64 protein-coding genes (1 of these 64 running past the window's edge) are annotated in these 55,109 nt (G+C 70.8%); 28 read left to right on the plus strand and 36 right to left on the minus strand.

From position 1 onward, the window contains the following. Positions 1 to 96: 96 nt before the first annotated feature. Positions 97 to 1,191, minus strand: a complete 1,095-nt coding sequence (locus ABZW30_RS22905) for an NAD-dependent epimerase/dehydratase family protein (protein ID WP_355673013.1) — start codon at positions 1,189 to 1,191, stop codon at positions 97 to 99. A gap of 214 nt (positions 1,192 to 1,405) precedes the next feature. On the opposite strand from ABZW30_RS22905, the gene ABZW30_RS22910 reads away from it, so the two are divergent. The 13 genes from ABZW30_RS22910 to ABZW30_RS22970 all read left to right on the plus strand — a co-directional run bounded on the left by ABZW30_RS22910 (position 1,406) and on the right by ABZW30_RS22970 (position 13,252). Beyond that, positions 1,406 to 1,546, plus strand: a complete 141-nt coding sequence (locus tag ABZW30_RS22910; protein WP_355673014.1) for a hypothetical protein — start codon at positions 1,406 to 1,408, stop codon at positions 1,544 to 1,546. Between the two features lie 11 nt (positions 1,547 to 1,557). Further along, on the plus strand, positions 1,558 to 2,745 hold the full coding sequence (locus tag ABZW30_RS22915) for a cupin domain-containing protein (protein WP_355673015.1): 1,188 nt from the start codon (positions 1,558 to 1,560) through the stop codon (positions 2,743 to 2,745). 38 nt (positions 2,746 to 2,783) lie between these two features. Beyond that, positions 2,784 to 3,638 (plus strand): aldo/keto reductase, encoded by an 855-nt coding sequence (locus tag ABZW30_RS22920; protein ID WP_355673016.1) that lies wholly within the window; start codon positions 2,784 to 2,786, stop codon positions 3,636 to 3,638. A 19-nt stretch (positions 3,639 to 3,657) separates the two neighbouring features. Further along, positions 3,658 to 4,461 carry a hypothetical protein gene (locus ABZW30_RS22925; RefSeq protein ID WP_355673017.1) on the plus strand — a complete coding sequence of 268 codons (804 nt, stop codon included), beginning with the start codon at positions 3,658 to 3,660 and terminating at the stop codon, positions 4,459 to 4,461. A gap of 458 nt (positions 4,462 to 4,919) precedes the next feature. Continuing rightward, on the plus strand, positions 4,920 to 5,471 hold the full coding sequence (locus ABZW30_RS22930; RefSeq protein ID WP_355673018.1) for a hypothetical protein: 552 nt from the start codon (positions 4,920 to 4,922) through the stop codon (positions 5,469 to 5,471). 3 nt (positions 5,472 to 5,474) lie between these two features. Continuing rightward, entirely contained in the window at positions 5,475 to 6,305 is an 831-nt protein-coding gene (locus ABZW30_RS22935) for a hypothetical protein (RefSeq protein WP_355673019.1), read from the plus strand. Positions 6,306 to 6,358: 53 nt separating this feature from the next. Next, positions 6,359 to 7,078, plus strand: coding sequence for a class I SAM-dependent methyltransferase (locus ABZW30_RS22940; protein ID WP_355673020.1), 720 nt, complete (start codon positions 6,359 to 6,361; stop codon positions 7,076 to 7,078). A 374-nt stretch (positions 7,079 to 7,452) separates the two neighbouring features. After that, positions 7,453 to 7,740 (plus strand): ATP-binding protein, encoded by a 288-nt coding sequence (locus ABZW30_RS22945; RefSeq protein ID WP_355673021.1) that lies wholly within the window; start codon positions 7,453 to 7,455, stop codon positions 7,738 to 7,740. 122 nt (positions 7,741 to 7,862) lie between these two features. Beyond that, entirely contained in the window at positions 7,863 to 8,819 is a 957-nt protein-coding gene (locus tag ABZW30_RS22950; RefSeq protein WP_355673022.1) for a hypothetical protein, read from the plus strand. Then, positions 8,816 to 10,243: an FAD-dependent oxidoreductase gene (locus tag ABZW30_RS22955; RefSeq protein ID WP_355673023.1), complete on the plus strand. Its 1,428-nt coding sequence runs from the start codon at positions 8,816 to 8,818 to the stop codon at positions 10,241 to 10,243. The genes ABZW30_RS22950 and ABZW30_RS22955 overlap by 4 nt, the downstream gene beginning before the upstream one ends. Further along, positions 10,240 to 11,028, plus strand: a complete 789-nt coding sequence (locus ABZW30_RS22960; protein WP_355673024.1) for a nucleotidyltransferase domain-containing protein — start codon at positions 10,240 to 10,242, stop codon at positions 11,026 to 11,028. Before ABZW30_RS22955 ends, ABZW30_RS22960 begins: the two co-directional genes overlap by 4 nt. Further along, a complete protein-coding gene (locus tag ABZW30_RS22965; protein WP_355673025.1) occupies positions 11,025 to 12,140 on the plus strand; it encodes a radical SAM protein in 1,116 nt (371 codons plus the stop codon). Before ABZW30_RS22960 ends, ABZW30_RS22965 begins: the two co-directional genes overlap by 4 nt. A 17-nt stretch (positions 12,141 to 12,157) precedes the next feature. Further along, positions 12,158 to 13,252, plus strand: a complete 1,095-nt coding sequence (locus ABZW30_RS22970) for a radical SAM protein (RefSeq protein ID WP_355673026.1) — start codon at positions 12,158 to 12,160, stop codon at positions 13,250 to 13,252. A 60-nt stretch (positions 13,253 to 13,312) separates the two neighbouring features. Here the strand turns inward: ABZW30_RS22970 and gltX are convergent, their stop codons facing one another. Beyond that, positions 13,313 to 14,674: a glutamate--tRNA ligase gene (gene gltX / locus ABZW30_RS22975; RefSeq protein WP_355673116.1), complete on the minus strand. Its 1,362-nt coding sequence runs from the start codon at positions 14,672 to 14,674 to the stop codon at positions 13,313 to 13,315. A 249-nt stretch (positions 14,675 to 14,923) separates the two neighbouring features. Between gltX and ABZW30_RS22980 the strand changes: the two genes are divergently transcribed. Both ABZW30_RS22980 and ABZW30_RS22985 read left to right on the plus strand, forming a co-directional pair. Continuing rightward, positions 14,924 to 15,307 (plus strand): GNAT family N-acetyltransferase, encoded by a 384-nt coding sequence (locus tag ABZW30_RS22980; protein WP_355673027.1) that lies wholly within the window; start codon positions 14,924 to 14,926, stop codon positions 15,305 to 15,307. Positions 15,308 to 15,773: 466 nt separating this feature from the next. Continuing rightward, positions 15,774 to 16,379, plus strand: coding sequence for a hypothetical protein (locus tag ABZW30_RS22985; protein WP_355673028.1), 606 nt, complete (start codon positions 15,774 to 15,776; stop codon positions 16,377 to 16,379). A gap of 64 nt (positions 16,380 to 16,443) precedes the next feature. Here ABZW30_RS22985 and ABZW30_RS22990 read toward each other — a convergent pair whose 3' ends face one another. The 4 genes from ABZW30_RS22990 to ABZW30_RS23005 form a co-directional block, all read right to left on the minus strand. Then, entirely contained in the window at positions 16,444 to 17,625 is a 1,182-nt protein-coding gene (locus ABZW30_RS22990) for a cytochrome P450 (protein WP_355673029.1), read from the minus strand. A gap of 2 nt (positions 17,626 to 17,627) precedes the next feature. After that, complete coding sequence (locus tag ABZW30_RS22995) at positions 17,628 to 18,872, minus strand: MAB_1171c family putative transporter (protein WP_355673030.1); 1,245 nt, start codon at positions 18,870 to 18,872, stop codon at positions 17,628 to 17,630. An 18-nt stretch (positions 18,873 to 18,890) separates the two neighbouring features. After that, positions 18,891 to 19,388 (minus strand): regulator component, encoded by a 498-nt coding sequence (locus tag ABZW30_RS23000; protein WP_355673031.1) that lies wholly within the window; start codon positions 19,386 to 19,388, stop codon positions 18,891 to 18,893. A 102-nt stretch (positions 19,389 to 19,490) separates the two neighbouring features. Then, positions 19,491 to 20,201 carry an SDR family oxidoreductase gene (locus ABZW30_RS23005; protein ID WP_355673032.1) on the minus strand — a complete coding sequence of 237 codons (711 nt, stop codon included), beginning with the start codon at positions 20,199 to 20,201 and terminating at the stop codon, positions 19,491 to 19,493. 422 nt (positions 20,202 to 20,623) lie between these two features. Here ABZW30_RS23005 and ABZW30_RS23010 point away from each other — a divergent pair, with 422 nt between their 5' ends. After that, positions 20,624 to 21,448 (plus strand): helix-turn-helix domain-containing protein, encoded by an 825-nt coding sequence (locus ABZW30_RS23010; protein ID WP_355673033.1) that lies wholly within the window; start codon positions 20,624 to 20,626, stop codon positions 21,446 to 21,448. 4 nt (positions 21,449 to 21,452) lie between these two features. Here ABZW30_RS23010 and ABZW30_RS23015 read toward each other — a convergent pair whose 3' ends face one another. Beyond that, positions 21,453 to 21,896 (minus strand): helix-turn-helix domain-containing protein, encoded by a 444-nt coding sequence (locus ABZW30_RS23015; RefSeq protein ID WP_224274342.1) that lies wholly within the window; start codon positions 21,894 to 21,896, stop codon positions 21,453 to 21,455. A 574-nt stretch (positions 21,897 to 22,470) separates the two neighbouring features. Here ABZW30_RS23015 and ABZW30_RS23020 point away from each other — a divergent pair. From ABZW30_RS23020 to ABZW30_RS23070, 11 genes are all read left to right on the plus strand, one after another. Next, positions 22,471 to 22,626 (plus strand): hypothetical protein, encoded by a 156-nt coding sequence (locus tag ABZW30_RS23020; RefSeq protein WP_355673034.1) that lies wholly within the window; start codon positions 22,471 to 22,473, stop codon positions 22,624 to 22,626. Position 22,627: 1 nt separating this feature from the next. Next, positions 22,628 to 23,665, plus strand: coding sequence for a hypothetical protein (locus ABZW30_RS23025; protein ID WP_355673035.1), 1,038 nt, complete (start codon positions 22,628 to 22,630; stop codon positions 23,663 to 23,665). Further along, complete coding sequence (locus tag ABZW30_RS23030) at positions 23,665 to 24,372, plus strand: ATP-binding protein (protein ID WP_355673036.1); 708 nt, start codon at positions 23,665 to 23,667, stop codon at positions 24,370 to 24,372. The genes ABZW30_RS23025 and ABZW30_RS23030 overlap by 1 nt, the downstream gene beginning before the upstream one ends. Before the next feature lie 110 nt (positions 24,373 to 24,482). Next, on the plus strand, positions 24,483 to 25,049 hold the full coding sequence (locus ABZW30_RS23035) for a WhiB family transcriptional regulator (RefSeq protein WP_355673037.1): 567 nt from the start codon (positions 24,483 to 24,485) through the stop codon (positions 25,047 to 25,049). Further along, the gene (locus ABZW30_RS23040) at positions 25,046 to 26,044 is read left to right on the plus strand and encodes a DUF2637 domain-containing protein (protein WP_355673038.1); all 999 of its coding nucleotides are present in this window, start codon (positions 25,046 to 25,048) and stop codon (positions 26,042 to 26,044) included. Before ABZW30_RS23035 ends, ABZW30_RS23040 begins: the two co-directional genes overlap by 4 nt. A gap of 83 nt (positions 26,045 to 26,127) precedes the next feature. Further along, the gene (locus tag ABZW30_RS23045; protein WP_355673039.1) at positions 26,128 to 26,352 is read left to right on the plus strand and encodes a hypothetical protein; all 225 of its coding nucleotides are present in this window, start codon (positions 26,128 to 26,130) and stop codon (positions 26,350 to 26,352) included. A gap of 179 nt (positions 26,353 to 26,531) precedes the next feature. After that, complete coding sequence (locus ABZW30_RS23050) at positions 26,532 to 26,954, plus strand: MobC family plasmid mobilization relaxosome protein (protein WP_355673040.1); 423 nt, start codon at positions 26,532 to 26,534, stop codon at positions 26,952 to 26,954. After that, positions 26,951 to 28,699, plus strand: coding sequence for a mobilization protein (locus tag ABZW30_RS23055; RefSeq protein WP_355673041.1), 1,749 nt, complete (start codon positions 26,951 to 26,953; stop codon positions 28,697 to 28,699). The genes ABZW30_RS23050 and ABZW30_RS23055 overlap by 4 nt, the downstream gene beginning before the upstream one ends. Positions 28,700 to 28,794: 95 nt before the next feature. Continuing rightward, complete coding sequence (locus ABZW30_RS23060) at positions 28,795 to 29,193, plus strand: hypothetical protein (RefSeq protein ID WP_355673042.1); 399 nt, start codon at positions 28,795 to 28,797, stop codon at positions 29,191 to 29,193. Between the two features lie 470 nt (positions 29,194 to 29,663). Then, positions 29,664 to 30,224, plus strand: a complete 561-nt coding sequence (locus ABZW30_RS23065; RefSeq protein WP_355673043.1) for a restriction endonuclease — start codon at positions 29,664 to 29,666, stop codon at positions 30,222 to 30,224. A gap of 420 nt (positions 30,225 to 30,644) precedes the next feature. Next, on the plus strand, positions 30,645 to 31,823 hold the full coding sequence (locus tag ABZW30_RS23070; RefSeq protein WP_355673044.1) for a DUF6236 family protein: 1,179 nt from the start codon (positions 30,645 to 30,647) through the stop codon (positions 31,821 to 31,823). Positions 31,824 to 32,987: 1,164 nt separating this feature from the next. Here the strand turns inward: ABZW30_RS23070 and ABZW30_RS23075 are convergent. The 6 genes from ABZW30_RS23075 to ABZW30_RS23100 all read right to left on the minus strand — a co-directional run bounded on the left by ABZW30_RS23075 (position 32,988) and on the right by ABZW30_RS23100 (position 36,224). Beyond that, on the minus strand, positions 32,988 to 33,473 hold the full coding sequence (locus tag ABZW30_RS23075) for a hypothetical protein (protein ID WP_355673045.1): 486 nt from the start codon (positions 33,471 to 33,473) through the stop codon (positions 32,988 to 32,990). A 479-nt stretch (positions 33,474 to 33,952) separates the two neighbouring features. Then, positions 33,953 to 34,282 (minus strand): esterase, encoded by a 330-nt coding sequence (locus tag ABZW30_RS23080; protein ID WP_355673046.1) that lies wholly within the window; start codon positions 34,280 to 34,282, stop codon positions 33,953 to 33,955. A gap of 87 nt (positions 34,283 to 34,369) precedes the next feature. Continuing rightward, positions 34,370 to 34,582: a hypothetical protein gene (locus ABZW30_RS23085; RefSeq protein ID WP_355673047.1), complete on the minus strand. Its 213-nt coding sequence runs from the start codon at positions 34,580 to 34,582 to the stop codon at positions 34,370 to 34,372. A gap of 515 nt (positions 34,583 to 35,097) precedes the next feature. Continuing rightward, positions 35,098 to 35,481: a helix-turn-helix domain-containing protein gene (locus ABZW30_RS23090; protein ID WP_355673117.1), complete on the minus strand. Its 384-nt coding sequence runs from the start codon at positions 35,479 to 35,481 to the stop codon at positions 35,098 to 35,100. Between the two features lie 19 nt (positions 35,482 to 35,500). Further along, positions 35,501 to 35,845: a hypothetical protein gene (locus tag ABZW30_RS23095; RefSeq protein ID WP_355673048.1), complete on the minus strand. Its 345-nt coding sequence runs from the start codon at positions 35,843 to 35,845 to the stop codon at positions 35,501 to 35,503. Between the two features lie 106 nt (positions 35,846 to 35,951). Then, a complete protein-coding gene (locus ABZW30_RS23100) occupies positions 35,952 to 36,224 on the minus strand; it encodes a DUF317 domain-containing protein (protein ID WP_355673049.1) in 273 nt (90 codons plus the stop codon). A gap of 196 nt (positions 36,225 to 36,420) precedes the next feature. Between ABZW30_RS23100 and ABZW30_RS23105 the strand changes: the two genes are divergently transcribed. Next, on the plus strand, positions 36,421 to 36,684 hold the full coding sequence (locus ABZW30_RS23105; protein WP_355673050.1) for a hypothetical protein: 264 nt from the start codon (positions 36,421 to 36,423) through the stop codon (positions 36,682 to 36,684). A gap of 7 nt (positions 36,685 to 36,691) precedes the next feature. On the opposite strand, the gene ABZW30_RS23110 is transcribed toward ABZW30_RS23105, so the two are convergent. The 23 genes from ABZW30_RS23110 to ABZW30_RS23220 form a co-directional block, all read right to left on the minus strand. Continuing rightward, the gene (locus tag ABZW30_RS23110; protein ID WP_355673051.1) at positions 36,692 to 37,177 is read right to left on the minus strand and encodes a hypothetical protein; all 486 of its coding nucleotides are present in this window, start codon (positions 37,175 to 37,177) and stop codon (positions 36,692 to 36,694) included. A 26-nt stretch (positions 37,178 to 37,203) separates the two neighbouring features. Then, complete coding sequence (locus tag ABZW30_RS23115) at positions 37,204 to 38,019, minus strand: DUF317 domain-containing protein (protein ID WP_355673052.1); 816 nt, start codon at positions 38,017 to 38,019, stop codon at positions 37,204 to 37,206. Between the two features lie 18 nt (positions 38,020 to 38,037). Further along, positions 38,038 to 38,829 (minus strand): DUF317 domain-containing protein, encoded by a 792-nt coding sequence (locus tag ABZW30_RS23120; RefSeq protein WP_355673053.1) that lies wholly within the window; start codon positions 38,827 to 38,829, stop codon positions 38,038 to 38,040. Between the two features lie 116 nt (positions 38,830 to 38,945). Continuing rightward, positions 38,946 to 39,758: a winged helix-turn-helix transcriptional regulator gene (locus ABZW30_RS23125; RefSeq protein WP_355673054.1), complete on the minus strand. Its 813-nt coding sequence runs from the start codon at positions 39,756 to 39,758 to the stop codon at positions 38,946 to 38,948. A 17-nt stretch (positions 39,759 to 39,775) separates the two neighbouring features. Next, positions 39,776 to 40,609: a hypothetical protein gene (locus tag ABZW30_RS23130; RefSeq protein WP_355673055.1), complete on the minus strand. Its 834-nt coding sequence runs from the start codon at positions 40,607 to 40,609 to the stop codon at positions 39,776 to 39,778. Further along, a complete protein-coding gene (locus tag ABZW30_RS23135) occupies positions 40,606 to 41,253 on the minus strand; it encodes a hypothetical protein (RefSeq protein WP_355673056.1) in 648 nt (215 codons plus the stop codon). The genes ABZW30_RS23130 and ABZW30_RS23135 overlap by 4 nt, the downstream gene beginning before the upstream one ends. Next, positions 41,253 to 41,744 carry a hypothetical protein gene (locus ABZW30_RS23140; RefSeq protein WP_355673057.1) on the minus strand — a complete coding sequence of 164 codons (492 nt, stop codon included), beginning with the start codon at positions 41,742 to 41,744 and terminating at the stop codon, positions 41,253 to 41,255. Before ABZW30_RS23140 ends, ABZW30_RS23135 begins: the two co-directional genes overlap by 1 nt. Further along, positions 41,741 to 42,490, minus strand: a complete 750-nt coding sequence (locus ABZW30_RS23145) for a glycosyl hydrolase (RefSeq protein WP_355673058.1) — start codon at positions 42,488 to 42,490, stop codon at positions 41,741 to 41,743. The genes ABZW30_RS23140 and ABZW30_RS23145 overlap by 4 nt, the downstream gene beginning before the upstream one ends. Further along, on the minus strand, positions 42,487 to 43,077 hold the full coding sequence (locus tag ABZW30_RS23150; RefSeq protein WP_355673059.1) for a DUF4913 domain-containing protein: 591 nt from the start codon (positions 43,075 to 43,077) through the stop codon (positions 42,487 to 42,489). Before ABZW30_RS23150 ends, ABZW30_RS23145 begins: the two co-directional genes overlap by 4 nt. Before the next feature lie 139 nt (positions 43,078 to 43,216). Then, entirely contained in the window at positions 43,217 to 43,930 is a 714-nt protein-coding gene (locus ABZW30_RS23155; protein ID WP_355673060.1) for an HAD family hydrolase, read from the minus strand. Between the two features lie 29 nt (positions 43,931 to 43,959). After that, a complete protein-coding gene (locus ABZW30_RS23160) occupies positions 43,960 to 45,162 on the minus strand; it encodes an MFS transporter (RefSeq protein WP_355673061.1) in 1,203 nt (400 codons plus the stop codon). Between the two features lie 156 nt (positions 45,163 to 45,318). Continuing rightward, positions 45,319 to 45,624 (minus strand): hypothetical protein, encoded by a 306-nt coding sequence (locus ABZW30_RS23165; RefSeq protein WP_355673062.1) that lies wholly within the window; start codon positions 45,622 to 45,624, stop codon positions 45,319 to 45,321. Between the two features lie 263 nt (positions 45,625 to 45,887). Continuing rightward, positions 45,888 to 46,463, minus strand: coding sequence for a hypothetical protein (locus ABZW30_RS23170; protein ID WP_355673063.1), 576 nt, complete (start codon positions 46,461 to 46,463; stop codon positions 45,888 to 45,890). A gap of 450 nt (positions 46,464 to 46,913) precedes the next feature. Further along, positions 46,914 to 47,084: a hypothetical protein gene (locus tag ABZW30_RS23175; RefSeq protein WP_355673064.1), complete on the minus strand. Its 171-nt coding sequence runs from the start codon at positions 47,082 to 47,084 to the stop codon at positions 46,914 to 46,916. Beyond that, the gene (locus tag ABZW30_RS23180; RefSeq protein ID WP_355673065.1) at positions 47,081 to 48,259 is read right to left on the minus strand and encodes a DnaB-like helicase N-terminal domain-containing protein; all 1,179 of its coding nucleotides are present in this window, start codon (positions 48,257 to 48,259) and stop codon (positions 47,081 to 47,083) included. Before ABZW30_RS23180 ends, ABZW30_RS23175 begins: the two co-directional genes overlap by 4 nt. Further along, positions 48,259 to 48,492 (minus strand): hypothetical protein, encoded by a 234-nt coding sequence (locus ABZW30_RS23185; RefSeq protein WP_355673066.1) that lies wholly within the window; start codon positions 48,490 to 48,492, stop codon positions 48,259 to 48,261. Before ABZW30_RS23185 ends, ABZW30_RS23180 begins: the two co-directional genes overlap by 1 nt. A 30-nt stretch (positions 48,493 to 48,522) precedes the next feature. Next, on the minus strand, positions 48,523 to 48,864 hold the full coding sequence (locus ABZW30_RS23190) for a hypothetical protein (protein WP_355673067.1): 342 nt from the start codon (positions 48,862 to 48,864) through the stop codon (positions 48,523 to 48,525). Positions 48,865 to 49,001: 137 nt separating this feature from the next. Next, on the minus strand, positions 49,002 to 50,786 hold the full coding sequence (locus ABZW30_RS23195; protein WP_355673068.1) for a TraM recognition domain-containing protein: 1,785 nt from the start codon (positions 50,784 to 50,786) through the stop codon (positions 49,002 to 49,004). 100 nt (positions 50,787 to 50,886) lie between these two features. Further along, on the minus strand, positions 50,887 to 51,315 hold the full coding sequence (locus ABZW30_RS23200; RefSeq protein WP_355673069.1) for a hypothetical protein: 429 nt from the start codon (positions 51,313 to 51,315) through the stop codon (positions 50,887 to 50,889). 703 nt (positions 51,316 to 52,018) lie between these two features. Beyond that, complete coding sequence (locus ABZW30_RS23205) at positions 52,019 to 53,245, minus strand: hypothetical protein (RefSeq protein WP_355673070.1); 1,227 nt, start codon at positions 53,243 to 53,245, stop codon at positions 52,019 to 52,021. A gap of 116 nt (positions 53,246 to 53,361) precedes the next feature. Beyond that, positions 53,362 to 53,865, minus strand: a complete 504-nt coding sequence (locus ABZW30_RS23210) for a hypothetical protein (protein WP_355673071.1) — start codon at positions 53,863 to 53,865, stop codon at positions 53,362 to 53,364. A 79-nt stretch (positions 53,866 to 53,944) separates the two neighbouring features. Next, positions 53,945 to 54,442 carry a hypothetical protein gene (locus ABZW30_RS23215; RefSeq protein ID WP_355673072.1) on the minus strand — a complete coding sequence of 166 codons (498 nt, stop codon included), beginning with the start codon at positions 54,440 to 54,442 and terminating at the stop codon, positions 53,945 to 53,947. Positions 54,443 to 54,477: 35 nt separating this feature from the next. After that, positions 54,478 to 55,109, minus strand: the 3' portion of a protein-coding gene (locus ABZW30_RS23220) for a hypothetical protein (protein ID WP_355673073.1). The gene runs 127 nt beyond the window's last position; 632 of the gene's 759 nt are visible here — the last part of the coding sequence; its start codon lies off the right edge, out of view — the gene reads right to left on this strand; the stop codon is at positions 54,478 to 54,480.

The raw sequence follows: 55,109 nt of genomic DNA on the forward strand, positions 1-55,109 counted from the left end.
GTGGGCGGCCTCGACGACGGCGGTGTGGAACTCCAGGTCGTGCTCGACGGTGGCCTCGCGGCTGGCCCGCTCGGGGTGCGCCGCGAACACCTCGGTTCAGCCTGTGAAACCGGCGGCCGACAGGATCGCCGTCTCCCGTTCCGGAGCGATGCCGTGCGCGGCGGCCCGGGGGTGCAGCACAGGCTCGTTGCCCGAGGTAAGCCACTGCCACGTGTCACGGACGGTGTCCTCCAGGGGGCGACACGCCAGCCCGGCAGCGTAGGCGGTCGACGAGTCGATCTGCCACACGCCTTCGTGCGTGCGCCATAGCGGAAGCTCGGTCCACTGCCGCACACCCTGCTCCAACAGGACCCCGTCCGGCACCCAGCGGAGTCGGCCGGAACCCCCGGTGACACGCAGGCATGCCTCCAAGAAGCTGGCCATCGTGTCGCGACCCATCGGCGCGGTGACGTTGTGGATCCCACCGCCCGGTCGCCCGGCGACATCAACGGCGAAGTCCGCCACGTCCCGCACATCGACCGGCTGGATGCTCTTGTCCGGGTCTCCTGGCGCGAGGATCTCGCCGCCGCGCTCGGCCCGTCGCAGCCACCACGGCAGCCTGCCGACGTACTCGCCGGGGCCGAGGATGACGCCAGGGCGAAGGATCCACGAGCGCTCCGGGCCGAACGTCTCAAGGACGGCACGCTCGGCGCCGGCCTTCTGGCGGCCGTAGTAGAGATCGGGGCCCATCCAGCCGGGAGGATTGCGGCCGTAGTCCTCGTCCGCGTCAGCGGGACCGTCCATCAGAGCGTCGCCCACGCGAAGGGGGTGGTCCGGCCAGCCGGCGTACACGGACACTGTGGAGATGTAGACGTACCGATCCGTGACTGCTTCGAGAGCACGGGCCCCGGCCAGCACCACCCGTGGGGGCTGCTCGCTGGCCGAGGTGTCGATCACAGCGTCCCAAGGGCCCGCAGCGGCGAGTCGGGCCAGATCCTCAGCAGAGGTGCGGTCGCCGAGGATCGTCTCGGTGCCAGGAACCGCGTGGCCGGATCTGCCGCGGTTGAACGTCGTGACCGCCAGACCGCGCGCCAGCGCTTCCTCGACGACAGCCCTGCCCAAGAACCACGTGCCACCGATGACCAGAACTTTCTTCATGCCCCGCATCCTGCCCAACACCGACGGCCCGCCGCCACCCTCGTCGCGGTGCACCGACAAGAAGCACAGGTGAGCGGCGTGCGGCCGGCCGAGATGAGACCCCGGTGATAGGCCGGTGATCGGAGCGTTTCAAGGCGATCGACGGGTGATATGGCGGCGACATCAGCCGGACGGCAGGGTTGAGCGACCGGCCGGGCACAACGGGCCGAGCCACAAGATCGGTGCCTGCCCAGGCATCTGGCGGGCACCCCCGTCCCAAGGAGGCAGCATGACTGCGAACAACATGGGTACCGCCGAGACCGGCAGCGATGGGCTGCTGATCTCCCGCACGAAGGTGGCCGCCGCCCGCGCGCGGGGCGAGCAGCCGTCCGACGGCGGCTCCACCGGCCGCACTGACACCAACGACTGACGGCTGCACCCATGACCGCCGAGCCGTTCTCGGTGGTTGAGCGCCTGGGCGGGGACGACTTCCTCGCCCAGACGCTCGGCCGCAACTTCAAGGTCGCACGCGGAGACGCCGCGTCACTCGCCGGACTGCTGAGCTGGGACGACCTCAACATCATCCTGACCCACCACCGGTTCGAAGCCCCCCGATTCCGCCTCGCCGCCGACGGCGAGCAGCTTCCCACCCACCTGTACTCCCGCCCGATCGTTACGCGGCGAAGCACCGTGTGGCACCAGCTCCAGCCGGCGGAGCTGCACCGGCAGCTCGCCGACGGAGCGACCCTCGTCCTGGACGCCGCGGACGAACTGCATCCCGGCATCGGGCACGTCGCCGGAGACCTGGAACGCTGGCTGCGGACGGGCGTCCAGGTCAACCTGTACGCCTCGTGGACCGGCCGAGAGGGCTTCGGCGTTCATTGGGACGACCACGACGTCGTCGTCATCCAGATCGACGGCAGCAAGCGCTGGCGCATCTACGGGCCGACACGCACTGCTCCGATGCACCGCGACGTCGACATCCCGGAACAGCCGCCCGAGGAGCCCGTGGCTGACCTGGTGCTGAACGCGGGTGACGTGCTCTACCTACCCCGCGGCTGGTGGCACGCCGTCGCCGCCTCCGAGGGCCAGCACTCACTGCACGTCACCTGCGGGCTGCAGAGCACCACAGGTGCCGACCTCATCACCTGGCTGTCGGAGACCCTGCGCGCCGACGAGGCCGTCCGGGCGGACCTTCCCCGCTTCGGAACGGCCGGCGAACAACGAGCCTTCCTCGACACGATCGGCAAGCTCATCACGGCAGAGCTGGAGAGCAGCGATCTGATCGCTCGGTTCTCCGCAGCGCGCGACGCTACGGACCGCGCGAGGCTCGTTCCCTCGCTGCCCTACGTCGCGGCGGCCCCACTGGACGCTGATCTCCGAGTCTGCCTGGTGACCACACGCCACGTCATCGCGCCCGGGTCCGACGGTACGGTCAGGTTGACCGCCGGCGGCGAGGAGTGGACCTTCGCAGCCAGGGTGGAGCCGCTGCTCGCGCTCCTCGGGGAAGGCGGCAGCCACCGGCTGGCCGATCTCGCACAGGCCGCCGGCATCACCACCGGGCAGGCCGCCAGCATCGTGACGGAGCTGGTCGACGGCCAGGTCGCCACGATCGGCGGTGCGAAATGACCGCCGAGCTCAGCCTCGGCACCTACCGCTGTCGGAACGTGACCGAGGCCGCGCGGACAGCTGCTTCTCACGGCGCAGACTGGGTGGACACCGCGCCCAACTACGCAAACGGCCACGCCGAGAGCGCCCTCGCTCCGGTCCTGGCCGAACATCCGGCCGTGCGGGTCTCCACGAAGGTGGGCTTCATCCCGGAGGACGCCAAGCGAATCGGCGTACGGGCCGGGGCCCTGTCCGAGTCCGACGCCGACCGCGGGCACTGCTTGGCCCCGGACTACATTCGATGGCAGATCGCCCGCAGTCGGCGCATGCTTGGCCGAATTCCCGACCTGGTGTTCCTTCACAATCCCGAACACGCCTGCCAGGAAGGGGACATCGCCGACCGGCTGTATCGCGCCTTCCTCGCCCTGGAAGAGGCATGCGACCAACGCGGTATCCCGGCCTACGGTGTCGCAACCTGGCAAGGCTTCAACAGCGGGCTGTTCGACCTGCCCCTGCTGCTCGAACTCGCAACCAAGGCCGGCGGCTCACAACACCGCCTCCGGGCAGTACAACTCCCCGTCTCGGTCGTCCACCTCGCACCGGTCGCCCAGGCCCTGGACGGACACGGCGTCTTGGCCCATGCCAGGGAAGCACAGATCGAGGTGTTCGCGTCCGCTCCGCTCCACGGCGGCGAGATCCCTGACCTGATCACCGCGGAACTCGTGGACCTGATCAGCCCCGGCAGCACACCCGCCCAGGCCGCACTCGCCGTCGTCGCCTCAGGCCTCGGAGTGAAGCGCGTGCTGCTGTCCACCGGAAGCACGGAACACTGGAGGGAAGCCGCCGACACCGTCGGCCGGCCACCACTGCCTCCAGACGTGCTGCGAAGGGTCGTCGATGTACTCGGAACCTGATCCGGACACCGCCACGCGGATGCGCGACACGTACGCCGCAGCCGCGGAGCAACTCGGCGCAAAACCGATCGGATCGCGCGAGGCGTGGGGCTGGCGCGGACGCACACTCGGCCGCCCCGTCACCACGGCGAACGGAGACGGCTGGCTCCGGCTCGTCTCCGCGCCAGCCGAGAAGGCCGGCGGCAAGCTCTGGGAAGGACCGCTGGAGGCAGAACGACACATGCCTCCGACGGTTCCCCGTCCCCACCTCCGGGAGCGACGGACCTGGGTGGACCACGTGAACGGCCACGGCTACCTGGCGGAACTGTACGACCGGGCCACGGCCCCCACCATCACCACCCACGAGCCCATCCTGCGAACCGCCCCGCTGCTGAACGACGAATGGTGGGACGGCCTCACCACAGCACTTGACGCCATCGCCACCGTACCCAGCAGTCGCGTCGCGGTGCGCCAGGAGTATCTGGACCGGGCGATGCCCGAGTACCTCGGCGTTCCCATCGACACTGCGGTGCCCGCCTGGACCACCGCGCACGGCGACTTGCACTGGGCCAACCTCACCAGTCCCACTCTTGCCGTCCTCGACTGGGAAGGCTGGGGAGCCGCGCCTGCAGGCTACGACGCAGCCCTCTTGCACTCCTACAGTCTCCTCGTGCCCGAGACCGTCGAGGAGGTTCGCAAGCGCCTCCACCACATCCTCGATACACCGGCTGGACGGTTCGCCGAGCTTGTGGTCATCACCGAGCTACTCCAGAGCACTACCCGCGGAGACAACCTCGAGCTGAAGCAGCCTCTTCTCGATCGCGCCGCGTACCTGCTTCGCTGACGTTGGCGATTCATCGTCAAGCCCTCGTTTTCCTAAATCACTTCATATGGCGAAGCTTCGGTCCGACGGTGGTGCTGTTGTCCGCCAGCAACTGCCACCACCGGGAGGATGCCGCCCAAGCCATCGCCGCAGGACGGAACCCGAGCGATTCAGGAGTGTGATCCGTGTACTCGCCACCCGATGAGCCCACGCGCCTCCGCATGGAAGCCGCGCACGCCACGGCCGCCATACACCTGGACCTGTCGTGCACCGGCAGCCCCGCATGGGGTTCCGCCGGATGCACCATCGGCCGCCGAGCCGGTGACCGGTGGCTCCGTGTTGCCTCCACCTCCATCAGTACCCGCACGCAGGGGCAAGGGATCGTCGGAGCCGAGGCCCTCGTACCAGTCGATGTCCCCAGGCCCCGGCTCCACGGCGTCCTCGACTGGACGGAAGGAGGACACGGATACCGAGCCGATGTGATCGACTACATCACCGACCCAGTCGTATCGACCCGCCCCGACCTCGTCAACGACCCGAACCTCCCCGACACCTGGTGGCACGCCCTGCGCACGGCGACGGAGAGCCTGGGAGGCGCCAGGGGCACGAGGATCACCGTCCGGGACACCTGGATCAAGAAGGCGTTTCCGCAGTACCTCGGCATCCCCGCCCCCGCCGAAGTCGAGCGCGTCACCGGCCACGGCGACTTCCACTGGGGCAACCTCACCGGGCCCGCCCTCACCATCCTCGACTGGGAACGCTGGGGGCTCGTGCCCGTCGGCTTCGACCCCGGCATGCTCCACGCCAACAGCCTCCTGGTGCCCGCCGTCGCCGCCCGAATCCGCGACGAGTTCGCCGCCGTCTTGGACACCCCCGCTGGGCGCACGGGTGAACTGGCGGCCATCGCCGAGATGCTCCAGGCCGTCGCCCGAGGCTGGTACCCGGAGTTGGCCGCCCCCCTCGCCGGCCGAGCACAGGAGCTGACCGGGGTCACGCCACCCCAGGGTGCTGCCCCTGAACTCTGCAGGTAGACCGTGGACTTCCGGCGGGAACCCGTTGAGCAGGTGCTGCAACAGGTGGAGCAACGCCTCTGTACGGGGCTGGATCGGACCGGTGTGGTGCGCAAGCGCCGGACGGTCGGAGCCCGCACCGACCTTGGCAGCTGGGTCCGGATTGAACGGCGCCCATGGGCGCGAGCCCGGGAACAGGGCTGGGGCGGAGTCGAAGCCGCAGAGGTGCTGGTCGGTGTGGCGATGCCGCGTTGGTGTAGGTCGGCAACGTGGCAGGATCCCGGCGACGGGGCGATCTGGCGGGCGGACGAGACTTTGCTGCTGCCGGATCGCCCGGTCGGGGTGGCGGTGGTGACCGTCGACCCAGAGCTGCCGTGTGCGTGGTGGGCTTCGCTGAACTCCTCGCTGACAGCTCTTGTCGAGCAACGCACGGCCCGGGTGGCGACCCCAGATACCGAGCGGATCACCCGGAAGCTGATCACCGACACGATCGGGGCCGCCTTCCCGGGCACCCAGACCACTGCGGTGGAGCGGTGGTGTCCTGCGCACGCCGACCTGAACTGGGCAAACGTCACCGGCCCCGGCGAGTTCTGCATGTTCGACTGGGAGGACTGGGGGATGGCGCCACGCGGCCTCGACTCGGCGTCCCTGCACGCTGCGTCCCTCGCCGTTCCGGCACTCGCGGAGCGAGTCAGGCGGGAGCGCCGGGCAGACCTTGAGAGCAGGGAGGGGATGCTGATGCAGCTGTTCGTGCTGGCGAAGATCGTCGGACCGCACGCCAGCCCGAACGACCCGCGAGTGGAGCCCGCGCATCGGGAGGCCGCGCGGCTGATCCACGCTCTTCAAGCGGGCTGAACGTCAGCCGTACTGCCACCGCACCATCGTCACCGAACAGGGAAGGAGTAGGCATGGACCCCACCACACGCCCTCCGGGCGGTCACGACGCCGCGGACATCGCGAGCGCGAAGGAGCAAGGCTGGCGCGATCTGGCGCCCATCGACGACGCCTACCACGCGGGCGAGATCACAGACACCGAGTGGCACGCCGCTGTCCTGAACGTCATCGAACCGGCCTACCTCAACGGCGGCAACCCGCGGGCCCAGTCCGGCCACAGCGGCGACGAGACACGCTGGCGAGAAGCCCGCGGCCTGCTCGTCGACCTGCTCCCGCCCCACGGCGGCTCGTTCCTCGACGTCGGATGCGCCAACGGACACCTGATGGAGAGTCTGACCGACTGGGCTGCCGAAGCCGGGACCGTCATCGAATCGTACGGAGTGGAGATCTCCGCGGCTCTCGCCGACCTCGCCCGAACCCGCTGCCCGCAGTGGGCGCATCGGATCTGGACCGCCAACGCGATGGGCTGGAAGCCTCCACACCGCTTCAACGCCGTCCGCACTGGTCTGGACTACGTGCCGACGGATCTGCGTGGAGCGTACGTGGCCCATCTGCTGGACCATGTAGTCGCCCCAGGCGGCCGACTGATCATCGGCGTCTACAACGAGGAACGAGATCAGACCACAACGGCGGATCTGCTGCAGTCCTGCGGCTACACCCCGGCCGATACCACCACAAGAGACCACCGGCACCCCAAGATCCAGTACAAGGGTCTATGGCTGGCCAACGCTTGAGTGAACGCTTCGCCGCTGGCACCGGGGCACGCGCCTCCCCGGTGCCCCAATGGGCAGCGCGCTTGTCTCAGCAGGCCGACACCGTCGACGAAGCGCCAGCCATCGCGAGTAGCACTGGCACAGAGGCCAGAGCATGGCCCATGTCGGCGTCGAACTCTCCGTCTTCGAGTCCTAACAGGAAGGCCTTTTACTCGTTGGCGTCGAATCGCAGGATGGTGCCCTTCGGATCGGCCGAGTGCCGAAGGGCCACGGCACCGTTCGGGAGGAACGCCAGCTAGGCGGTACCGCGCGGTCCTGGCGGGCATCCAGCCCTGCGACATCAGTGTTCTGCGCACCATCACCTGCCTCCACCTGAAGCTTTGGGGCAGGGGGACTTGGAGGAGCTGGTTGTCCTGGGCGTGAGCGAGTTGCTCGCCAACGTCCTTCAGCACGCTGCGACCGACTGCTGTGAACTGCTCATGTTCGAAACCGAATCCGGGGTCGTCATTGAGGTCACCGATGGCTGCAAGGCCCTCCCCGTGATCAAGGAGCCGTCAGACGGCGGGACCGGTGGACGGGGGCTCCACATGCTTTCCGTCCTGGCCGCGAGCCTCGAATTCTGCCCCCTGCTCACGGGAAAGTGCGTCCGCCTCACGCTGGATGGGGCCGAGCGTCAGAGATAGGACGCGGTAACACCACTTCGCACAGCCGGGAGCCCAGGGCTCTTGCCTTGCATGCCCGCGGGCCCCCGTACATCGGCGGCACTTCTTGCCGGTGCCCGACCACTGGAACCGAGGAGGTACTCATGGCCCAGACCGCTGATCCACCACGCGAAGACAGGATCAGCTCGGCTGCTCCCATAGGCCGGATCGCATGGTGCGCCTACAACGACGCCACCACCCACTCGCGGGGGGAGCTCGGAGCATCGTTTCAGCAGCTGGACGGCGTCGTCGGTACGGACTCGACGACCGGGCTGCTGCTGCGTACCTGCCACCGTATCGAGTGGTATGAGGCAGAACCCGCGATGGCGGCCACCGCGCCGCTCTCGATCCGGCTCAGCCGAAGGATCATCGGCCATGAGGCTGCTGCTTCCCGGCTGGCCCAGATCGCCGCCGGCACGATGTCCCTGATCCTCGGGGAGCAGTTCGTCTTCCAGCAGGTGCACGCGGCCTTCGACCGGTTATCTGCTGACCATCCTCTCCGGCCAGTGGGGGCAGAGGTGCTCCTGCTGGCCAGCCAGGCGCGGCGCCGGTTCGGCCTCCGGGCTCGACTCGACTACCGCGACCTAGCCCGCACTCTCCTGGTCGCGTCGACCGCACATCCGCCCAACCTGGTCGTCGTCGGGGGAGGCATGCTCGCACAAGCCATCGCACATGAACTCGGCGACGATCGCCGTGTCTTCCTCCTGACCCGCAGCCCCAAGAAGCTTCGCCGGCTCCTGCGGTCCGGGTCCGCCAGAACGACCGTTCTACGGATCGCGGACCTGCCCGAAGCCGTACGGGAGAGCGGCTTCGACCTGGTGCTCGCGACGTCCGGGCTCACGCCACAGTACCGCGACCACATCGCACGCCTCGTGGACGCCGCCGCCCGCAGGCTGGTCGTCGACCTGTGCGCGACGCCCGTCCTGCATGAGCGCTCGAACTACCAGCACCTGCACCACCCAGTCGTCACCGACCTCATCGAGGACGCCAACCGACCGGCCGTCGAGGCCGCTCGCGCTGCCTCCTCCTGGATCGAGAACCACTACGGAGGCCGCAGTTGACCACGATCATCGACACGCTGGTGGTCGGCGCCGGCCCCGCTGGGCTTGTCGCCGCCGATCGCCTCGCTGAGAACGGAGCACGGGTGCTGCTGGTTGACGCCGGCCGCCCCTACCAACGCCGCACCTGCCCGGTGGACCTCATGCGGTCCTGCAACGGCTGCAAGGGCATCTGCAACGTGATCTCTGGCTTCGGCGGCTCGATCCACTACGGAGACGGGGTCAAGCTTTCGCAGTTCCCCAGCGGCCGACGGCTGGCCGAACTCCTCGGCGCCGACCGCGCCGAAGCCCTCGCCGACCGGGCTGTGCGGCGACTGTGCGGTCCGGTGCAGCCTGCCTTCCGCGGAGCCTGCATGGCCGCCGGACCGTTCGACATCAAGGACTACCCGGTGGCCTCGCTCAGCGCGAAGCAGGTCCGCACGTTGATCGAACGGCTTCACTGCCGCATCACAACCGCCCCGGGCACCGAGTTACGGATGCAGACACAGGTGACCTCCCTCCGTCCACTCGGACACGGGTGGCAGGCCGAGATAGTCGGGCAGTCCGGCACCAGCGAGACTGTGCACGCGAGTTCGGTGGTCGTCGCGGTCGGCCGGCGCGGCCAACGCTGGTGGCAGCAGACTCTTCGGCGAATCGGGCTCTCGTACTCCGCGCCCGCTCCCTCCGTGGGGGTCCGCTTCGAGGCCCCGACCGCACTCCTGCGGCGCGGTTCCGACATCCACGAGGACTTCAAGACCACCATCGTCACCAACGGCGTGAAGATCAAGACGTTCTGCTACTGCGCCGGTCCGGGTGGCGGCCGAATCAAGTTCACGGACTACGGCGACCACACCCTCCTCGACGGCCACGTCATTCCTGAAGCGAAGACAGGCAGCACTGCGAACTTCGCCCTCCTTGCACAGCTCCGGGCCCCTGACGGCACCCCGCGCACCTCCGCCTGGGTCGACGAGAACCTCCTCATGCCGTACCGGGCGCTGAGGACCGACCGGCCGGGAAAGCCCGTCCTCCAGTGGTACCCCGACTTCCACAGCCGTGTTCTCACCTGCACCGAACTTGAGCAGTTCGCCAAGCTCAGCGGCTTCCACCCCTCGCTGCGCGACTACCAGGTCGCCAACCTCGCGGGCATCCTGCCCCAAGACATCCACACCGCTCTGTGCAGCGCCTTCGAAGACCTGATGGCCTACTTCACCGGCGGTGCCCTGACCGGTCCCACCGCGTCCCAGGTCGCCGTGATCGGCCTCGAACTGGAGAACCTCTGGGACGAGCTGAAGCTCACCGACGGCCTCGAGACCACGGCCCCCGGTCTGTACGCGGCCGGCGACTGCACCGGGCTGGCCCAGGGCATCCTCCAGGCCGCGATCGGCGGCCTCGTTGCGGCCGAGGCCATCACCGGCCACCCGGGCCGCACCACTGGGCAGACCGCATGACCGCCACCCAGGCTGTCATGGTGGTCAGCCGAGCCGCCGTCGAGATCTTCGGCGACAACCTCCTGTGCTCGTTTGTCGGCGGCTCGTACGCACGCGGCACCAACAAGCAGACCAGCGACATCGACCTGTTCGTCATCACCGCCCGCAGCGACCACGACCGGGAGCGGCTCTTCGCCGAGCGCCTGCGCGACGTCCACCTCGCCGCCGGCCTCGACTTCGACCACTGCGGAGAAATCCTCACTATCGACACCCTCAACACCCTGCTGGCTTTCACGGAACACTGCATCGCGGCTGTGCCGGCCGTTCAGCGGTCCGCCTGCTACCTCGCCGACTGTCCGCTGTCGGTGTTCCGCAAGGGCGACGTGATCTTCAAGTTCCTCACCGACCCGAAGACCGCCGTCCACGACCCGGCAGGCCTGCTGCCGACGCTCGAAGCCCGGGCCACGGCCTACGTCTCCGCCTGGCCGATGCCCCGGATCCAGGAGCACAAGGGCCGGTTGCGCTTGCCTCCCGGCAGCCCGCAACAGCGGCTCGCCGACCTGTGGCAGTCCAGAGACGCCACCGACGCCTGGACCGACACCCCTGTCGGAATCGGTCTGGAGCGCTGGTTCGGAACCGAGCTGCCTGCCCGGTCCGAAGCCCTCCACAAGACCGGTCCCGTCACCTCGCCAGCTCTGGACGGCGCAGGCTGCCCGCTGCCCGTCGCCGCCGACACCACCCTGGCGGCACCCCTGACCGCCCAGTGCCTCGCCTTCCTCCACACCGAACCGGAAGGACACCGATGACCACCGTCTCCCTCGGCATGCCCACCCCGCGGCTGCCGATCTACCGCCAGACCCGCGAACGGTTCGTCTTCCTCTACCCCACCACCGCCTGCAGCCTGCGCTGCAAGACCTGCTACGTGGGCAACGACCGCCTCAACGCCGCCAACACCATGAGCGTCGAGACCGCCGTCAAGATCATGGACTACTTCCGGATCACCGGAGGCCACGACAAGCTCTACCTCCTTGGCGGCGAGCCCACCATGCACCCCGAGCTGCCCGCCATCGTCAGCGAGGGCCGCAAGCGCGGCTACCAGGTCACTATCAGCAGCAACGGCGACTTCGACGACGACCTGTTCGACAAGATCCCGCCGAGCACCCTGAACAGCTTCAACTTCTCCCTGGAGTCCGCCGACCCGCGCATTCACCGCAAGATCCGCGGCAACCCCACCAACTACGACAAGGTCATCCGCCACATCCGCCAGGCGCGCGAACTCGGCTACCAGGTCCGCGTGATGTGCACCGTCTCGCAGACCAATCGCGAACGGGCCCTCGACCTCATCCCCTTCCTCGCCGAACTCGGCGCCCACACCCTCAGCTACCACAACCTCGGCAAGACCGGGAACGGCGCCCGCTTCCTGCAACCGCTCAACCCCACCGAGTGGATGGACTTCTGCGCCGAGATCGAAGCCTTCCCGCCCGAGCCGCGCCTGGCCGTCTACTACCCGCCGACCTTCGTCAAGGCCGGCGACCAGGCGGCATGGTTCGAGCGGGGCTACCCCGGCTGCCCCGCCCGTACCCTCGACCGCCCGCACGTTTACCCCGACGGCACCGTCTTCGCCTGCCCCGTCTTCATGGACAACGGCCGGCACTACGCCACCTTCGACGGCGACCGGCTCGTCCTGAACCCCGACCCGAACAACGAACTCAACGCCTACCTCACCGCCGACCCGGTGTGCACCGGCTGCCCCAACACCGACACCTGCGGCGGCGGCTGCCCCGCCTACTCCCAGATCCCCGCCTACCAGGACGACGGCTTCTACTCCTGCGACCGCGACACCACACCGCTGTGCATCCTGTGGACGGTCTCCGCCTGGGGCGCCCGCGAAGACGACTCGCTGCACGCCCTGCGCTGAGAAAGGAGACGACCACCGTGACCGACACCCTCGCGCACGCCGCCGCGCACGCCACTGCGGCCAAGGAACCGTTCCTGTTCCTCTACATCACCGAGAAGTGCCAACTGCGCTGCAAGCACTGCTACATGGGCGACCGCCTCGACGCCGAGCGGCGTATGACCCCCGCCATGGTCGAGGACATCCTGTCCAGCCTCCGGGTCGCCTACGGCCAGTACAAGGTCTACCTGCTGGGCGGCGAGCCGACCACCCATCCCCAGTTCGGTGACATCCTCGACATCTGCAAGGTTCAGGGGTACAAGGCTGTCCTGACCTCCAACGGCCTCATCGCCCCGAAGACCTGGCCGCTGCTGCGGGGCCGCCTCGACTCCTTCTCGTTCTCCCTGGACGGTGCCCGCCAGGAGACGCACGAGCAGATGCGCGGCGAGAAGACCTGGCGGCCCCTACTCACGAGCATGAAGCGCGCCGTCGCCGACGGCTTCCAGACCCGCGCCATCTTCACCGTCACCACCGCGAACCGGGCCGACGTATTCGACGCCATCGACCTCGCCGACTCGATCGGCCTGGAGATGCTCTCCTTCCACTACTTCACCCCCACCGGCCTGGGCCTGGACAAGCCCCACTTCCAGATTCCGCCGGCCGAATGGGTGGACCTGTGCGCCCAGATCCGCGAAGCCGCCGCTGGCCGCCGCGTGCGCGTCTTCTACCCGCCCGCGTTCGCCACCGCCGATCAGCTCCCGGCCCTGCGGGCCGCCGGATACGGCGGCTGCACCGCCCGCAACCTCGAACGCCTCGCGATCTTCCCCGACGGCCGGGTTTACATCTGCTCGGCGTTCTTCGACACCGACCTTCACTATGGCGAGTTCCGCAATGGGGCGATCCATCCTCGCCTCCAAGACGGCATCAGCGAACTCACCCTCGTCAACACTATCTCCGCGAACTGCCGAACCTGCCCGCACAGTTCCACCTGCGGAGGCGGCTGCGCGGCCTACGACCACCTGCAGAAGACCCTGGTCAGCAGCGACTGCGACCGCACCACGATCCCGGTCTGCCCGCTGTGGTCGATGCCTGCCGAACCGGAGGGAACCGAACACCGCCTCGTCGACCTGCGCTGAGCAACCGGAAGACGAGCAAGGCCCGCACAGCCACCACCAGGGCGTGCGGGCCCCCGCGCATCACGCCAGCTCGGCCAGAGCCTTGTCCAGGCGCACCAGGGTCCGCTCGCGGCCGAGCACCTCCAACGACTCGAACAGCGGCAGCCCCACCGTCCGGCCGGTCACTGCCACCCGGACCGGAGCCTGGGCCTTGCCCAGCTTCAACCCGAAGACGGCCGCCGTCTCCTCCAAAACCGCCTTGAGCGAGGCCGTCTCCCACACGGCCTCGGCCAGCCGCCGCCGCGCTTCCCGAAGCAGGTCCGCCGACCCCTCCTTCATCGCCTTCGCCCACGACGCCTCGTCGCGCACCGGCTCGTCCAGGAACAGGAAGTCGACGTACGCGGTGATCTCCGACAGCACCGAGATCCGCGTCTGCGCCAGGCCGGCCACGGCGGCGAACTGCGCCGGATCAAACGCGTCCGCCGACCACGGGACCCGAGGCGCGGACACCCACGGCGCGCACGCCGCCACGAACTCGTCCACCGGAAGTGCCCGAAGGTACTCGCCGTTGAACGAGGCCAGCTTCTTGATGTCGAAGAACGCCGAGGAGCCGTTCACGTCCGCCACGCGGAACAGCTGTTCCAGCTCGGCGTACGGACGGATCTCGATGTCGTCCTTCGGGCCCCAGCCCAGCAGCATCAGGTAGTTGACCATCGCCTCCGGCAGGTAGCCCTCGGTCAGGTAGTCCTCCAGAGCCACCTTGTCGCGCCGCTTGGAGAGCTTCTGCCGCTTCTCGTTCACGATGACCGGCAGGTGCGCCCACACCGGGGGCTCGGCGCCCAGAGCGCGCCACAGCAGCTGCTGCTTGGGGGTGTTCGAGAGATGTTCCTCGCCGCGGATCACCTGGGTGATCCCCTCGTCGAGGTCGTCGACCACGTTGGCCAGCAGGAAGACCGGGCTGCCGTCGCCCCTGGCGATCACGAAGTCCTCGATGGCGGCGTTGGGGAACTCGGGGTTGCCGCGGATCAGGTCGACCACCACGGTGACCCCCTCGTCCGGGGTGCGGAAGCGCAGGGCCCGGCCGGCTTCGAAGCCCAGGCCGCGTTCGCGGCAGAACCCGTCGTAGCCGAGCTGCTGGGAACCGGTGCGCTCGGCCACCTGCTCGCGCGTGCAGTCGCAGTAGTACGCGCGGCCGGCCTCGTACAGTCCGGCGGCGGCCTCACGGTGCCGGGTCTCGTTCTCCGACTGGAAGTAGGGGCCTTCGAACGCCGGGTCCGCCTTCGAGATGCCGATGGAAGCGAGCGCGCTGATGATTCCCTCGGTCCACTCCTCGCGGTTACGAGCCGCATCGGTGTCCTCGATCCGCAGGACGAACTTGCCGCCGCGCTGTCGTGCGGTCGCCCAGTTGTAGAGGGCCGAGCGGGCGCCACCGACGTGGAACATGCCAGTAGGGCTCGGAGCGAAGCGGACGCGGACAGGCGAAGGGGCAACAGTCATGCGAACACGGTAGCGGCGCCCGTGGGTTCGAGTTGCCGTTCACCGTGATCGATGTTGACCTGATGATGGATAGGGGCGGCGCCCCGGGCGTCCAGAGGCGTATCGCGAGTTCACCCGATCGAAGGATGAGCCGATGTGGATGTACGGAGAGCGACGGGCACAGATGCGCTGTCGATAGCGCGCCTCCGCGCGGAGATGATCAAGGCACCCCCGACTGGCCGGTGGTTCGAGGACCTCATCGCCTACCTGGTGGATGGGCTTGTCCGCGCTGAGGACATGGCCGGATTCGTCGTCGACGGGCCAGCCGGTTGTCTCGTCTCGGTCGCACTCGGAAGTATCTACCAAGCGCCGCCCGGACCGACGTACAGCGGCCGGACTGGGTACGTGCACCTCGTCCTGACGACACCGGGCTACCGCCGCCAAGGGAACGGCAGGGCGGTCACGACCAGACTCCTTGACTGGTTCTGGGAGCAGGGGTGCGGGCTGGTCAGCCTCAACGCAAGCACGGACGGCGCACAGCTGTACCGTTCGCTCGGCTTCGAGAAGAACGCGCGCTCCATGAGGCTCTTCGGGCCATGAGTAGGGCGTGGAGGCTGTAGAGCGCCGACGTTCCGGCAAGGCGATGGCGTGTGCAAAGACAATGTGAGCCGCATCGTCGTCATCCGGAGCCAGGAACTGTGATCAGCCGCCGCGACGCCAGCAGCATCACTGTCGCCGCCAAGACCGAACTCCTAGCCGCCCGCGGACTCACCCCCGGTGACCTCCTCGCGGCCGGCACCGAAGCCCGCGTCTACGCCTGCGGCGAGGACCAGGGGTCTGGCCAGGGCGCTCTGCTGGACCGCCTGTCCGACTACGTAACTGCCCGGACGGGAATCGTGTCAGAAGTCTGGTCTAGGTTTGGCCTGTGAACCACAGCAGCTCCAAGGCCGGGGCGCCCCGCGAGCCTGACTTGCCGCCCTACCAGCTAGTCCTAGCGGAGACTGATTGGGGTTCGCTCCAGACGGCTTTCGGGAACGGTGAATGCCTTCCCAAAGTCCTGGCACGGTTGCTGGAGCCTGATCCCAAGGTGCAGGTCATCGCTTTGTCGGAACTGAGTGAGCTGGTCGGCCACCAGAACAGCATCTACGAAGCCACCGCCCCCGTCGCCATGTATGTCGCCGGCATCCTCGCCCACCCGGCGGCCATGACCCTCCGGCCGTATCGCAACGTCCCCATCCGCGCGACATTGTTGAACTGGTTGGCTTCCACGGCCTACGACGCCTCCGACGAGATTGTCGACCGCACCGAGCAGTACTTCCCTGGCTTCCTCACCCACGGCACCACGCTGGCAGCCTTCCGGGACCTGCGCCCGATGCTTTATCGAGCCGTTGCGCCCTTCCTGCAGGACAGTCACGAGGACGTGCGCGAAGCCGCTGGCCTCGCCGCGCTCATCCTCGCCGAACACCCCGCGCTTGCCCAGCACCGCGATCACCTCGCTGTGCACGCGCGCCGCATCCTAGACACCAGCAGCGACGACCCTAACCGGCGCGTTGCCTGGAAGGCCCTCGAAGCATGGGGCCACGACGTCACCGACATTGAACCTTTCCAGGAGGAGCCCTGGGACTGCGGGCCACACAGCGATGGCCGCGGCGATCTCGAACCTCCCTTCTGACTACTAACAGCCCGATCACGACCTGGGTCGCTGAGCACTTCAAAGGCCAGGGGCGCTTGCCGTCCTACAGCAGGACCGGGAGCGATTCCAGCCCGTGGATGAGCCGGGAGTGGCGCCAGCGGAGCTGGTCGGCGGGCTGGGCGAGTCGAAGCTCGGGGAAGCGTGTGAGAAGCACACGTAGCGCGGTAGCCACCTCGGCGCGAGCGAGCGGTGCGCCGAGGCACCGGTGGATGCCGTGGCCGAAGGCCAGGTGCGCGTGTGCGTCTCCCCGCTCGAGATCGAGCCGGTTCGGGTCCGCGAAGCGGGCGGGGTCGCGGTTGGCGGCGCCCGGGCTGACGAAGACCGGGCTGCCTGCCGGAATGTCCGTCTCGCCGACTCGGACGTGTTCGGGAGCCCAGCGCCAGGTGGCGATGGCGACCGCGGAGTCGTAGCGCAGGAGCTCGTCGACCGCGCTCTCGATTCGGTTCGGGTCCGACCGCAGAAGCTCTAGCTGGTCAGGGTGCTGAAGGAGTGCCAGGACGGCGTTGCCGATCGCGGCGGTGGTTGTCTCGTGTCCGGCGACCAGGAGCAGCACCGCCAACGAGACCAGCTCCTGCTCGGTCAGCTGGTCGCCGTCGCTGTCCCGGGCAGCGACCAGGGCGAACAGCAGCGCGTCGTCCGGGGAGCGGCGCTTGGCTGAGACCAGCGCGGCCATGAATTCGGCGAGGGCGTGGGAGGCGGTGTCGATCCGCTGGGGGTCGTCGGCGGCAAACAGGTCCCTCGACCACGCCCGAACGCGGTCCCAGTCGGCAGCCGGGACGCCGAGGAGCTGGCAGATCACGGTGACGGGCAGCGGGATGGCGAGGCTCTCGATGATGTCGACCTGGTCTCCGGGCATCCACGATTCGAGCAGCTCGTCGGCGAGGTCGACAATGTACGGGCGCAGGCGGTCGACGGCACCGGGAGTAAACGCCTTCGTGATGAGGCGCCGCAGTCTGGTGTGGTCCGGCGGATCCGTGGCCAGCATATTCTGCGAAACGGCGGGGTGGAGGCTGCGGCTGGTCTCCTTGCCCGCGAAGAAGCGCGCTGTGTCCTTCGACAGCCCAGGATCGGCGAGTGCCTGCTTCGCCTCGCTGTAGCCGGTCACCACGTAGCCGGCCTTGTGTCCGGTGCCTGGGAGCTTCTGTACAGCGCCGTTGCGCCGGAGCGCCTCGTACGTCGGGTACGGGTCGCGGAGGAAGTCGGGATCCTGGAAGGGAGTGCTCATGGTCATCCGTTCGCGGTCTCGGGAACCAGGGAGGGCTGTCGTACGGATTGGACGATGCTGCTCGCGGCGTAGGCCCGCGCGACCGAGCGTAGCCAGGCCGTCTCGGCGCGGAGGTCTCCCGCGCGGGCCTCAGTGCCGGGCGCCTGCGGAGCACGCTCGGGTTCGGGGCAGCCACCGCCGACCATCGTCCGCAGGGCGACGGCCAGCACCGCAGCCTCGACCACGGCACCGCCCTCGGCCGCGCCAGCGAGTCCATGGCGTTCCACTTCTTGGGTTGCTGCCTGCTGAACCGCGAGCGACCGGTAGGGCTGGAGAGTGAGGACGGCGTCGCTGATCTCAACGACTCGGCGCTGCAGGAGGAAGTCGGCTTCGGCCGTGCCGGCGTCCGGTTGGAGGACGAGTCCGGGCATCGCGGCGGTGAGGTCGCGCCAGAGCGGCTCGAGGTCGGCGAGTGACCGAAGCTCCCAGCGCTGCTGGAGGTAGCGCGTCAGCGGCCAGAGGAGCGCGGGGAGGGTCAAGCCCAGGGTGATGAGCAGCACGCTGACTGCTGGAGCGGTGACAGCGAAGGCACAGTTCACCGGAGTGATCAGGCTCGTGCAGCGGTCATGCCCGGGGATCGCTTCCCAACCGAAGGTCGCTGCAACGGCATTGATCGTCTTGTACGTCGTGTAGACGAGAGCGAAGACGCAGCCGACGGCGGTGGCGCGAAGCCCGACTCGCTGGCTGGTGCGAGTGGCGGTGCGCGACCGGGTCCAGGTCTGGGCGAGGCAGTCGAAGATCGCGTAGGCGAGGAAGCAGATGTAGGCCAGCGAATACAGGTGCAGGGTAACGGGGGCTTCGTCGAGGGAGCCTTGGCGCTCGGAGGCGCTCCACATGAGGGAGGGCGGGGTGAGCGCGAAGGCCGCTGTCATCGTCGCGACGGCAAGGGCCAGGAGTCGGAGACGGATCCGGAGCCGCTGGCGGGCCTCCGCCGCAGGGTAATTGAGGAAGAGTAGGACCGAGGTCACGCTCGCCGCCGCGGACAGGGTCGCGGAGTTGCTCACCAGCCGGGAGAAGTCGAGCGCGATTGAGTCCTCCAGCTTGCGAACCACTGGAGCGTAGGCGCTGAAGGCAACGGCGAAGCAGGCGAGGAAGGCGGACATGCTCAGGGTGCCGGCCGGGCGCTGTCCTGGTCGGCGTCTGAGCGCCCAGTAGAGGGAAGCTGCCAGCAGGAGGATGGGCATCCCGTCGAAGATGGCGCTGATCACGTGAGTTCCTCGGAAGGGTCAGGAGAAGATGGCGTCCCAGCGCTCGTCGGCTCGAGCCGGACGAGGCGATGGGTGGAGCCTCTCGCGGTAGGCGCGCTGGCGGATGAGCGTGGCCAGGAGTTCGGCCTCGCGCTCGTCTGCTGTGGTGTAGGTGGTGCGGCCCGACATCCGCAGCGCGAGGGTCGGGTTGAACCCGATGCTCTCGGCGACGCCGTCGCCCAGAGCCAGGGAACCCGGGTGGTCGCAGAGGATGTGGCTGATCTCGTGCGCCAGGATGTGCATCTGGTGCGCGGCGGATGTGCCCTGCTCGACGAAGAGCAGGTCGGCCGACGGCGTCTCGACTCGGATGCCGCACGGCGTGGAGTCGCCGGCGTCTGCCGGGAGCTGGCGGAAGACGATCGGCTTGCCCCGCAGGGTGGCTACCGCCTCGCGGAGTTGCTGGGTGCCGAAGCGATGGGGCAGTTCGAGGAGAGCGAGGCGCTGCTCGCATGCAGCTCGGAGCTGGCTGCTGTCCATGGTCACCCCTGGAAGAAGACGAGCCTGTTGGGGAACCCGTACAGGATGTGGTCGGGCGATCAGCACGGTGCGGGACTTGAAGCCCGCGTCCGGGAAGGAGCGTCAGTGACCCATGGCGGCGCCGCCGTCGACTGGGATGACCGCCCCCGTGATGTAGCCGGCCTCGGTGCTTGCCACGAAGCGGACCGCCGCCGCGATCTCGCTGGGCTGGGCGATTCGGCCCAGCGGAACCCGGGCGACGATCTCGTCGAGCCGCTCCCGGCCCAGGACGGCGGTCATATCGGTCGCCGTGAGCCCGGGGGCCACCACGTTCGAGGTGATGCCCCTGCTGCCGTACTCCCGAGCCACGGAGCGGGCGAACCCGATCAGGCCGGCCTTGGACGCGGCGTAGTTGGCTTGGCCGGCCTCGCCCGCTAGCGCAACCGCCGACGAGATGAACACCAGCCTGCCGCCTCGCCGTGCGCGCAGCATCGAGCGCAGGGCTCGCTTGGCACATCGGAAGGCCCCGGTCAGGTTGGTCTCGATGGCCGCAGCCCAGTCGTCCTCTGACATACGGAGAAGGAGGGTGTCGCGGGTGACGCCAGCGTTGACGACGACCGCCTCGACCGGGCCATGCTCGGCTTCCACTGCCGCGAACGCCTGCTCGACATCCGCAGGCGACGTCACGTCGCACTTCACGGCGAACAGCCCCGCAGGAGCCTCGCCGGACCGGGAGGTGACCGCCACATGGTCTCCGTGGTCGGCCATCTGGCGAGCGACCTCAAGACCGATCCCGCGGCTTCCGCCGATGACCAGAACAGAACGACCCGACATGGTGCTTCTCCCGTACACGCGCTGACGACGACAGGTGGGGGCAGGCAGTCCGTCACAGCTCTGCGCCGGAGGACACTCGAACCTGCGCTCTAACCATGCCGGGCACTAAGAGGAAGTGACGCTTCCGGGAAATCATGCTTCCGCTTACGCATCGTGACGAGGAGCCGCCAGATCACCTCGCCGACCTTGGCGCGCGAGATGCGCCGCACGCCGATTGCTGGGCGTAGTCGACCCTTAGTCATGGCGGTCTACGCCCGTTGCATTCCAGCGGTGGCAGGCGGTGGAACGTTAAACATTCGCATGCGCTGAGTAGCGAGCGAAGTGCAAATCAGACGTTCTGACAAAATGTCAGTTGATCTGTGAGTTGCGCCACGACTTCAGAGGAGCCTGGAAATCGGGAGCGGAGGAATAAGCTCTCGGCTGTGGATAATCCGGGAATCGGGTCGGGTCTGCATGATGATCCCGCGCAGTCCCTGAGTGAGCTTCTGCGTTCGTGGCGTGCGCGCGTGGATCCTCGACGAATTCCGGGGCTGGTCCGTGAGGGCCGGCGCGGCTCGGGGCTGTCTCAGATGGACGTTGCCTGGCTCACCGGCGTGACTGATCGCTGGTATCGCGAGCTGGAGCTTGGGCGCCAAGCGAACTTTAGTCCGGCCTTTCTCGACCGGCTCGCCCTAGCCTTGAGGCTGTCCGAGGCGGAGCGCGAGGTGCTGTATCTGAGGACTGTGGGGCACTCGCCCCGCCAGCGTCCAGTCGTCGACGCCGAAGCAGTCAAGATCCTCGACGAGGGGATGCAGCAATTGCTGGATAACCAACTTCCCAATCCCGCCTATCTGTCGGATGAGGCGTGGAACGTCTTTGGGCACAACCAGCCCCAAATCGAGTGGTTTCCCTGGATCCCCTACGAGCCCAATGTCATGAAGTGGGCTTTCCTGTACCCAGAGGCGCGCGTTCAGCTCGTCCGGTGGGCAGAGGACTGGGCCGGCCCGATGCTTGCTCAGTTGCGGTACGCCTGCCTCCAGAATCCTGAAAAGGCGGATCTCCAGCAGGTTGCGCGCGAAATTCTCCAAGGCAGCCCGGAGGCGCGGGAGATGTGGGAGCACGCGGAGCTGATCCATCATCCGGACGGCGACATTCGGCGGCTCCGGCTGCCGTATCACGGCGAGCAGGAGATCGCCGTCCGGATGATGGTCCTCGCGCCGCTTCGGCGGACCACCGTGCGACTCATGATCCTTATGCGCATGGACTGAGCGGCTATTCGCTCAGGTCGACGCCTGGAAGATCGTCGGACGGGAGCCCTTCCAGCACTCGAGCCTGCTCGATGACGGTGTGCACCATCTTGAGGCTCGCGGTGGAAAGGCCGGCGGACCGAAGGGCGACCGTCGCGATCTGCTGGTCCCGCATCGCGGCGACGAGCTGGATCTCAGCGGCGGTGCGCTCGGCCACCTCATCGTCGAAGAAGTAGCCGGCGGGCACGCCGAAGAAGTCGGCGAGGGCCTTGATGGTGGCCATCTTGGGGTTGCTTCGCGCACCGGTACGCAGTTGCTGGATGCCGCTGGCGGTGATGGCGCCTTCGCCGGCCTCCTTGATGGCGTTGGCCACCTCGGCGTACGTGTATGCGCCGCGACCCTTTGGGTGAACCTCCCGGAACAGCTTGTCTAGCCGGTCGGCGAACGTTCGCCCTGCTCCGTTGATCATGCCCACCTCCTGTCGTCACGACCAGTGTAGCCACTGCAGTGTGTGGTCTCGCCCCCTGAGGCTCAAATCTCGACACAGCAGTTGACTCGGAGGCGCAACTGGAGTGTACGTTGATCCTGCCGAAGCGGGCTCAGCAGTGGAAATCCCCTGGTGGGGCGCCAGGCAAACGCTCTGGACTGGCCGCGCAGGTGCCCCCTATGGTGCTGCTCCCGCAAGCGGCCCGGGGCGGGGCCAGCAGGCTGGCCCCAGCCGCACCTTGCATGGACCCAGAACCGAGCGGAAATGAGACCGGCGTCCGGGAGCTACCAACTCCCAGACGCCGGGCCGGCACCCCGAAGGGTGCCGATTCACAACCACGCACGCAGCGGGACTTCTTTGCACGAGACCGCTGCGTGCGCTCCTACGAGCCACGGAGTATCGCATGCCAGCCACGCCCAGCGGAACCGCGCGCCCGGATGAAGGCCGCCACCGTCGGCTCGCGTCCCAGCTCAACGACATGATCCCCGGCGCCGCCACCCTTCGGATCAGTCTGACCGATCCGAAGCATCGGTGGCCCCACCCCCATGCCTCCGCAGTGGACACAGCAGGTCGCCCGATCGACATCACTCGTGTCACCGCCAAGGTCGCCGCCCGCTGGGTGCTGCGGACGTGGCCCGACGCCGACTGGAGCCTGCCCCACGCGCTGGACCTCGGCACCGGAGAGTTCGCCCTCGCCGCTCGGGGCCGCTGACATGGCTCGCATCCGATCGGTCAAGCCGGAGACCTGGGTCTCCGAGACACTCGCCGAGGTGTCCGTACCGGCGATGATCACCTTCCTCGGCATGACCAACCACGCCGACGACCACGGCAGGCACCGCGACCAGGCCGCGATCATCTACGGCCTGATCTGGCCGCTGCGCGACGAGATCAGCCGGGCTGACGTCGAGGACCACCTTCGGCAGCTCGCCGCCGTCGGCGCGATCTGTCGGTACACCGGCTGCGACGGCCGCAACTACTTCCACTACCCGACCTGGCACAACCACCAGAAGATCGACAAGCCGAGCCTGTCCCGGCTGCCCGCGTGCCCGCACTGCGAGCCGGAGCGGTGCGGCGTCTGCAAGGGCCCCTGCATCCAGCGGGCCGCCCTCGTCGACACCCGGGGAGCCATCGCTGAGCGAGCTTCGAGTGCTCGCCGCGAGTTCGCCGAAACCTCGGCGAACGCTCCCGCCGGGCTCGACCAGCTCCCCGAACTGTTGTCGGTACTGCCCGCTCACTTCGCTTCCGGCGATGACGCTGAGGCAGCTGCTGGCCAGGAGGCGGCATCGGCTCCCAAGAAAACCGCAGGTCAGGAGGCATTCGCTGAGGACTCCCCGAAGGCTCGCCGAACCCTCCCGGAGCCCTCGGCGCCTGGATCTAGGATCTTGGATCCTGGATCTTCTTTCCCTACGGGGCGCCAGGCGCCCGACGCGGACACCGTCTCGGCCAACCAGCTGGTCGGCGAGTACGTCGTCGCCTGCAGCCAGCGCCCGCCGGGCAGCGTGCTGGGCCACCTCGGCAAGGTCGTCAAGACCCTGCTGGACGAAGGCATCGCGGCTGAGCACGTCCGGTCCGGGCTGTGGCGGTTCGCTGAGATCCAGGGTCACCCGTCGCGGCTGCCGAGCCTGGTCAACGACGCCATGAACGCACAGGGCGCCGGCTTGGCGCGGCCGGGAATCCGGCCTAACGTGCCCGCTCACCAGGCGTGGACCAACCCGGTCGACGCCGTCGCCGCCTATGCCGAGGAGCTGTGATGCGCACCCACCGCGACCCGCAGACCCTCGCCGACGGCCCCTCGGTGCTCGACCGGATGGCCCGGATCCTCGCCGCCCGGGGGATCCAGCAGGCCACCGTCGACGCCCTCCCGGACGAGGCGGAGCCGTACTCGCCGGAGGACGCGCTGTCCGCCGGGATGCCGCCGCGCTACCGCGATGCGGTCGCCGAGCACCCGCAGGTCATCGCCTGGGTCCGGCAGGTTGCCGTCCAGGCCGTCGCCCCCAGCCTCGGCGCCCGCCGCCAGGTCGCCACCGGCCCGAGCCTGCTGATGGCCGGGGTCGTAGGCGCGGGCAAGACCCACGAGGCGTACGGCGCCGTCCGCGCCCTGGTGCAGGCCGGCATCGGCGTGCGCTGGCGGGCGACCACCGCCGCCGACCTCTACGCGGAGCTGCGGCCCAGCTCCGACACCGACGCCGAGCGGGTCCTTGCCGCCCACAGCCGGGTGCCGCTGCTGATCCTCGACGACCTCGGCGCCGCCAAGAGCTCCGAGTTCGTCGAAGAGCAGACCTACCGGCTGATCAACCGCCGCTACAACCACATGCTCCCGACCCTGATCACCAGCAACCTGCCGATCAAGGACCTCCGCACCTGCCTCGGTGACCGCGTCACCTCCCGGCTCGCACAGATGACCACCCGGGTCTCCTTCGAGCCGGTCGACCGCAGACGCCTCCAGCGCGCCGCCTGACCGCCGCCGTGCCCGGCGGCCCCACGGCGAGCCGCCGAACCTTCACCGACCCAGCGCACCCCTCCGCCGACGCCGACCTGCGTGCGGAGAGCGATCGGAGCACACCCCGCATGACCACCACCGCGACCCCTGCCCGCCACCGCAGCCTCGGCGACCACACCTGGCAGGACCAGGCCGCCTGCAACCCGAGCGAGTACAACCCCGTCGACCCGGAGACCTTCTTCCCAGGGCCGGAGGAAGCCGACAAGATCGCCACCGCCAAGGGGCTGTGCGCCCAGTGCCCCGTCGCCCGCGCCTGCCTGGATGCCGCCCTGGAGACAGGCGACACCCACGGCGTCAGGGGCGGGCTCACTGGAGAGGAGCGCGAGCCCCTGCACGCCAAGATCGCCGACCGTCTCGACTACAGCCGGGTCAACGCCACCCTGGCCGGACGCGACGTCCACCTCACGAAGGCCGAGCGCCGAGCGGTCGCCCTCGCCGGGTACCGCCAGGGCGTCCCGGTCGAACGACTCGCCTGGCTCCTCAAGATCACCGATGAGCACGCCCTCAAGCTCTACCGCGAGACCCGCCGGGCGATCCGCCACCGGCAGATCGCCGAGGAAGCCTCCCGCGCTGCGACGGCCGGCACCGGCGCTACCGACCAGCTCGGCCGCGACGACTTCGGGACGGCCGCATGAGCACCACCACGCCGACCACCGCCCACGTCACCGGCTGGGACCGGGCCGTCGTCATCGCCCTCGGCGCCGCCGGGTGCGCGCTCTCGTACGACGCCCTCCAACAGATGGCCGTTGCCATCCACGTCCGAGGCTTCCTCACCTACCTATTCCCGCTCGTGATCGACGGGTTCATCTCCTACGGGGTGCGCGCCCTCCTGGTGCTGCGCGACGCCCCGCTGCGGGCCCGGATCTACGTCTGGACGCTCTTCGGCGCAGCCACCGGGGCCAGCCTGTGGGCCAACGCCCTGCACGCGATCCGCCTGAACCAGCAGAGCGTCGCCAGCGGTCTCCGGCTGAGCGACACGGTGGTCGCCGTGCTGTCCACCATCGCCCCGCTCGCGCTGGCCGGAGCCGTCCACCTCTACATCCTCATCGCCCGCGGACAGGTCAACCCGGCTGACCCGGACAGCCGGGTTGACCGAGTGACCGAAGCCGACCTCGGTCAGGTCGCCGTCGATGTTGACCTGACCGAGCGACCGGGTGCGCTGACCGGTGGTCAGGACAGGACCGGCCACCTCGGTGCCGGTCAGCCGGTCAGCCGTCCGGTCACGGCCTCGGAGAGTCCGCCGCAGCTGACCCCGGTCGGCGCGGCCAGCCTGACCGAGCCCGCTGGCCTGGGCGGTCACCCCGGTGCCGCCCAGCCGATCACCAGCCGACCGGCCGTCCTCGGTCAGGTCACCGCGCCGCAGGTCAGCCTCGTCGAGACAGCCGGTCAGCCGGTCACCGGTCAGCAGGTCACTGACCGGGAGAGTGCTGACCGCCGCACTGACCTGGACACCGAGGAACTGCTGGCCATCGCCCGCGACGCAGTCGAGGCGGAGGACAAGCTGACCCGCCGGGTGGTCGCCCAGGCGATCCGGGGTCAGCAGATCCCGCTGTCCAGCGCGACCCTGACCCAGCTGATGGCCCAGTTGCGCGACCAGCACGGTCAGCCGGTCACCGCCGGTCGGTCCTGACCGACACCCTGCCGCCGGGGTGACCGATCCGGTCACCCCGGCTGGTCACCCACTCCAACCACGACCGAACGAGGGCACCCACCATGCGCACCACCCCCGCCACCTGGGCCGAGGCGGACTCCTGGCTTGCCGTCATGCTCCAGCGCGGCCACCTCTACCGCGTCGAAACCGGCTCTGACGGCACCCGAAGTGTTCAATGCGGCCGGCACTCCCGCCCCTGGACCCTCCACCACCCCGTCCTCGCGCTCGACTTCGTCGAGGACCTCCTCCGCGAGATCCGCCAGCGCGACAACGAGGCCAGCCGGTGAGCGCAGGCGGGTCGGAGGGGAGCACGGCGGGACGGGAGCGTGCCCGTGATCAGGCTCCTGGCGGAGCAAGTTGTGGGGTAGGCCATGCTTACCCCGCCACCGCCCCGAACGGGACGGCGGCAGCCCGGTCGGCGGCAGACCCAGGGGGGCCTGCCGCCGACCGGGGAGTCGGCCCGGGGGTGCCGACAGAGGAGGAGAGCGCGCCAGCCACCGCTCGTGCCACCTCGCGCCGCCGCCGTCCCCGCCACGCCACCCAGCGTCGCACCTGCGTCAGCCTGCGCTTCAGCGAAGCCGAGTGGGCCGCAGTCCAGCAGGCCGCTGACCACGCCGACCTCGCCCCGGGCGGTTTCTCCGCTGCCGCCACCCTCGCCGCCGCTACCAGCACCGACCCGAGCGCCGCCGTCGCCGACTACCGGCGCGGCATCCAGGAACTCATGGAGTCCAACAGGCAGTTGGGCGCGGTCGGCAACAACCTCAACCAGCTCGCCCACTACGTCAACGCCGGCGGCCAGCCGGGCACCGAGGTTCGGCAGCTCCTCGCCCGTGTCGAAGCCTCCATCGACGCGGTCGACGAGGCGGTGTCCTGGATGGTCCGACGGTGATCCCCAAGATCCGCATCGGCACAGACCGCGCCTTCCCTCTTATCGACTACCTCTTCGGACCCGGCAAGCACGAGGAACACACCGACCAGCACCTCGTTGCCTCGTGGAACGGCTTCGCGCCCGACCCGGGCCCCAACCCGGAGCGGCACCAGGTCGCTAAGCTCGCCAACCAGCTCGACCAGCCGGTCAAGGCCCTCGGCACCCGCGCGCCGGCCAACAAGATCTGGCACTGCTCGCTCCGTACCGCCCCCGGTGACCGGCACCTGGACGACGCCGAGTGGGCCGCCATCGCCCGCCGCATCGTCCACGCCACCGGCATCGCCCCCGAAGGCGACACTGCCGCCTGCCGCTGGGTCGCCGTCTGCCACGCCGACGACCACATCCACATCGCCGCCACCCTGGTCCGCCAGGACGGCCGCCTCGCCAACCTCTCCTTCGACCGGCGCAAGGCCCAGGCCGAGGCCCGTGCCATCGAGAAGGAGTACGGCCTGCGCCAGCTCAACCCCGGCGACGGCAGCGCCGCCAAGACCCCCACCAGCCAGGAGCACTTCAAGGCCCAGCGAACCGGCCGCACCGAGACCCCGCGCGAAGCCCTGCGTGAAGCCGTCCGCCAGGCTGTCGCCGGGGCCGCCACCGAAGCTGAGTTCTTCACCCGCCTACGCGAGGCCGGTCTGCGAGTGAAGCTGCGCCACGCCCCCTCCGGCGACGTCCTCGGATACAACGTCGCCCTGCCCGGCGACCGCAACGCCGGCAAGGAGCCGATCTGGTTCTCCGGTAGCACCCTGGCCCCTGACCTCTCTCTCCCACGCATCCGCTACCGCCTTGACGCCGCACCCGCCACCGACACTCCGCAGCCGGACAACAGGCCGGACCGGTCCGACCGCTCTGCTCCCGCGCGCCGCCGCCGGGACGCCGCCCACGCCGCCGAGCGCGCCGCCGACGTCCTCGAGCAGGACGACGATGAGGCCGCCGCTGCCCAGCTCGTCGGCGCCGGTGAACTTCTCGACGCCCTCGCCCAGACCTCCCCGGCCGCCACCCGCGCCGAACTGCGAGACGCAGCCCGTGCCTTCGAACGCGCCACCCGCAGCCACGTCCGCGCCGAGACCGCCGACATCCGCGCCCTGCGCTCGGCCGCCCGTGGAATCGTCCACGCCGGCAGCGCGCTCGGCCGTGGAGAGGACGGCGGCGCCACTGCTATGGTCCTGTCCACCTTCGTCCTGGTTACCCTGGCCGCCGCCCGCTGGCACTCCGCCCGCGGCCACGCCCAGCAGGCCGCCGCCTCCCGCCAGGCCGCCGACCACCTACGGGCCGCCTACCAGCAGGCTGCTGCCACCCCCATGCGCACCATGCGCGAGTACGGCCGCGCCCTCCCGGAGGGCGAGCGCCGCCGCCACGACACCACCATCCGCACCGTCCTCGGCGCCGCCGGCAATTCGACCGGCCCGACCCGCGAGCACGATGCCCTGGCCGCCGTCCTCGCGGAAGCAGAGCAGGCAGGCCACGACCCCAAAGCCCTCCTGGAGAAGGCCGTCGACCGGCGGGAACTGGAAACCGCCCGCAACACCACCGACGTCCTCGTCTGGCGCATCCGCCGCCTCGCCGACCTGCCCGCCAACCCCGAACACCCCCGCACTCGTACAGCCACTAGCACCCAGGCCCGGACCGGGCCAGCACAGGCTCGCACCGCCCAGCCCGCACCGCCCCAGCCCGCGACTGACCCGCGCCGCCCGGCACCACGCCGCTGAACCGACAACCCGCCGGATGGCCTTCCCGAAACCCCTCGACACCCGGCTCCACCGGGGTGTCACGCAAGTACCCGAGCACCGCGAACGGAGAGCCCGTGACCAGAACCACCGAGCACACCACCACCGCCCCGGCCCCGATCACCACCCCGGTCCCGGCCGCCTCCGACCCGCTCCTGCAACTGGAGTACGAGACCCAGACCCCCAGCGGCCCGGAAGCTGTCCGGGGCGTCCTGCATCCGGCCGAACTCGCGCTGCGCGGCATGCCGGTGACGTGCTCCGCCTGCCGGGCCAGCCGCGACTGGCTGCTGCTCAACCACCGCCGCAGCGTATGGGTGCGCTGCCGCTGCGGAAACGAGTGGCTGGAGCCGGAGATCACCCGCAAGGACTTCGACGCCCTGATCGCCAACCCGACCTGGACCCACCACCCTTCGACCAACGCCGCGCGGGTGGCCCTCGGATTCGACGGCACCTTTGTCGGCATCTACCTGGGGTAACGAGCGCTATTGCAATGGATGCAGCACTGCATGATGCCCGCGCGGCCGCCATGCGCCCGGTGCCGCCCGGCAGCGTGTCGACGTCGAGTGGCGGCCAGCGCTGCTCACGCCGGTCTGGAGGGCGGTCCATTCCCGGCTCGGGGCTCGGGGTTAGGCCGTCGTGGCCCTCTCGGTGGCTAGGCCCGCTTGTCAGGGGTGACCAGTAGCATCCATGCCCCAGTGGCCAAGGGGGCAGACTCGTGGGAAATGACCGGAATTGGGACCTATGCATGTATTGCGGCAGGCCGGTGAGGCTCACCGGAGACAGCGCTGATGGCTCCCAACACAGACTGGCTGGCGGCTGGGTGGGGGCGGTTCACGATGTTGCTGCCCGCTGCGGCAAGCGGTTCGTGCCAGTTGAGAAGCAGCTCATACCCACCAATGAGCTGCAGCGGCACCAACTTGTGTACCGGCCGGATGGAAGTTGGCGGGTGGTCGAGGCAGTCGGTGCATTGGGGCCGGCGTCGTTGCGCGCCTTGCACTCAGCCTCTGACTTCGACTGTGCGGTCGTCACCGCCGGCGATGATGCGACCCTGTGCCGCGACGACGATCTGTGGATGCGGGCTCGCCCAGGCAAGCCCCGCGACTTCCTTCCGCTGACCATAGGGTCATTCGCGGATGTCCATAGCCTTGACCACACCCAGTTCGAGCACCTGATCGCGGATCTGCTGTACCTGGCGGGTTGCAGCATCGTGCAGGAGAACGGAAAGACCAATGACCGCGGCGCGGACGTCATCGCCGTGACTGCCGCCGGCCGGAGGCTCGTGGTTCAGTGCAAGCGTTGGACGAGCAAGGTGAGCTTCCCCGAATTGACCAAGGTGGGTGGGACGGCTCGGCAGCTCCACAAGGCCGATGACGTGTGGGTAGTCGCCCTCACGGGTTTCACGGAGCCCGCATGGGACTACGCGGAGGAGGCGGCTATCACCTTGGTGGACGGGCTAGACCTGAAGCACTGGCTGCAGGGCAAAGTGCCCGCCTCCCTCGTTGGCTGAGACCTAGCAGTCGTTGCCTTTCTGATCGTGGTCGGCTTGTTCTCGCTGGTCACGGTCTGGGCCTTCGTGAGGAGCCCAGGCCGGGAGCTCGCAATGAAACGGCGCGCCAGCAGTGCGTCCTGCGAGGAGCACTGCTGGTGGCGCGGGGAGTGTGACCACCGGGGAATACGACGTGCCTGGAATATCGCCTCTTCACCGGCATCGCGGGCGAAGTCGACATTCCCGCGCCCTGGGCGCGGGATGCGCCGCGTGACTGGGCTGGCGGCTTCCCGTCCCAGGGGTTCGCGCCAGCCCTATGGGCGGCGGCCGAAGGTGCCCCGCGTACCTGGAGTGCCGGTGGCAACGCGGGGAGCCTGACGCTTAACATTCTGTGGGTCCTTGATCACGATTGGTCGGGACAGGGGGAGAGAAAGGCGATCGATGGCGCTGCAGACCGGGCTCTACTACCCGTACGTACACTTGCGAGACGAGTCCTGGGCGAAGGCGGCGGCGCTGTACTGGCGAAACCTGGCCCGCGTGGTGCCGACCGGTTTTCCTGTGCGAGACCGCGACGTCATCAAGGAGCTCAACCAGGGCTCGGGATTCCTCGTCGACACCGATCCGCGGCCGGCTGTCGCGAGGGTCGCGCCGGCGTTCGTCGAAGCGATCCGGGACAATGCAGAGGCGCTGCGCGCCCGTTTCGCTGTGGAAGACCGCCGGTTCACTTCGCGCTGGCAGTCGGCGCCGATGCTCGCCCCGACCACCCGAGACCTGACCGGCCTCTACCCCGAGGAGGTGCCCGCGGAGCTGGAGGCTGCGCTGGAGGAGGCCGGGCTCGCTTACCGGGACTGGCGGCAGATGGTCGGGCACCAACAGGTGTCGTGGGTGGTCGTGGACCCGGCTCTGGCCTGGACATACAAGTGCGCGATCACCGAGGAGTTGGCGCGCCGGACGGCGTTCGCGCCGGTCACCGACCAACTGGACGCCTACACCGCGACAGGCGAGTGGACGGCCGAGCGCATCACCGACACGCTCCTGGGTGGCGCCGCGCCGACGGTCGGACGGGAAGCTGCACAAGCCAGGATGGCCATGATGGCTGTGCAATGCGTCCTACCGGCAGACCTGCGCCACGTCCCGGCGGACAAGATCGTCCGACTGAGGACACAGTACGCCGACGAGTTCGCCGCATTCGCCGCAGCGGTCGAGGCAGCAACGGCCGACGTGGTCGGCGCCACGCAGGAGGTTACCGACCGCGCGGCCTTCGAGCTGCACCTCCAGGGGGCTTTCGACTCCCACCTCGCCCAGCCGCTGGAATCGCTCCGCAAGGCGATGAACGGCCTGAAGCTGGACACCGTCTTTACCACGCTCACCGTCAAGCCGGAGGTGACCGTGCCCGGGGCCGGACTCGCCTGGCTGCTGGGAGGAACTGCCACGGCAGTCGGCACCGGCATCGCGTTCGCCGCCCTCGCGACCCGCCAAGCCGCCGCCCGCGAGCGCGACACCCTAGTGACCTCCTCACCTGCGGGCTACCTTCTGCGCGTGGAAAAGGAGTTGAAGCCGGCAACGATGCTCAGGCGCGCAGGCCGGGTGATGGCGCGTACCGCAGGCGTGGGGATCTGACGCCGGCGCCGGACATGAGCCAGGGCCCGCGCCGCGGTGTGGTGCGGGCTCTGGGCCTTCGCCGCGTCGCTGCCGCAACGGCAACCCGCCGTGCTCCGCCGGGAGAACGGCTGGCGGGTACCGACACGCTGGCCGCCGGACCAATACGACGCCCTCGGAATAAGTACTCTCCACTGGTAAACAGGCGCGCCAGCTCGCCGGCTACCCAGACCTGCGGACGGGCCGCCCTCGCCCCCTACGGCGGACTCCGGCCAGCCCAACGACTGTGCCCCACGGTGCGCCGCGCGCTCGCCGCCCTGCCGCGACCCGGATTGCGGACGCACGCCGGGGATCGACCCAACCCCGCTCGCCGCGGCCCTGCACCGCCATCAAACGGACCTTCGCTGCCGCACCCCGGCGCCATGAGCGTCCCCTTACCCGGGGCGGCGCTCCTGGTCCGGCCGAGCAGAACGACGTGAATCCCACCGCGGGGCTGGACACGGACGGCTGACACCACCCAGACCAACCCCGGCTGCGCCCGGAAAGGCACGTGCGCACTCTGGAAGGAGCGGCCCGCCTCCGAACCCCCGAGCGGACCAGCGGGCCGGTCCAGGCGTCAGTGCCAGTGCACTTCGATGTGTTGGGCGAGGGACGTCAGAGTGGTGACGAGCAATCCGGAGCCGGCGGAGGCCAGGACCGAGCCGCTCATCCGGCTCGAGTCGCACCAGGCCGGCCGCTCCCGACCCGGCTGCGGCACCTGCAAGCGCAGGTCCGCGCCGCCCTGCCGGAGACCGCCAGAGCGTGGCGAGCACGGTCCATGCCTGAGGCCGTACGAGCCGGGTGTGGTGGGGCGTGCTGGACGAGACGGAACCGATCGCGGCTCCGTGATCCCGCGCTCGTGAAACACGCAGAGGGGGTGCCCAGCCACGCTACCAGGCACCCCTCCCCGCGTCTGCCGCAAGGTAGTGATCTCCTGGCGGTGCACGCCTACAGTGGTGCGCCGGGATCATGAACGCTGAGAGGGCGCAATGGAAGCTCGTATACGTAGGGATTCGGTGTGGGGCCCCTTGTCGGAGGACACGATTTGGGGCGTGGTTCCCAGCCGCCACCGCGGCTGAAAACCCGGACCCGACCCGCCGGGACCGTGCAACGAGCCTTGACCTGACCGGAGGTCTCGGGACCGGATTAGTAGTTGCGGTCCACCATCAGTTCGTCCTTGCCGTCGGCGGGCGCGCCGACCAACAGGAAGACCGCCGGAACGTCCTCCTCGTCGCCGCGGGCGGTCTCGGCGAGCAAGGTAAGCAGCGCCTCGTCGGCGTTCAGCTCGAACCACTCCCCGGTGCCCTCGGTCACGACGAACCACTGCCCGCCCGGGCCGAAGCCGTCGACGAAGACCTCCAGCGTGAACTCCCCGTCTCCCCCGCGCACCCGGGCTGCGGTGATCCGGTCGCCGCGGACCTGCATCCGTGAGGCCGCCGCGTCGGCGCGGACCGACAACCACACCTGCGGGCTCCTGCGGCTCGGCAGACTCCCGAGCAGGGCGTGGGCGACTGCGGCCAGGCCCTCCCCGGTCGCCTCCGTGACGTAGTTCTCCCCGGTCCGCTCGTCCGCCTTCCGCGCCAGCCGGTCGGCCAGCGCCCGGTGGTCGGTCCCGTTCGCACCCTGCCTCATAGGGTTTCCCTTCCTCCAACAGCCGGCCGGACATCGACCGGACAACCCAACCAGCCTGCCCGGGGCGGGCCTTCCGTATACCGGGACAACCCGACGGGTGTGTCCTGGTGCAGGGTCTGCCGGATTTTCTGTCGCGGCCTCCGCTTCGATCTGGCACGACGTCATGGGACCGTTTACGGTGCCGTTGTCGCCTTCTGCGGCGCGCCTCCGCCCTTCGCGAATCCGGCCCGGGTCAATCCGGCTCGGGCATCCCGGAGACAAGGAGGAACGCCGGTATGGACGGTGACGGACCCACCCCGCCCCGGAAACCGAAGTTCGGTTGGTGGCTGCGGCGCAATGCCGCAGCGATCGCGGCGCTGGCCGCCGTGGCGGCGTTCAAGTAGCCGCAAGGCCGGGAGCCTTCCCCGTGAAGGAGCCATCACCTCCCGACCGACCTGAGAAGCCCCCGGCCAGGACTAGGCGGCCTTCTGCGGTGGTGTTCAGGAGTCGGCGAGGCGGTTGGAGAGTTCGAGGGCGGCGGTGGCGACGGCGAGGGCGGAACACAGGCCGGTGACCTCGTACAAGGTCGGGCGCACCAGGCGGGACCAGTCGTCGGGGGCGGCGGGCCAGGTGGCGAGGCGGACGTCGGTGGTGGCGAGGCCGAGGTGGGCGGTGACGTCCCAGCCGGCCTCGGGGGCCTTCTCCCACCGCAGCAGAATGCGGCCGAAGGGGAGGCTGGAAGCGGTGGCCGGGATCCAGAGGACCTCGATGGGGCGATCGGGGTCGGTGGGGACGCGGCGGACGAGCGCTCCGCTCGCCCATGGCGGCACGGGGTGCAGCGCGATGCGGTCGAGGGGCTGTGGGTGGGCGAGGCGGTGGGTGGTCGGGATGTGGGTCTCCTTCGTGCGGGCGGTGGTTCAGGCCCAGGCGAGTTCGTTGCGAACGGCGGCGGGCAGGTAGCTGTCCTGGCCGTCCTCGGCGAGGTAGGCGATGCCGTCGTGGACGACGACGTCCGTGCCGATGTAGTGGGCGAAGGCCCAGTCCGGGTTGACGGCGAGGCGGACGCGCAGGTTTGGGTCGACGGTCTGGAGCTGGGCGATCAGGTGGGCGACGGTCAGGTACTGGGGCACGGTTGTCTCCTCGGCACGGTGGCCGTTCAGGTGTCGGGGCGGAGAGGGCGTTGCGGGTCGAGCCGGGAACCTCACGCGGGTGAGCACGGTGTCCGGCGCAGGGGGAGAACGAGGACGGGTTCGTCGGCGGGCCACGGGTCGCAGCACTCCCACGGGTAGCTCCGGGCGAGGACGACGGTGCCCTGCGGGCCCTCGACCTCGGGCAGGCCGCAGACGCCGCATCCGCACGCCGGGTCGTACGGTCCGGGATCTGCCGGGTAGGGGCCGCAGGCGAAGTAGTCGGTGCGCTGGTAACGCCCCGGGCCGCCGGGGGTGAAGGCGGAGACGATGAGGTCCCCGGGGCGGACCTCATCGGCGCGGACGATCCGAAGGGCCGGGCTGGCGAGGACGCGGCGGGAGGCTCGGTGATCGGTGGCGGCCGTGACGATGACCGGGTGGAAGTCGACGCGATGGGTGTTCGTGGCGGTGTCCCTCGTGGTGGGTGCCCCGGGTCGGGCCGGGGCGACGGCGGTGGTTCAGCCGGCCAGGCGGTAGCAGCGCAGGGGCAGCGGCTCGCCCTCGGCCGCGAGGAGCACCAGGCCGTCGTCGGCCAGGCGGGCGAGGGATCTGGCGACCGCGCCGTCGCGCAGGCCGAGGGCGGTGCCGATCTGGCGCACCCGTGCGCCATCGGGTGATTTGGCGAGTTGGGCGACGACACGGGCGTCCCGGCGCAGGCCGCTCTGGTGGACGTCGTCGAAGGCCAGCAGCAGGCCGCTCGCGCTGAGGGCGAGGCCGAGGGCGAAAGCGGCGGACTGCGGCGGGACGGAGAAGGCGTTGGCCAGGCCCAGTGCGCCGATGGCCGGGCCGGGGATCCGGGCGAGGTCGATGGTGATCGTCAGGGTGGTCTCCTTCGCCGAAATCGCGTGCCGGGGTGGTCGGTTAGGAGCGCTGGCGTGGAATGGGCGGGACTTCGCCGCCGTGGGCCTTGATCAGGTCCCGCACCAGCGCGACCGGGACGTGCAGGTACACGGATTCGGTGGGGTGGCCTTCGTCCGCGCTTGGTCCGAGGTACTCGCGCCAGCGGGCCCATGGTTCAGGACGCCGGGTCGGAAAGCCGACCTCCAACGTCACGGCGGGCAGCAGGAACACGTCGGCGGGGTCGGGGGCGAGCACCGAGAGGCAGAAGTCGTCCGCGCACACGATGTGCGAGTCGGCCAGGGTGAAGTCGAGCGCGTTGCGCGCGGCGCCGTAGGCGATGAGGTGGTCCAGCCGCGGTGTGGGCAACAAGTCCTCCGAAAAGGGGAGTTGGCGCAGGTCAGCGGGTGTGGCTGCCGATGAACGCGGCGAGGAAGGCGGCGACGGCCTCGGAGGGGGTGTGGACGCCGAACTCCTAGGTCCATGCGGTGGCGTCGGCGGGCTGGACCTGGATGCGCCAGACGATGCCGCGCTTCCAGGCGCCGGGGTCCTCGGGCAGCCAGCCGACGTATACGCGCCCGTCCGGGCTGGTGCAGTGCACGTTGGCCTCGGGGCTGTCGACCCTCGGCCAGCCGAGGCCGCCGAGCAAGGTGAGGACCGGCTCGGCGCTGTGGTCGGAGGAGAGCCAGGAGCGGTCTTCTGCGGTCGGGCGGACGGGGGTGGGCAGGAGGCTGCTGGGGGTGTTCACGGGGGCCGGGTCCCTTCGTTGACCTGCGGTTTCGGCGACATGAGTACGTTGACATGCGATGTACCGAAGCTCGTAGTCGTTTCCCCGGGTACGGCGGTCTGCCGTGGGCGAACTGGAAGGGAATGGATCGCGGCCCCGGGGTGCTGAACCAGGGTTGCGGCGTCGGGCCGTACGGGACTGGAGGGGGACGAAGGCGATGGCGGCGAGCAGAGGCCGGGACATGGCGGCGCTGGAGCGCAAGATCCGCAGCGCGGGCCGAGCGTGGACGATGGGCGACGTCACGGTGATCGCCGAAGGCCAGTGGGCCGTGCGCACCGCGAGCCGGACCGAGCGGGAGCAGGACAAGGCGGCGGAGGCGCGGCTGGCGGACGGGCAGCGGGTGGAGCTGACCGTGGAGGAGCTGGCCCGCGTGGTGGGCGCCACCGACCTTGGCGCCCACCACGGCCGGGAGGCGAACTGACCTGCGGCTAGCGCCGGTTCGCCACGTGCTGGGCCGCCGCGGCCGGAGCTGGCGGGGTGGGCTGGCCAGTGGGCAACCCGAGCGGGCGGTGCGCCTGCGAGGTCCGGCTCGTGGCGGCCCGCACGCGCTCGGCGTCGGGGCCGCCTTCGGCCTTGAGCACGAGTTCGCGGGCGTCGACGACGTGGCGGATCATCTGGAGGGCGGTGTTGCTCTCCGCGTGGGCCGTGCGCAGGGCGCTCGCCGAGGCGGTGATCCGGTCGAGGTCGTAGAAGGCGGGGACGTGACCGGGCCGGGTGAGTGCGTGCAGCCGCTCCTGGTGCACGGCAATGGAGTTGGAGACGACGACGAGGTGGGACCGGTGGTGCATGGCCGAGCGCAGCATCGGGTCCTCGACGGGCAGACGGGGTGCGGCCTTCTGCAGTTCGGCGATCGGGCGTCCCCAGGCTTTCTCGATCATTGCGTCCGCGTGGTCGAGGGCGGGGGCGTCGGACACGGCGTCCTCCAGAGGGTTAGTGGGCGTCAGCGGGCGGGGCCGGCGAGGGCGACCCTCGGGGGCGCCGACGGCCGGGTCGAGGTGGTGTAGGCGAGCGCGGCGGCGGGGGCGCGGGTCACGGCGGTGGAGCGGGCGGTGGCGGCGCGGATGCGCGCGACCTCCAGCGGGCTCGGCGCGGTGGGCGTCGCCGCGGCGCTCGCGGGCAGGCGCGCAAGCTCGTCGCGCCGCAGGTGCCGGTGCACCGGGGACGGGTCGAAGGCGGCGGCCGTGAGCGTCTCCAGCAGGGGCGCTGGCACGTGCGAGGAAGCACTGGCGTACCAGCGGCGCTGCGGCGGTCCCGACTCGAAGAGCCACCGTTCCGCGGTTTCGTCCATCTCCTCGGCGTGTGACAGGAAGCCGGGACGCGTCGACCGGGTGACGAGCTGATCGGGGCTCTGGAGGACGATAGGGTCCACCCACCGTCCGGCCGCCCGGCGCGGGGCGGGCTGGCCGGCGCCGAGGTAGGCGTTGGGGCCGCGGGTGAAGGCGTCGGCGAGGGCCGTGGTGAAGTCCTGGACGATCTCGGTGGGCACGCGGTCGTCGAAGGTGACCAGCCACCTGGAAATGGTCGGCTCCGGACCGGCGCTGATCTTCCAGAGCGTGGAGTCCCGGCCCTCGGGCAGGAACGCCAGGCGGGCCGTCAGGTCCGGCGCGGTGACGTAGGCGTTGCCCAGGTCGTCATTGGTGGCGGCCCACCCGGCCTCGATCAGCGGGGTGATGGCCTCGGTGACCTCGGCCTCTGCTCCTGCGAGGTAGCGCGGCCAGACGCGGTACTCCCGGGGCTTTTCGGGGGTGTGCGGCATGGAAGTTCTCCGTGGGGGTCAGCGCCGGCGCGCTCCACTGGGCGCCGGCCGTGCGGCGGGCGGGATGGCGGGGCCCTGTGGCGGGCAGGCGTGCGGACGCCGAGCCGGGGCTGGGGCGCGGCGGGCGGTGATGTGGGGCAGGTGGCGGGCGGGGATGCCGCCGAGGTCCCGCTCGACAGGTTCGAGGGAGCTGAACACGAGGGCGGCGCGTACGAGCGGGTAGAACGGCACGCCGATGGTGAAGTCCGCATGCCAGGAGAGGTGTTGCGGGTCGCCCGCGAGCATGCTCCACGACGGCGGGACCAGGCCGGCGGCCTCCGCGTCGGCGGGCTGGTGCCCGACACGGTGCCGGTAGAGGGCGGTCCCGTCCGGCGCGACCTGGTCGTGGAAGCCCATCGGGCTTTGGCCGGGCTGCCAGCCGCGGTCGGCGAGAACGGACGCTGGCGTGCCGGGCAGGTGGTGCGTCCCGCCGAGCAGGTAGTCGCGGTGCCTGCTGCGCAGTCCATCGACGAGGGCGATGGTGAAGGCGGCGGTGATCTCGGGGGGTGTGCCGGGGCCGAACGATGCACGCCACAGCGGCTCAGAACCAGCGGACGTATAGCCGTGAACGCTCCACGCCCCCGGGTGGTCGGGCGAGTCGGTGCCGGTGATGACGGCGGTGCGGCAGGGGCTGGTGAAGCGGACTCCCCCGTCCGGCGGACGGGCGCGGCTCCAGCCAGGCGCTTCGGTCAGTGGACCACTGGCGAGCCGCTGGTCACCGGGGCCGGCGAGACGAAGCGGATGAACGAGTAGAGGGGCGGCGGAGGACACGGGGGCTCCTGAACGTGGCGGGGAGCGAGCCCGCACGCCGCCGTAGGCGGGACAGCGTGCGGGCCCGCGGGGGCGCTGAGGGCGGGGAGCCGTTCTGCGGCGGGCGTTCACAGCGCTCACCACCCACGTGACGGGTAGGAAGCCGCCGTGGCGGCGGCGGGAATCCGCGGCTGCGGCACCAGGGCATGGCTGAACGGTGCGGAGGGAGCAGGGCTGCGTTGCAGTGCAGCAGCGGTCCGTACGGATTGCGCAGGGGAGCCCAGGGTGCGCGCGGCGGCCGGCACTGCTGGAGTCGCCGGGGTGGTGTGTCGGTGGTCCCACTGCTGGAGGGCGGTGTAGATGGGGCCGAGCGCCTGTCCGGCGTCGGTGAGGATGTAGGGGGCGCCGTGTCGGCTGTCGGGGCGCGCGATCAGGCCGTCCGCCTGCATACGGTTCAGCCGGGTTGCGGCGAACTGCGCGGGAGAGCCGAGGCGTTCGGCCAGGTGAGTCAGGCGCAGGCTCCCGTGCTCCGAGAGCAGGCGGATCGTCTCGGTGGTGTCCGCCAGCTGCAGGCGGCGCAGGACGTCCTCGATCCGGTCGTACCGTCCCTGCGGGGTGCGGTCGATGTGATTGGCGGACCACTGCGCGAGAGCGCGGTAGACGGGGCCGAGCGTGCGGGCGGCGGGCGAGAGCCGGTAGGGCGCCGTACGGTCGAACTCGCCGTCGCGGGCCACCAGGCCGGCCGTGGACATCGTGGCCAGGCGCTTGCTGACGTACGACTGGGACAGGGCCGGGAAGTGCTGGGTGACGTCGGAAACGCGCATCTCGGGGCCGTACTTGGCGATCGTGTGGACGACGTGGGTGGTCCACTTCGGGGCGAGCTGGCGTAGGACGGTCTCGGCGCGCTGAGCGTCAGCGGCACTCATGGCGGTGGTCGGCTGGGAGGACACGGCGGGCAGTTCCTTGTTCAACGGGTGCGGGAGGAGAGGGAGGGCCGGGCCGCTGCGGCCGAGGGCGCTGCCTGAGCGGGGCCGGCCATGGTGGGGGTGATGCCGCAGTAGAGGGCGGCGACCTGGCGAAGCCGTTCGGCGCGGGCAGCAGCGTTGGCCGCTGCGCCCGCCGGGGTGAGCGAGAGCATGTGACCGGCCCGGGAGGGAGAGGTGCCGGTGTCGACGACGAGGCCGGCGGCCATCAGCCGCCTGACGGTCTCGGCCTCGATCGGGGCACCCAGGCCGGAGCCCCGGATGACGCACTCGTCGCCGTGCCCGTTCGTGCGCAGCCACAGGTCGCCGTGCTCCACTTCCTGCAGCGCTGTTCGGGCGAAGCCCTGGCCGTCGTCCCAGGCGGCGATGGCGGACAGGTCCTGTCGGCCGCTGGGCCGGGTATGCGCGTTGTCCTGCTGGCGGTCCTGTACGGCGGCCGGTCCCCGTCCGCCGACTCCGTCGGCGCGCTCGTAGGCGTCGAGGGCATCGGTGAGGTGCTTGTGGGCGGCGTCCTTGCGGGCGGTGAGCAGGCCGACCTGGAGTGCAGCGGACTGCACGATGGCGTCGACGTCGCGCAGGGCCGCGCTTTCACCACGGGCGATCGGTTCCAGGCGGGCCATCACCGTCCTTGCCTGGTCGGTGAGTTCCTGGTTGAGGTCGTCGAGCTCGCAGGCGGCGTTGCCGACGAGCCGGGCGAGCGGCGCGTGAGGGTTGTCGTGCTGGTAGCGGGGACCGAGCAGGGTGAACGGATCGTCGATGCCGAGCCGGTCGTAGACGAGGTGGGCGCCGGGGTGGGTGAGCCGGTTGTGCGGGTTCACCAGGCCGTTTCCATCCGGGCGAGGAGGGAGCGGACCAGGGTGGGCAGGCTGTCGGGGCCCTCGCCGCCGAGGCGCACGAAGCTGACCGACTCGTCCAGGAGCCGGTGGGCGTCCTCGGTCAGGGCACCGATGATTTCCGTGCATGCTTCCGTGAACTCCGTGGAGGCGAGCAGGGCCTGGCCCAGGATCTGCAGGTAGAGACCGGGCGGGAGGGCGGCCTCGGCGGCGAGGGCGGTGATGGCCTGCCGGTCCTGCGGGGCGTAGGCCGACAAGTCGAAGTCCAGAACCTCGCCGGGGGCGGTGGCCGTGGCGTCGGCCGCTAGGCCGGCCTCGACGGCCAGGAGGTCGACGGCCTGGGTGAGGTCGGCGAGCGACTCGGTCAGCCAGCCCAGGGCGGAGGCGTAGGAGGCGAGGGTGAACAGGGTGGCGGGGGTGGTCGGCAGCCTCGCGTCCAGCAGGTCCTCCAGCCGGCTGGCGAGCGCGGTGATCACCTTCGGCCCGGCGGTGAGCGGCCCCAGGACGGGTTGGAGGTGGGAGCGCGACGGCGGGGTAGTGTGCTGGGCGGTGACGATGCCGGAGACGGCCTCGGCGGCCTCGGCGAGCCACACGGCGAGGTCGGCGTGCGTGGGGGTGGGGGTGGTCATCATCGGGCCTTTCGGGTGGCAGCGCCGGTGGCGAAGCCGGGGGAAGCGGTGGTGTAGGCGGGGCCGGCGGCGGCTGCCGGTGTCGGGCGTGTGGATCGGGCGCGGACTGCTCGGACGCGGGCTTCCTCAGCCGGGCCGAGGCCGGGCGGGATGTTGAGGCCGGTGCGGCCCAGGCGGTTCTGCGCGGAGTGGTAGACCGCGTAGTCGGCACGGGGGCCAGCGGCGACGAGGTGGACCTCGCGCCGGTGCTGGGAGCCGGTGGGGGCGTCGCGGAACTGCACGACCAGGCGGTGCGAAGCCCAGTCGTTGCTGACGCCGAGGTAGATCTTGTGGCAGCCCTCCAGCCGGCCTTCCAGGCGCGTGGCGACGCGCTCGCCGTGGACGAGGTCCTGAAGGTGCAGCAAGGCCTGGTCGCGGATGGCATCCGGCAGCTGGCGGAGATCCGCGATGGCGTCGGGATGGGCGCTGAACCCGAACTTGGCGCGGCTCACAGCGACTGCCCCCTCTCGGGCCGCGCGACGGCGGCTGCAGCGGGCGCGGACGCCAGCACGGAGGCAGCGTTGGCGGCGACCGGCGGGGCGGTGGTGCTGCGGGCGAGAGCGGCGTGAGTACGCAAGGCGTCGCGGCGGTACTCGGGTGCCTTGGGCAGCGGGGTGGAGCGGTGCTCCAGCCAGTCCTCGGCGGCAGTGTGGTCGGCGAAGGCCCCCTCGCGCACCGTGTAGGTGTACTGATCGGGCTGGAGCGACTCGATGAAAAGGCGGACGGGCAGGTCCTTGTCCTGGCGGTCGACGGCAATGTTCCAGCCCTCGGTGTCGTCGCCGTCGATGACCTGGTAGTCGACGACCTCAAGACGCTCGCCAGAGCGCCGGATGCGGTCCTCGACCCGGACAGACAACTTGTCGGCGGGGACGGGAACGTCGAAGGCCGGCGCGAGCGCGTCCGGAGGGCAGCCGCGGTTGACGAGCCAGTTCTGAGCGAACGCGACGGTGGCGTGCTCGGACCTGTGCATGCTGAACGTGCCCTGGCTGCTGTCGCGGACGACATCGAAGGAGACGATGTTGGCCGTGTTGGGGTGGCCCCAGGTGGCCGTGGTGTCGAAGGCGACGATGAAGCTGCGCTCGCCCGCATCGTGCTGGGAGATGGGCTGGAAATCGTCGACCCAGGTGTGGTCGTACACAAGGTCGGAGTGCTCGTCGGCGGCTTGCAGGCCGTCGAGGCGGAAGTCGAGGGTATTCATGCGGCGAGTCCCAGCTGGTCGGGCGTGGTCAGGACGCGGTGGGCCAGCCGGGACGGGCTGGTGGTGCAGGCGGCGAACGGGCCGTCCGGAGCGCGGAGCTGGAGCAGGGCGTGGTCCAGGTGGTCGCGGTGCCACGTCGAGGGCCCGCTCTGGCCGGCCTCGGCGGCGGTCAGCTGCTGCCACGCGAGCCACAGCGCGTGGAGGCGGGCGACGGCCTCCGGGTGCTCGTGCCACTTCGCGCACCACGGCCGGGTGGAACCGATCTCCCGGCCGTACACGGGCAGCAGGATGTGGGTGACCCAGAACGAGAGCTCGGCCAGCTCGGCGGCGTACTGGGCGCCGCCCATCGCGAGGATGAACAGCGATGGGGCACCGCCAGGTTCGCCCTCGGACGCGTGGTCCGGCCCGGTCGAGCAGGCCCCGGTCTCGTCGTCGGCTTCGGAGCTGAGGCGGTCGAGGATCACGCCGTGCTGGCGGACCTCGACCATGGTGCGGTTCAGTGCGCTGACGAGGTCGTCGAGGTCCTCGTCGGGGATGCGGATTGGCTCGGGCTCGGGGGCGCCCGGCATCGGGTGGGACTCGGACATGGCACATCCAGGGGGTTCGGACGGATGGGGAGGGCGGGGCCGGAAGGTCTTCTTCGGGTCACGGAAAGGGCTCCGGTGAAGCGGTCGGTGATGGAGATGGTCCGCAGGATCGGCGGTTTGGTCCGGCCGCCGATTGGTGCTAAGCGCAGGCCAGTTGGGCTCCGTGGTCCTGGATGAGGCGCAGGCCGAGGGCGACGGCGTCGGCGAGGGTGTCGGTGAGCGGGTGGCCGGCGGCGGCGAGCTTGGCGGGGTGGTGCAGCCCGCCGGTGTGCAGCACCGCGTACGCGCCGTTGGCGTGGGCAGCATTCGCGTCATCGACGGCATCGCCGACCAGCAGCACCCGGTGCGCCTGCTCGGCAAGGCCGAGGGCGGCGAGGTGAGCGGCGAGCGGGGCGGCCTTGGTGCCGCCGGAGGGCCCGGTGCGGCCCTCGATCCGGGTGAAGAAGTGCCCGATGCCGGCCTGTTCGACCTCGCGCACGAGGGTGTCGTGCGGGCACAGCGACAGCAGCGACTGGGTGAGGCCCGCCTCGTGCAGGGCGGTCATCAGCTCGGCGGCGCCTTCGCGCACGCGCACCGGCTGGGCGCGCAGGTGGGCGAGGAAGGCGTTGTCGCTGGAGATCCACTCCTGTTCGGTGATCGTGCGGCCGAGCAGGCGGGCGTAGAAGTTGGGGATCGGCACGGTGTGCTTGGCCCGGTAGGTCTCCCGGTCGACCGGGGCGCCGCCGAGGGCGGGCAGGGTCGCGTTCAGGGCGTCGACGTGGTCGTCGAGGTCATCCTTGACCGTTCCGTTCCAGTCCCATACAACGTGCATGCGGGTGGCGGGAGTTGCGGCGGTGAGGAGGGCGGTGTTCACGGCGGTGTCCTTCGGGGTGAGCGTGGTGGTCAGGAGGAGAAGCGGTCGTTGAAGCGGTGCAGCAGCCACAGGGCGAAGGCGGCCCCGGCGAGCGGGACGGCGGCGACGAGCAGCGGGGCGGTGGTGAGGGAGGCGAGGGCGGTGCCGGCGGCCTGGCCGATGCCGATGCAGGCGATCAGCCAGGCGAACGCCTCGGTCGCTTCGCCTTCGGGGGCGATGCGGTCGACGGTGAGGAACGCGGCGGTCAGCAGCGGTGCGAGGAAGGTGCCGGGCAGGACGGCGCTCAGGACGGCGACGGCGGGCGCGGGGTCGGGCAGCAGCGGCAGCCATCCGGCGGCGAAGCCGATCGAGGCGGCGACCAGGTGCTTCGCGGGGGCGCCGGGCCAGGCATGGCGGCCGTAGGCGAGGCCGCCGAGCATGCTGCCGATGGACAGCGCGGCCGGCATCACCCCGGCCAGCCACCCGACGTGGTGGCGCTCGGCGGCGGACAGCGCCAGGACGTTGACCGCGCCGAGCGCGACACCCGTGCCGATCAGCGCGGCGAACAGCACCCGAAGGCCCGGCACCCGCAGCGGACCCGTCCAGTGCATCGCTTCGGTGAACTCCGCAGGCGTCCAGGTGCGGGAGGGGCGGGCGGTGACGACCAGGCCGGTGCCGAGCAGCCCGAGCGCCGCGGTCGCCGCCAGCGCAGTGGTTGCTCCGGCTCCGGCCGCGAAGCCGGTGGCCAGCAGCGGACCCGCGATGAAGACCAGGCCCTGGGTGCTGCTGTCCAGCGAGAGCGCGGTGCGCTGGCGCCCGGCGTCGGGCAGCAGAACCGGCCAGAGCGCCCTCAGCCCGGCCTCCAGCGGAGGCGTCGCCAGCCCCGCGGCCAGCACCGTGAGTGCGGCGAGCACCGGGTGGCGCGCCGGACCGGTGCACGGCAGCAGCAGGAACGCCGTGCTCGCCGTAGCTGCGGCGGTGACGAGGATCTGGGCCTGGCCGTTGCGGTCGACCAGGCGCCCGAGCAGCGGCTGCCCGAGCGCGGAGGCGAGGCCGTACAGGGCGCCGAGGGCGCCGGCCAGGGCGAGCGGGCCGTGCTCGGCGCGCACGAGCAGCAGGATCGCTATCGGTGCCATGCCGGTGGGAAGGCGGCCGATCAGGGTGCCGCCCAGCAGGCGGGCGACGTACGGCGAACCCAGGACAGCGCGGTAGCTGCTGTCCTGGGCTGGGCCGCAGGCGGTGGTGGTGCTCAAGGAGGGAGTCCTTCGGTCGTACGGCCGGCGGCGCGCGGGCGCGCCGGACCGGGGCATGCGCAGGCATGACAGCCCCCTCGATTCGGTGCGGCTGCGGAGAGAAGAGTCCGCGGATTCCGGAATTTGGTACGGCCGGGAAAAAGAGGTAGAAGCCCCTCACCCGACGTGACAGCGCGGGCAGCGGGCGAAAGGTGGTGCCAGCAACTCCAGCGCCCTGGCCGCCTGTTGGGGAACGACGCCGTTGCCGAGGGCGGTGAGCTGGGCCGGGTGCCCGAGCCCCGGGGTGGCGGTCACCCAGCCCGGCGCAAGCCCTTGCATCCACTCGACGAACTCTGCGCGAAGCCGCCCGCCTTCGTCGGTGGGCGGCGGCGCCGGGCGGGTGAGCGTCTCCCATCGGGCGACGGCGCCGGCGTACGGCCCCCACCGTCCGGGGTCGAGTCGTCCAACGGTGCCTGCGGCCACAGCGGCAGTGCCACCGCTTCCGGGAGCGCGAGGCCGGGTGCCGGGGCGAAGACGGCCGGAGCGAGGCCGCCGCCGAGGGCAGGGTCAGGTCCCCGCCGCCGTGCCGCTGGTTCGGCGAGCCCTTTGCAGGGCGTTCGCCCGGGTGCGCAGGGCGAGCGACTCCTCGAAGGGTGAGTTCATGGCTGTTCCTGGAGGAGGGGTTGGCGGTGGTGAGGGCAGGTGGCGCCTGGCTGGTCAGCGGCCGGACGGAACCGGGGTGCATGTCAGTGGCCCCGGACACGCAACGTCGCAAGCTTGGTGAGGCCAGGTGCGGGTGCGGCTCGGGCGCGCAGGTTCGGCGGCGAGGCCAGTAGCGCGGCGAGTTCGTCCAGGGCGGCGGGCTGGTCGTGGGTGAGCTGGTCGGCGAGTTGCCGCAGCGCGCCAGCGGCGCAGACCAGGGCGTTCTGGGCGTCGAGGAGGTCGAGGTAGACGCTCATGCCCTCGGTCGGCACGTGTACCTGGCGGGTCCGGGCGACTTTGTGGCCGGTGGTGATGAGCGCGGAAGAGGCCAGGGTGATCGCGTGTGCGATCACCGGCGCGACCAGGGCGTCGCCGAGCACAGCGCGCTGGTACGCGCGGGCCTGATCGGCGTCCAGGTCGGCGGTTTCGCCGACGTCGCCGGCGCAGGAGAGGACGTACTGCTGGAGGCCGGCGAGAGCGGCCAGGACGTCGGAGGCCGTTTCAGGGGCGGGTAGACGACCGGTGGGGTTCAGGCGGGCCAGATGCCGGGCGGCATCGGCGAGCTGGTCGGCGAGCGCGTGGAGCTGCTCACGCTCACGCTGACCGGGGGCGAGGTCCATGACGAGGGGCTCCCGTGGGGAAGGAGGGGGTGGGGGTTGGTTCACCATGAGCGTGCGGCGGTGGGAGCCGGAGGCGGGGCGGCGGCGACAGCCCCAGTGGGTAGCGTGGCCGGTGCGGGAGCACCGGCCGAGCGGGCCCGGGCTGCTTGGCCCGTGCGTGCTGAGTGTCGATGATCCTCACGGTCGTCCGGATCGACTTCCCGGCCTCCGCGAACTCGCTGTGAGCGGTCGCGACCGCTTCCTCGATGACCTGGTTCGCGGTCTCCAGCGCGCGATCAACATCCGGTCGGCCGCGCAGCGGGGCGAGGTGGGTGATCATGGCCAGCTGGTCGGTGACCGCCCCGGGAGCCGAGGCCGCCTGGCCCATCCGGTCGACGACCTCGCCATAGGTCCAGGCCGTACGCAGCACATGCTCGGGGGGGCCTCGACGGCAATCCGGGTGTGGACGGCCTAGCCCATCTCCGCGATCAGAAGGCCGAGTTTGGTGATGTTCTGGTTCATCGAGGCGGCGTCCGTGAGCCGGTTCGGCAGCCGGGTCGAGGAGGGCAGGCGCGCCTGCTGCCCTTCCAGGCGAGCGGCCAGGGACTGCAGGGCGAGGGATTCGCGGACGGGGGTGTTCACGTGGGGCTCCGGTGGGAGTGGTGGGGGCTGGTGTGCTCGTGGACCCGCTGCGGGCCGGGGGCGGGTGGCGGTACGTGGCTCGGCGTCGGGCTCCCGCGGGTGCCCGGCCGGGCGGGGCTTCGGGCGAGCGCGGCCTGGATACGGGCAGCGTGGCCGGTGTCCGGCCGGGGTTGTGGTGTGGGAGGGGAGGCGGCTGTGCGCCAGCGGGCCCGCACCTCCTCCAGCGGGCCGAGGGCGTGCAGTGCGTGGCCGATCAGCTGCCCGGGGGCAAGGCGCCGGTCGTCGGCGTAGGCGGCGATCTGCAGCGCGGCGCCAGCAGCGGCGCGGGTCAGCGAGGAGCGCAGGAGCTGCTCGCCCAGCCACTCGGCCGAACCCGCCGCCCCGTCGCGCAGCACCGGAGCGAGCTGTTCCTCAGTGAGTGTGCCTTCGGCGAGCAGGCCGCGCCGCTGCACCTCCCACAGTGTGGTGACCGGGTCGATCGGCTCGCCCCGGTGGTGGAGCGCACCGAGGCAGCGGTAGAGCTGGCCGTGGCCGGGATGGGCGAAGTCCTGGGGGCGCAGCCAGTCGAAGACCTCCGCGATCGCGCCGTTCTGGTGGACGAGCAGGGACAGCAGGAACTGCTCGTCTGCCGCTTGGACCGCCGTGGGAGGTTCGACGGCTGCGGGGAGACGAGGCGTCCTCGGGGCGGTGGCCCGGGGTTGGGTTCCCCAGCGCTTCGCGAGATCGTCCAGGAGGCCCGCGAGCACGTCGGCCTGGGCGGCGGTGCCGTGGACCTCGTGCTGCCTGGCGTCCTCCCGGGCGATAGCGAGCAGGCGGTCGGTGTGCTCGGCGACGGTGCGGTGGATCGACCCCTCCAACACCATCCGCCCGTAGACCGGCGAGTGGGCGGGGCGCGGGCAGGCGGCCGCGAGGGTGTGCAGGTAGGAGGCGGTGAGCCCGCGCACCTGCTGGCCGGCCTCGGCGAGGGTGTCGGTCAGCCACGCCACCGGCACCGCTCCCTCCGCACCGAGGGCCAGGTGGCCTTCGGCACGGAGCTTTCGCAGCGCGGCGAACAGCGCCTGGTGGCCGGGCCGGTAGAAGTCGCGCGGCTCCAGCCAGTCGAGGCCGCCGAGCTGGCGGGGGTCGAGCAGGACCGCTCCGAGAACGGCCTGCTCGCCGTGGAGCAGCGGGTCCATCACGGGCTCCGGCGGTGACGGTTGCCGCGGTCGGCGCGGAGTTGGGCGACCGCGCGGTCGGCAGCGGCCTTCGCGGCGGCGAAGCGGTCCAGCTCACCGGTGAATGTCGGATCGGTGGCCAGGACCGAGCCGTCGCCGGTGATCAGCCACCACTGGCCGCCCCGGCGAACGACCGGCGCCCCGGCCAGCGGAGCCGAAGAGTGGCGGGCGGCAGACGAGTTGGTGTCGGACATGAAGACCTTCTGGGAGGTTTGAGTGGTGGTTCAGCGGCTGCGGCGGGTTGCGGCAAGGTCAGCCGCCGCGATGGCACCGGCCGGAACCGGCTGCGGCGCGCTCGGGCTCGGGGCTCGGGAGAGCGAGGAGGTGGTAGCAGCCCGGACCCTGGCCTGGTCCGATGCCGCGCGTACGGCCTGCGCGATGTCGGTGAAGCGGCGCCGGGAGGACTCAAGGCTGGACGGTGGTTCCCACACGTCAGCCTTGGCGGTGAGCGCCGGCGCGAGGGCGGCGACCTCATCGGCGGGGGCCGAACCGCGGGCGAGCAGCCGGACCTGCGCTGACCACAGCTCCAGGAACCAGTCCCCGTCATCCAGTAGGGCTGCCTGCACGTAGGCAGCCCCCTGGGCGCCTTGGTAGATCCAGGTGCCCCTGCGCGGTTGGCGCCAGCCGGGGCCGGCGAACGGCGGATCGGGTTCCCCGGCCTTGGACAGGTGGTCAGGCCACCGGGAAGTGGTGCGCCGGGCGCTCACGCCGTCAGCCCGAAGTTGTCGCGGTCAGCGGTGGCTTTGGCGATGGCGCGTTCGGTGATGGCCTTGGTGGCGCGGGCGGAGGCCGGGCCGATCTCCTTGGCGGAGCGCTCCTTGTACCAGGGCTTGAGGTTGAGCATCGCCACCCGCATGCCGGTCGCGAAGAGCAGGATCTTGCCCTTGGGGAGGGCGCGGATCTCGTCGGGCGGCAGGATGCGCTCGGTGCGCATCGACACCGACGTCGACTTGCCGCTGCCGGAGTCGGACACGGAGACGGTCTGCACGTCATGCTCGCCGATCTGCCTCGACAGCTTGTCCGCGAAGTCGGCGTCGTCGATTCCCGAACCGATGATCTTGACGGTGGCCGCGGACCAGAGGGCGTCCATGCCGGCTTCGCCCCAGCAGCGCTGGCCCTGCCGGTAGGACTGCAGGATGGTGATCGGGATGACGCCCCGGCTGCCGAGGTGGGAGTAGAGGTCCGGCAAGTCGCTGATCTTGCAGACATTGGCGGCCTCGTCGAGGACGCACAGCGCGGGCGGGTCGAGCCGGCCGCCGCTGCGTTCGGCGACGATGACGGCCGCGCGCATCACCGCGTCGGCCGCCGCCGCGATGATCGCCGAGGCGCTGCCGCCGCCGTCCTTGCTGAGCAGGAACAGCGTGTCGCGGGAGGAGGCGAAGTCGAACGGCTTGAACTCGGGCAGGCCCGGGGTGGGGGTGACCCACGCGGCGATTTCCGGGTCCAGCAGGCAGCTGGCGTATTGCCTCGCGGTCTCAAAAATCCCATCCCTGGTCTCGGTGGCGCCGGTGACGGTGCCCTGGAGCTGGGCGGCGACCGCGTGGTGGCCGGCATCGGTGAGCAGATCGACGGGGGTGCGGTCGGAGGGAGAGGCGAGCCACGCCAGCACGTCGGTGATCGGGCGACGATGGCTCGCGGCGGCCAGGAACAACGACCCGAGGGTGTTGCTCGCCGCGGTCGACCAGAAGTCCGAGCCGCTGGACTCGTCCACGCTCGCGGCGACGAAGTGCCCGGCCAGGCGCTTGGCGCCGGCGAGGTCGCGGGCGTCCGCGAGGATGTCCCACCACATCTCGCGCGGGTGGTGCGCGATCTGCTGCGGGTCGAGCGTCCAGACTTTGCCGACCTTCGCGCGAGCGTCGATGCAGGTCGTGAAGGCGTCGTTCGCCGCCTTGTTCGACGTCAGCAGGACGGGCCCGGGGGCGGAGAGGATCGCGGGGATCGCGATGCCGCTCGTCTTGCCGGAGCGCGGAGCCATGATGGCGACCATCACGTCCTCCCACGAGGCCCGGACCTCGGCCTTGCCCGGGGAGAGCGTGCCGATGGGGATGCCGCGGTCGGCCGGGGCTACGTCCTTCTCGCCCCGCAGGCTCGGGCGCAGGCTGCGGGCCTTGGCGGTGATCTGCTTGTCCAGCAGCGGAGCGATGTCCGCCGGCCGGGCCATGCCGCTCTTCGTCCCGGCGCGGCGGCGCAGCCACCAGGCGAGCGCGGTGACGGTGAGGGTGAGGGTGAGGGCGCCGGGGACGACGCGGGCGCCGACCAGGACAGCGGCCGGGCCGAGGTGGGGCCACAGCCGGTCGGGGTGGAGGAGGGCTTCGGTGACGTGGAACGGCGCCCAGGGGCCGGACCCGACAAGGTAGTTGGTGAGGTTGCCGGTCAGCCAGGCGAGGGAGCCGAAGGTGAGGGCTGCGCCGACGACGGCGAACAGGAGGTAGAGGAGCGCGTCCGTGCCGGTGGTGGTGGACGGAGCGCCGGTGCGCGGGGCGGGCAAGAGGGAGTCCAGGTGGGTGTGAGCGGGCGGTGGGCGGGGCGCGCTTGGCTCTCGAACGGATCACGGTGCTCTCCACGGGGGCTTGGGCCGGCGGAACGTTTCAGCGGGTGCGAGCGGCAGGCTGGACCGGCGCCGCCGCCGCGGGCGTACCGGCCGGTGCGGGAGCGGCCTTGGCAACGGCGGAGGGGAACGTGCGGCAGGCAGCGGCGTGCCGCTGCTCCTCGGACTGGACGATGCAGTTCTGGCCGACGTACCCGACGACCAGGTGAGGGGCGATTCCGACTCGGTACCCGGCGTCGTCCAGGAGGGTGGCCGCGGTGGAGGCCGCAGCGGGCTGGTCGGCGCCGGGAGTGTCCGGGGGCAGGTGGTAGCAGCAGGAGCTGTGGGGGTCAGGGGCGGTGAAGCCACACTGGCGGAGGACGTTGTGGATCTGGTCGGGGGCGTCGGTGCGGCAGAAGGCCCGGACCACCCCGTCCGAGCGGCGGACGATCTCGACGTCGGTGCCGAATGCGTCGGCGAGGGTGCGCATCGTTGGTTTCCTTCGGTTCGGTCAGCGGGCGGGCCGGGGGCGGCCGGTGGAAGTCCGTGGCCGGCACTGGGGCCGGAGGGGTCGCGAGCGCGCCCCGCCGGGCGGTGGAGTTGGGGGCAGCGAGGGCGGCGGCCTAGCGGCGTGTTCGCGGCGGGCTCGGACGCGGCGCCCATGACGTCCTGCAGGAGTTCGCGGGTGCGCAGGACGGGCATCAGGTTCAGGTGGCGGGAGGGGCTGGGCTCGGCGGGGCAGGCGGCGACTCCCTCGGTGGCGGCCTCCAGGTCCTCCCGGACGGCGAGGAGTGCCTGGTGCGCGGTGGCCAGGGGTGTCCACATGTCGTAAGGCAGGTTGTAGCCGGGAGGGTCGAAGTCCACCCGGGCGCGGGCCCAGTCGGCCCCGGCCGCGACCGGCTCGGTCAGCTGTGTCAGCGGGCCGACCAGGGCGCTGGTCGTCTCTTCGAGGATCGCCGCCACGTCCCTGGGGCTGGCCGTCTCCCCCGGCCGGACGACCATGCCCGGCAGCGAGTAGGGGTCGGCGGCGGGCGGCGGGATGTAGCGGACCTGGAGCGGCTGGTCGGCTGTGGGTGGCCGGTCGCCATGGGCGAGGCGGATGTTGTGCTGCATGGCGGCGCCGACCGCTTCTCCGATCGACGGGTAGTACTCGGGCACCACGGCTCCTTGGTGGGCTGATGGGAAAGAACGTTTCAGCGGGTGCGGCTGGTGAGGCCCGCCGCTGCGGCCAGCGCGGGCGGCAGCCGGGTGGAGGAGGCGGGCGCGCCCGGGGCGGCGGTGGCGGTGGTGCTGCGGGCGAGGGCAGCGCGGGTGCGCAGGTCGTCGGCAGTCCGGGCTTCGGCGGTGCCTGCCGCGCCGGACGTGGCGCGCCGAACCTCCTCGACGGCCCCGTCCAGTTCGGCCTGGACGGCGACGAGTTGGTCGGACGCGGAGCCGAACCGGTCGGAGAGCTCGAACTGGTCGGGGTCGAGATCGGTGATGTGCTCGGAGGTGGCCTCCAGGGACTCCTGGAGGCGCACGAGCATCCCGTCGTCCGGGTCGAGCAGCTGGTCGAGCGCCCCGGCGAGTTCGGCGAAGTCGGAGCTGCCGCGCAGCTGATCGGTGAGATGGAGGATCTGCTGGCCTGCGGTGTTGACCGGCTCGGCCTCCAGCCGGGGGTCGAGGTCGACGTTGTAGCGGGCGGCGCGCAGCATCTCGGCGGCGTGGGTGGCGATGGCGGCGGCGTCGGGGCGGGGCGTGGTGGTGGGCAGCCGGTGGCGGCGGCCGTGCCAGTCGTCGATCTGCTTGAACCCGGCGTGACGGAGCAGGGTGGCCGACAGGTCGTCGCTGGTGCCGGTGGCGACGACGCTGCCACTGGGCTCGGCGCTGATGGTGATGACGGGCATCCGGTGGTCCTTGGCGGTGGTGACGGTGCGGGTAAGGTGGCCGAGTTCGGCGGCGATGCGGGTGCACTCGGCCTGCACGTGGAAGGGGTCCCGGTAGGTGCCGTGGATGTATCCGTCCTCGCGCACGACGGTGGCGACGACGTGCACCGACCAGTCGCCGTTGCGGATCGCGGCCCACCGGCAGCCGTCCGGGTCGCCGGCGGGGGCGAGCCCGGTCGCGGTGACCAGGCGCCGGGCGACGTCGGCCCACTGGGCGTCGCTCAGGTCCGGGTGGCGGGGGTCGGAGCGCACCGAGCACATCCACACCGGGTTCTCGGGCGCCCGGGCGCCGATCCGCAGGGCGGGGGCGTCCAGTACGCCTCCGCCGAGGACCTCCTGCGGGTCGCCGAACAGAGGCAGCTGCAGCTGCTTGTCGGCGCCGCGGTAGTCGGCGCCGATCAACCTGGGGCGCAGCCGGCCGTGGGGCTCGTCCAGGCTGTAGAGGGCGGGGATCAGCGCGGCCGTGGTGGTGGCGCGTTGCAGGTGGGCGATCACGGCGTCCCCTCTCGGACGGCGGGCGGGCTGACGGGGACAGAATCCGGTGATCCGGCGGTTTGGCCGGGCCGGACGGCAGTGGTACAGGGCCGCCCGGCCGGGCAGCCCCGCGAGCGTCAGCGCCGAGAGGTGAGCCCGTGTTCACAGGCGAAGTCCTCGCAGGCCCACCGGGCGAAGCGCTGGTCGTTGTGCAGCCGCGCCCAGCGGCCGTCCCGGCGGATGACGGTGGCGACGAGGTCGAGCCGGTCGTCGGCGTTGCGCAGGGCCACCCACCGGCACGCGTCGGGGTCGCCGTCCGGCTCAATGCCGGTGGCGTCGAGGACCTTCCACGTCAGCTCGAACCACCGGTCGTCGCTGAGCACGCCGCTGCTGCGTATCGAGCAGTGCCAGGTCAGGCGCCGGGACGGGGTGTGGCCGGTACGGGGCTTGCGCAGCGCCACCGGCTCGTCCAGCAGCGCCGCCAGGTCCGGCAGGACGATGTCCTCCTCGGCGGGCGGACCGGGTGACCACGACGCCAGCAGGTAGGACTCGAAGCCGGGATCGTCGTCGTAGAGCTCGGAGAGCAGGTCGGAGGTGTTCTCGGTGCGCCGGACGGTGCAGTACAGAGGGGAGGTGGGCATGGCAGGGCTCTCGCGAATCGCTGTTCAGGGGAGGAAAGTTGGGGGCGGTGCCCTGCAGTTGGGCAGGGCGCCGGAAGGGTCAGACGAAGGGGTTCTCGGTCGGGCGGTCGGCCTCCACGGCCGCCTGCAGCAGCTCGGGAATGTCGCCGGGTTCGCTGGCGCGCTGGTCGATCCACCAGCCGGCACGCGTGATCGTGCGCGCTCGGTCCTCGATCCGCTCCCACTCGGACTCCGGCATGCCGGAGTCGGCGACGAGGGCGGTGTAGGCGGCGGCGAGGACCTGGTGGCGGCAGCGCACGCCCCATGCCACGCCCTTCTCGGTGCCCTCCAGCGGCGGCATCCGGAACTGCTCGGACCAGGCGTCCGATTCGGCCTGTTCGGCGGCGCGCTTGGCTTCCAGCCACGCTGTCTTCTCGGCCTCGTCACCGGCCTTCGCCGCGCGCCAGCAGTCGGTGCACTCCTGCTTGGCCAGCCACTGGGCGAAACCGGCCCGGCGGTCGGCCGGACGGTCACCAAGATCCCTTGCTGTCTCGTGCCCGCACGAGTGGGTGATCTGCCAGACCTTCTTCACAGCCATGCGCTCTGCTCCTTGGGGGTGGGGGTTGGGGGTGGTCAGCGGGCGCGCGCGAAGGCGATACGCGGGTCGACTGCCGCCGGAGGCGGGCTCACGGTCACGGCGGGCGACGCGGCGGCGTGCGCCTTGAGCGCGGCCTCGTCGACGCGGAACTTGTGCGTGGTGAACGCCTGCTGGGCCGGTGGGCGGCGGGCGGAGACCTCCTTGGCGAGGCCGGGCAGCATGGCCACCTGGAAGTGGCCGCGCTGCAGCCCGACCGTGGTGCGGGCCACCGCATCGAGCGTCTCGACCCGGGTACCGGCCGGGGGCAGGTAGACGTCCAGGTCCCGGTGGTGGCGCCAGCCATCGGTCTCCAGGAAGATGCCCGGGTTGAAGGGCAGGTCGTCGTTGACGGCGGCGACGATGCCCAGGCTCGGGTGCTCGGCGATGGCGACGTCGGGCCCGGTGCTCGGCGCGGGCGGGCCCTGCGGCCCGGGGACCTCCGGTGTGGCGTGCGCCTGCCGTGCCTGCGCTCGGCGCTGCCGGTCGGTATTCTCCGGGGCCAGGGACATGTCGGTGTCGACGCGGTAGCCGGCGCCGGTGAGGAGCTCGGCGGCCCAGGCGGCGCGCTCGGGGGCTTCGCGGTGCTGGTCGCTGAGCGTGAAGAGCTTCGGGTTGCCCGGCAGGCGCT

Origin of the sequence: Kitasatospora sp. NPDC004669 (assembly GCF_040609455.1) — a bacterium.
Lineage (GTDB): Bacteria > Actinomycetota > Actinomycetes > Streptomycetales > Streptomycetaceae > Kitasatospora.

Bases quoted from the DNA above. Each gene is read 5' to 3' on its own strand.
- ABZW30_RS23005 (WP_355673032.1), bottom strand. From the start codon at position 20,201: ATGTCGGGTCGTTCTGTTCTGGTCATCGGCGGAAGCCGCGGGATCGGT.
- ABZW30_RS23200 (WP_355673069.1), bottom strand. From the start codon at position 51,315: ATGCGCACCCTCGCCGACGCATTCGGCACCGACGTCGAGATCGTCCGC.
- ABZW30_RS23105 (WP_355673050.1), top strand. From the start codon at position 36,421: ATGGCGGCGAGCAGAGGCCGGGACATGGCGGCGCTGGAGCGCAAGATC.
- ABZW30_RS22990 (WP_355673029.1), bottom strand. From the start codon at position 17,625: ATGAGCACTCCCTTCCAGGATCCCGACTTCCTCCGCGACCCGTACCCG.
- ABZW30_RS23040 (WP_355673038.1), top strand. From the start codon at position 25,046: ATGAGCACCACCACGCCGACCACCGCCCACGTCACCGGCTGGGACCGG.
- ABZW30_RS22925 (WP_355673017.1), top strand. From the start codon at position 3,658: ATGCGCGACACGTACGCCGCAGCCGCGGAGCAACTCGGCGCAAAACCG.
- ABZW30_RS23000 (WP_355673031.1), bottom strand. From the start codon at position 19,388: ATGGACAGCAGCCAGCTCCGAGCTGCATGCGAGCAGCGCCTCGCTCTC.
- ABZW30_RS22980 (WP_355673027.1), top strand. From the start codon at position 14,924: ATGATCAAGGCACCCCCGACTGGCCGGTGGTTCGAGGACCTCATCGCC.
- ABZW30_RS23145 (WP_355673058.1), bottom strand. From the start codon at position 42,490: ATGAATACCCTCGACTTCCGCCTCGACGGCCTGCAAGCCGCCGACGAG.
- ABZW30_RS23135 (WP_355673056.1), bottom strand. From the start codon at position 41,253: ATGACCACCCCCACCCCCACGCACGCCGACCTCGCCGTGTGGCTCGCC.
- ABZW30_RS22960 (WP_355673024.1), top strand. From the start codon at position 10,240: ATGACCGCCACCCAGGCTGTCATGGTGGTCAGCCGAGCCGCCGTCGAG.
- ABZW30_RS23150 (WP_355673059.1), bottom strand. From the start codon at position 43,077: ATGTCCGAGTCCCACCCGATGCCGGGCGCCCCCGAGCCCGAGCCAATC.
- ABZW30_RS23045 (WP_355673039.1), top strand. From the start codon at position 26,128: ATGCGCACCACCCCCGCCACCTGGGCCGAGGCGGACTCCTGGCTTGCC.
- ABZW30_RS22915 (WP_355673015.1), top strand. From the start codon at position 1,558: ATGACCGCCGAGCCGTTCTCGGTGGTTGAGCGCCTGGGCGGGGACGAC.
- ABZW30_RS22965 (WP_355673025.1), top strand. From the start codon at position 11,025: ATGACCACCGTCTCCCTCGGCATGCCCACCCCGCGGCTGCCGATCTAC.
- ABZW30_RS22940 (WP_355673020.1), top strand. From the start codon at position 6,359: ATGGACCCCACCACACGCCCTCCGGGCGGTCACGACGCCGCGGACATC.
- ABZW30_RS23170 (WP_355673063.1), bottom strand. From the start codon at position 46,463: ATGGACCTCGCCCCCGGTCAGCGTGAGCGTGAGCAGCTCCACGCGCTC.
- ABZW30_RS23070 (WP_355673044.1), top strand. From the start codon at position 30,645: ATGGCGCTGCAGACCGGGCTCTACTACCCGTACGTACACTTGCGAGAC.
- ABZW30_RS23025 (WP_355673035.1), top strand. From the start codon at position 22,628: ATGGCTCGCATCCGATCGGTCAAGCCGGAGACCTGGGTCTCCGAGACA.
- ABZW30_RS22910 (WP_355673014.1), top strand. From the start codon at position 1,406: ATGACTGCGAACAACATGGGTACCGCCGAGACCGGCAGCGATGGGCTG.
- ABZW30_RS23075 (WP_355673045.1), bottom strand. From the start codon at position 33,473: ATGAGGCAGGGTGCGAACGGGACCGACCACCGGGCGCTGGCCGACCGG.
- ABZW30_RS23185 (WP_355673066.1), bottom strand. From the start codon at position 48,492: ATGTCCGACACCAACTCGTCTGCCGCCCGCCACTCTTCGGCTCCGCTG.
- ABZW30_RS23035 (WP_355673037.1), top strand. From the start codon at position 24,483: ATGACCACCACCGCGACCCCTGCCCGCCACCGCAGCCTCGGCGACCAC.
- ABZW30_RS23210 (WP_355673071.1), bottom strand. From the start codon at position 53,865: ATGCCCACCTCCCCTCTGTACTGCACCGTCCGGCGCACCGAGAACACC.
- ABZW30_RS23215 (WP_355673072.1), bottom strand. From the start codon at position 54,442: ATGGCTGTGAAGAAGGTCTGGCAGATCACCCACTCGTGCGGGCACGAG.
- ABZW30_RS23115 (WP_355673052.1), bottom strand. From the start codon at position 38,019: ATGCCGCACACCCCCGAAAAGCCCCGGGAGTACCGCGTCTGGCCGCGC.
- ABZW30_RS22950 (WP_355673022.1), top strand. From the start codon at position 7,863: ATGGCCCAGACCGCTGATCCACCACGCGAAGACAGGATCAGCTCGGCT.
- ABZW30_RS23180 (WP_355673065.1), bottom strand. From the start codon at position 48,259: ATGGACCCGCTGCTCCACGGCGAGCAGGCCGTTCTCGGAGCGGTCCTG.
- ABZW30_RS23015 (WP_224274342.1), bottom strand. From the start codon at position 21,896: ATGATCAACGGAGCAGGGCGAACGTTCGCCGACCGGCTAGACAAGCTG.
- gltX (WP_355673116.1), bottom strand. From the start codon at position 14,674: ATGTTCCACGTCGGTGGCGCCCGCTCGGCCCTCTACAACTGGGCGACC.
- ABZW30_RS23030 (WP_355673036.1), top strand. From the start codon at position 23,665: ATGCGCACCCACCGCGACCCGCAGACCCTCGCCGACGGCCCCTCGGTG.